General features: G+C 69.5%; 50 protein-coding genes and 4 tRNA genes (1 of these 54 only partly in view). 27 read left to right on the top strand and 27 right to left on the bottom strand.

Annotation, left to right across the window (positions count from 1 at the left end):
* The 5 genes from pstS to ACFV4K_RS05155 all read left to right on the top strand — a co-directional run.
* Window positions 1-258, top strand: the 3' end of a protein-coding gene (pstS, locus tag ACFV4K_RS05175) for a phosphate ABC transporter substrate-binding protein PstS (RefSeq protein WP_379272236.1). The gene continues 858 nt to the left of window position 1, outside the view; the window shows 258 of its 1116 coding nt (coding positions 859-1116); the start codon falls outside the window, past its left edge; it ends in the stop codon at window positions 256-258.
* Window positions 259-369: 111 nt separating this feature from the next.
* Entirely contained in the window at window positions 370-1338 is a 969-nt protein-coding gene (gene pstC / locus ACFV4K_RS05170; RefSeq protein ID WP_379272220.1) for a phosphate ABC transporter permease subunit PstC, read from the top strand.
* Window positions 1335-2234, top strand: coding sequence for a phosphate ABC transporter permease PstA (pstA, locus tag ACFV4K_RS05165; RefSeq protein WP_379272218.1), 900 nt, complete (start codon window positions 1335-1337; stop codon window positions 2232-2234). Before pstC ends, pstA begins: the two co-directional genes overlap by 4 nt.
* A gap of 12 nt (window positions 2235-2246) precedes the next feature.
* Window positions 2247-3023, top strand: a complete 777-nt coding sequence (gene pstB / locus ACFV4K_RS05160; RefSeq protein WP_379272217.1) for a phosphate ABC transporter ATP-binding protein PstB — start codon at window positions 2247-2249, stop codon at window positions 3021-3023.
* A gap of 143 nt (window positions 3024-3166) precedes the next feature.
* Window positions 3167-4783 (top strand): MFS transporter, encoded by a 1617-nt coding sequence (locus ACFV4K_RS05155; RefSeq protein ID WP_379272215.1) that lies wholly within the window; start codon window positions 3167-3169, stop codon window positions 4781-4783.
* On the opposite strand, the gene phoU is transcribed toward ACFV4K_RS05155, so the two are convergent.
* The 4 genes from phoU to ACFV4K_RS05135 all read right to left on the bottom strand — a co-directional run bounded on the left by phoU (window position 4780) and on the right by ACFV4K_RS05135 (window position 9616).
* Window positions 4780-5451, bottom strand: coding sequence for a phosphate signaling complex protein PhoU (phoU, locus tag ACFV4K_RS05150; protein WP_357089567.1), 672 nt, complete (start codon window positions 5449-5451; stop codon window positions 4780-4782). The two genes, ACFV4K_RS05155 and phoU, sit on opposite strands and share 4 nt — an antisense overlap.
* A 111-nt stretch (window positions 5452-5562) precedes the next feature.
* Entirely contained in the window at window positions 5563-7707 is a 2145-nt protein-coding gene (locus ACFV4K_RS05145) for an LCP family protein (protein ID WP_379272214.1), read from the bottom strand.
* A 245-nt stretch (window positions 7708-7952) separates the two neighbouring features.
* Entirely contained in the window at window positions 7953-9101 is a 1149-nt protein-coding gene (gene dusB / locus ACFV4K_RS05140; RefSeq protein ID WP_379272212.1) for a tRNA dihydrouridine synthase DusB, read from the bottom strand.
* Between the two features lie 71 nt (window positions 9102-9172).
* Complete coding sequence (locus ACFV4K_RS05135; protein WP_379272211.1) at window positions 9173-9616, bottom strand: SgcJ/EcaC family oxidoreductase; 444 nt, start codon at window positions 9614-9616, stop codon at window positions 9173-9175.
* A 94-nt stretch (window positions 9617-9710) separates the two neighbouring features.
* Between ACFV4K_RS05135 and ACFV4K_RS05130 the strand changes: the two genes are divergently transcribed.
* A complete protein-coding gene (locus ACFV4K_RS05130) occupies window positions 9711-10151 on the top strand; it encodes a MarR family winged helix-turn-helix transcriptional regulator (protein WP_379272209.1) in 441 nt (146 codons plus the stop codon).
* A 64-nt stretch (window positions 10152-10215) separates the two neighbouring features.
* On the opposite strand, the gene ACFV4K_RS05125 is transcribed toward ACFV4K_RS05130, so the two are convergent.
* From ACFV4K_RS05125 to ACFV4K_RS05115, 3 genes are all read right to left on the bottom strand, one after another.
* A complete protein-coding gene (locus ACFV4K_RS05125) occupies window positions 10216-11199 on the bottom strand; it encodes an acyl-ACP desaturase (RefSeq protein ID WP_379272207.1) in 984 nt (327 codons plus the stop codon).
* Window positions 11200-11413: 214 nt separating this feature from the next.
* A complete protein-coding gene (locus tag ACFV4K_RS05120) occupies window positions 11414-12013 on the bottom strand; it encodes a DUF937 domain-containing protein (protein WP_379272205.1) in 600 nt (199 codons plus the stop codon).
* 134 nt (window positions 12014-12147) lie between these two features.
* A tRNA-Lys gene (locus ACFV4K_RS05115) sits at window positions 12148-12220 on the bottom strand.
* 1094 nt (window positions 12221-13314) lie between these two features.
* Here ACFV4K_RS05115 and ACFV4K_RS05110 point away from each other — a divergent pair.
* The 6 genes from ACFV4K_RS05110 (at window position 13315) to ACFV4K_RS05085 (ending at window position 15586) form a co-directional block, all read left to right on the top strand.
* Window positions 13315-13980, top strand: a complete 666-nt coding sequence (locus tag ACFV4K_RS05110) for a TetR/AcrR family transcriptional regulator (protein ID WP_357089553.1) — start codon at window positions 13315-13317, stop codon at window positions 13978-13980.
* A gap of 92 nt (window positions 13981-14072) precedes the next feature.
* Window positions 14073-14145, top strand: a tRNA-Glu gene (locus ACFV4K_RS05105).
* A 36-nt stretch (window positions 14146-14181) separates the two neighbouring features.
* Window positions 14182-14255: transfer RNA gene (locus ACFV4K_RS05100), tRNA-Asp, on the top strand.
* 61 nt (window positions 14256-14316) lie between these two features.
* Window positions 14317-14390, top strand: a tRNA-Phe gene (locus ACFV4K_RS05095).
* Between the two features lie 199 nt (window positions 14391-14589).
* The gene (locus ACFV4K_RS05090; protein ID WP_357089550.1) at window positions 14590-14760 is read left to right on the top strand and encodes a hypothetical protein; all 171 of its coding nucleotides are present in this window, start codon (window positions 14590-14592) and stop codon (window positions 14758-14760) included.
* Between the two features lie 124 nt (window positions 14761-14884).
* Entirely contained in the window at window positions 14885-15586 is a 702-nt protein-coding gene (locus ACFV4K_RS05085; RefSeq protein WP_379272235.1) for a polyprenol monophosphomannose synthase, read from the top strand.
* Here the strand turns inward: ACFV4K_RS05085 and ACFV4K_RS05080 are convergent.
* Both ACFV4K_RS05080 and ACFV4K_RS05075 read right to left on the bottom strand, forming a co-directional pair.
* Window positions 15583-17100, bottom strand: coding sequence for an HAD-IB family hydrolase (locus ACFV4K_RS05080; RefSeq protein ID WP_379272203.1), 1518 nt, complete (start codon window positions 17098-17100; stop codon window positions 15583-15585). The two genes, ACFV4K_RS05085 and ACFV4K_RS05080, sit on opposite strands and share 4 nt — an antisense overlap.
* Complete coding sequence (locus tag ACFV4K_RS05075) at window positions 17097-19466, bottom strand: glycerol-3-phosphate 1-O-acyltransferase (RefSeq protein ID WP_379272201.1); 2370 nt, start codon at window positions 19464-19466, stop codon at window positions 17097-17099. Before ACFV4K_RS05075 ends, ACFV4K_RS05080 begins: the two co-directional genes overlap by 4 nt.
* Before the next feature lie 160 nt (window positions 19467-19626).
* On the opposite strand from ACFV4K_RS05075, the gene ACFV4K_RS05070 reads away from it, so the two are divergent.
* A complete protein-coding gene (locus ACFV4K_RS05070; RefSeq protein ID WP_379272199.1) occupies window positions 19627-21009 on the top strand; it encodes a salicylate synthase in 1383 nt (460 codons plus the stop codon).
* Window positions 21010-21032: 23 nt separating this feature from the next.
* On the opposite strand, the gene ACFV4K_RS05065 is transcribed toward ACFV4K_RS05070, so the two are convergent.
* Window positions 21033-21902, bottom strand: a complete 870-nt coding sequence (locus ACFV4K_RS05065) for an oxidoreductase (protein ID WP_379272198.1) — start codon at window positions 21900-21902, stop codon at window positions 21033-21035.
* A 26-nt stretch (window positions 21903-21928) separates the two neighbouring features.
* Complete coding sequence (locus ACFV4K_RS05060) at window positions 21929-23554, bottom strand: (2,3-dihydroxybenzoyl)adenylate synthase (protein WP_379272196.1); 1626 nt, start codon at window positions 23552-23554, stop codon at window positions 21929-21931.
* Window positions 23555-23662: 108 nt separating this feature from the next.
* Here ACFV4K_RS05060 and ACFV4K_RS05055 point away from each other — a divergent pair, with 108 nt between their 5' ends.
* Window positions 23663-27343 carry an amino acid adenylation domain-containing protein gene (locus ACFV4K_RS05055; protein ID WP_379272194.1) on the top strand — a complete coding sequence of 1227 codons (3681 nt, stop codon included), beginning with the start codon at window positions 23663-23665 and terminating at the stop codon, window positions 27341-27343.
* An 86-nt stretch (window positions 27344-27429) separates the two neighbouring features.
* Here ACFV4K_RS05055 and ACFV4K_RS05050 read toward each other — a convergent pair whose 3' ends face one another.
* Complete coding sequence (locus ACFV4K_RS05050; RefSeq protein WP_379272192.1) at window positions 27430-27600, bottom strand: DUF5993 family protein; 171 nt, start codon at window positions 27598-27600, stop codon at window positions 27430-27432.
* Window positions 27601-27757: 157 nt separating this feature from the next.
* Between ACFV4K_RS05050 and ACFV4K_RS05045 the strand changes: the two genes are divergently transcribed.
* The 3 genes from ACFV4K_RS05045 to ACFV4K_RS05035 all read left to right on the top strand — a co-directional run bounded on the left by ACFV4K_RS05045 (window position 27758) and on the right by ACFV4K_RS05035 (window position 30398).
* On the top strand, window positions 27758-28639 hold the full coding sequence (locus ACFV4K_RS05045; RefSeq protein WP_357282613.1) for an oxidoreductase: 882 nt from the start codon (window positions 27758-27760) through the stop codon (window positions 28637-28639).
* A gap of 41 nt (window positions 28640-28680) precedes the next feature.
* Window positions 28681-29043 carry a PH domain-containing protein gene (locus tag ACFV4K_RS05040; RefSeq protein ID WP_357089527.1) on the top strand — a complete coding sequence of 121 codons (363 nt, stop codon included), beginning with the start codon at window positions 28681-28683 and terminating at the stop codon, window positions 29041-29043.
* Between the two features lie 260 nt (window positions 29044-29303).
* On the top strand, window positions 29304-30398 hold the full coding sequence (locus ACFV4K_RS05035) for a 3-deoxy-7-phosphoheptulonate synthase (RefSeq protein WP_379272191.1): 1095 nt from the start codon (window positions 29304-29306) through the stop codon (window positions 30396-30398).
* A 135-nt stretch (window positions 30399-30533) separates the two neighbouring features.
* Here ACFV4K_RS05035 and ACFV4K_RS05030 read toward each other — a convergent pair whose 3' ends face one another.
* Complete coding sequence (locus ACFV4K_RS05030) at window positions 30534-31115, bottom strand: GNAT family N-acetyltransferase (protein ID WP_379272190.1); 582 nt, start codon at window positions 31113-31115, stop codon at window positions 30534-30536.
* Window positions 31116-31208: 93 nt separating this feature from the next.
* Here ACFV4K_RS05030 and sigJ point away from each other — a divergent pair, with 93 nt between their 5' ends.
* From sigJ to ACFV4K_RS05015, 3 genes are all read left to right on the top strand, one after another.
* Window positions 31209-32150, top strand: a complete 942-nt coding sequence (sigJ, locus tag ACFV4K_RS05025) for an RNA polymerase sigma factor SigJ (protein WP_379272188.1) — start codon at window positions 31209-31211, stop codon at window positions 32148-32150.
* Between the two features lie 60 nt (window positions 32151-32210).
* Window positions 32211-33413: a pyridoxal phosphate-dependent aminotransferase gene (locus ACFV4K_RS05020; RefSeq protein WP_379272186.1), complete on the top strand. Its 1203-nt coding sequence runs from the start codon at window positions 32211-32213 to the stop codon at window positions 33411-33413.
* A gap of 87 nt (window positions 33414-33500) precedes the next feature.
* Window positions 33501-34145, top strand: a complete 645-nt coding sequence (locus ACFV4K_RS05015) for a LysE family translocator (protein WP_379272185.1) — start codon at window positions 33501-33503, stop codon at window positions 34143-34145.
* Here ACFV4K_RS05015 and ACFV4K_RS05010 read toward each other — a convergent pair whose 3' ends face one another.
* From ACFV4K_RS05010 to ACFV4K_RS04995, 4 genes are all read right to left on the bottom strand, one after another.
* On the bottom strand, window positions 34146-35549 hold the full coding sequence (locus ACFV4K_RS05010; RefSeq protein ID WP_379272183.1) for a M1 family metallopeptidase: 1404 nt from the start codon (window positions 35547-35549) through the stop codon (window positions 34146-34148).
* Window positions 35550-35614: 65 nt separating this feature from the next.
* On the bottom strand, window positions 35615-36253 hold the full coding sequence (locus ACFV4K_RS05005) for a LysE family translocator (protein WP_379272181.1): 639 nt from the start codon (window positions 36251-36253) through the stop codon (window positions 35615-35617).
* Between the two features lie 54 nt (window positions 36254-36307).
* Window positions 36308-36976: a DUF3239 domain-containing protein gene (locus ACFV4K_RS05000; protein ID WP_379272179.1), complete on the bottom strand. Its 669-nt coding sequence runs from the start codon at window positions 36974-36976 to the stop codon at window positions 36308-36310.
* Between the two features lie 37 nt (window positions 36977-37013).
* Complete coding sequence (locus tag ACFV4K_RS04995) at window positions 37014-38672, bottom strand: DNA repair helicase XPB (protein ID WP_357089502.1); 1659 nt, start codon at window positions 38670-38672, stop codon at window positions 37014-37016.
* Between the two features lie 239 nt (window positions 38673-38911).
* Between ACFV4K_RS04995 and ACFV4K_RS04990 the strand changes: the two genes are divergently transcribed.
* Window positions 38912-40474, top strand: a complete 1563-nt coding sequence (locus ACFV4K_RS04990; protein ID WP_379272177.1) for a cellulase family glycosylhydrolase — start codon at window positions 38912-38914, stop codon at window positions 40472-40474.
* Window positions 40475-40835: 361 nt separating this feature from the next.
* The gene (locus tag ACFV4K_RS04985; protein WP_379272175.1) at window positions 40836-41339 is read left to right on the top strand and encodes a hypothetical protein; all 504 of its coding nucleotides are present in this window, start codon (window positions 40836-40838) and stop codon (window positions 41337-41339) included.
* Between the two features lie 73 nt (window positions 41340-41412).
* Here the strand turns inward: ACFV4K_RS04985 and ACFV4K_RS04980 are convergent, their stop codons facing one another.
* From ACFV4K_RS04980 to ACFV4K_RS04965, 4 genes are all read right to left on the bottom strand, one after another.
* Window positions 41413-43722, bottom strand: a complete 2310-nt coding sequence (locus tag ACFV4K_RS04980) for a helicase-associated domain-containing protein (protein WP_379272233.1) — start codon at window positions 43720-43722, stop codon at window positions 41413-41415.
* 190 nt (window positions 43723-43912) lie between these two features.
* Window positions 43913-44107, bottom strand: a complete 195-nt coding sequence (locus ACFV4K_RS04975; protein WP_379272174.1) for a hypothetical protein — start codon at window positions 44105-44107, stop codon at window positions 43913-43915.
* A gap of 246 nt (window positions 44108-44353) precedes the next feature.
* A complete protein-coding gene (locus ACFV4K_RS04970; RefSeq protein WP_379272172.1) occupies window positions 44354-44986 on the bottom strand; it encodes a transglycosylase family protein in 633 nt (210 codons plus the stop codon).
* A 391-nt stretch (window positions 44987-45377) separates the two neighbouring features.
* Window positions 45378-45608: a hypothetical protein gene (locus tag ACFV4K_RS04965; protein WP_379272170.1), complete on the bottom strand. Its 231-nt coding sequence runs from the start codon at window positions 45606-45608 to the stop codon at window positions 45378-45380.
* A gap of 137 nt (window positions 45609-45745) precedes the next feature.
* On the opposite strand from ACFV4K_RS04965, the gene ACFV4K_RS04960 reads away from it, so the two are divergent.
* The gene (locus ACFV4K_RS04960; protein ID WP_357282822.1) at window positions 45746-46186 is read left to right on the top strand and encodes a cold-shock protein; all 441 of its coding nucleotides are present in this window, start codon (window positions 45746-45748) and stop codon (window positions 46184-46186) included.
* Between the two features lie 97 nt (window positions 46187-46283).
* Here ACFV4K_RS04960 and ACFV4K_RS04955 read toward each other — a convergent pair whose 3' ends face one another.
* From ACFV4K_RS04955 to ACFV4K_RS04945, 3 genes are all read right to left on the bottom strand, one after another.
* Window positions 46284-46877, bottom strand: coding sequence for a DUF2771 family protein (locus ACFV4K_RS04955; RefSeq protein ID WP_379272168.1), 594 nt, complete (start codon window positions 46875-46877; stop codon window positions 46284-46286).
* Window positions 46874-48574 carry an MFS transporter gene (locus tag ACFV4K_RS04950; protein WP_379272231.1) on the bottom strand — a complete coding sequence of 567 codons (1701 nt, stop codon included), beginning with the start codon at window positions 48572-48574 and terminating at the stop codon, window positions 46874-46876. Before ACFV4K_RS04950 ends, ACFV4K_RS04955 begins: the two co-directional genes overlap by 4 nt.
* A gap of 463 nt (window positions 48575-49037) precedes the next feature.
* The gene (locus ACFV4K_RS04945) at window positions 49038-49832 is read right to left on the bottom strand and encodes a glutaminyl-peptide cyclotransferase (RefSeq protein ID WP_379272166.1); all 795 of its coding nucleotides are present in this window, start codon (window positions 49830-49832) and stop codon (window positions 49038-49040) included.
* Between the two features lie 17 nt (window positions 49833-49849).
* Here ACFV4K_RS04945 and ACFV4K_RS04940 point away from each other — a divergent pair, with 17 nt between their 5' ends.
* Window positions 49850-50932 (top strand): DUF3027 domain-containing protein, encoded by a 1083-nt coding sequence (locus tag ACFV4K_RS04940; RefSeq protein WP_379272165.1) that lies wholly within the window; start codon window positions 49850-49852, stop codon window positions 50930-50932.
* Window positions 50933-51052: 120 nt separating this feature from the next.
* Complete coding sequence (locus ACFV4K_RS04935) at window positions 51053-54298, top strand: sacsin N-terminal ATP-binding-like domain-containing protein (protein ID WP_379272163.1); 3246 nt, start codon at window positions 51053-51055, stop codon at window positions 54296-54298.
* A gap of 57 nt (window positions 54299-54355) precedes the next feature.
* On the opposite strand, the gene ACFV4K_RS04930 is transcribed toward ACFV4K_RS04935, so the two are convergent.
* Together ACFV4K_RS04930 and ACFV4K_RS04925 are read right to left on the bottom strand one after the other, a co-directional pair.
* The gene (locus tag ACFV4K_RS04930) at window positions 54356-54970 is read right to left on the bottom strand and encodes a TetR/AcrR family transcriptional regulator (RefSeq protein ID WP_379272161.1); all 615 of its coding nucleotides are present in this window, start codon (window positions 54968-54970) and stop codon (window positions 54356-54358) included.
* Between the two features lie 111 nt (window positions 54971-55081).
* Complete coding sequence (locus ACFV4K_RS04925; protein ID WP_379272159.1) at window positions 55082-55324, bottom strand: DUF2530 domain-containing protein; 243 nt, start codon at window positions 55322-55324, stop codon at window positions 55082-55084.
* A 109-nt stretch (window positions 55325-55433) separates the two neighbouring features.
* Here ACFV4K_RS04925 and ACFV4K_RS04920 point away from each other — a divergent pair, with 109 nt between their 5' ends.
* Complete coding sequence (locus ACFV4K_RS04920) at window positions 55434-55871, top strand: MarR family transcriptional regulator (RefSeq protein ID WP_357089467.1); 438 nt, start codon at window positions 55434-55436, stop codon at window positions 55869-55871.
* A 32-nt stretch (window positions 55872-55903) separates the two neighbouring features.
* Here ACFV4K_RS04920 and ACFV4K_RS04915 read toward each other — a convergent pair whose 3' ends face one another.
* A complete protein-coding gene (locus tag ACFV4K_RS04915; RefSeq protein ID WP_379272158.1) occupies window positions 55904-56302 on the bottom strand; it encodes a YccF domain-containing protein in 399 nt (132 codons plus the stop codon).
* A gap of 310 nt (window positions 56303-56612) precedes the next feature.
* Between ACFV4K_RS04915 and ACFV4K_RS04910 the strand changes: the two genes are divergently transcribed.
* A complete protein-coding gene (locus tag ACFV4K_RS04910) occupies window positions 56613-56819 on the top strand; it encodes a hypothetical protein (RefSeq protein ID WP_379272157.1) in 207 nt (68 codons plus the stop codon).
* Window positions 56820-56877: the final 58 nt, after the last annotated feature.

Raw genomic sequence — 56877 nt, 5'->3', positions numbered from 1 at the left:
AAGGGCGAGGGCAACGACCTGGTGCTGGACAACAGCTCGATCTACAAGCCCACCGCCGCGGGCGCGTACCCGATCATGCTGGCCACCTACGAGATCGTCTGCTCGAAGTACAGCGACGCCGACACCGCCAAGGCCGTCAAGGCGTTCCTGACCTCGGCGGTCGGCAACGGCCAGACCGGTCTCGCCGACGCCGGCTACGTGCCGCTGCCGGACGCGTTCAAGACCAAGCTCACCACCGCGATCAACGCCATCTCCTGATCGCCTGATCGAAACACGATGACCGTGCACGACGACATTGCATCCGCGGGTCTGTCCGTTTCGACCGACCCGCGGGAAGACCGTGCCCAACTGCCGGGGGATACTGCGCTCATGCCGACCGAACCCAGCACCACCCCGGCCGCGGGGCGCGCACCCAAGAAGTTCGGCGCGGAGTTCGCTTTCCGCTCGGCGGCCACAGCCGCCGGCGGGATCATCGTCGCCGCCATCGCCCTGATCGCCCTGTTCCTTCTGATCCGGGCGTGGCCCTCGATCATGGCGAACAAGGCGAACTTCTTCACCACCACCGAGTTCAACGTCAAGGACGAGAACAACCTGCAGTTCGGCATCAAGGACCTGTTCATGGTCACGGTGCTGAGTTCGCTGTTCGCCCTTGCCATCGCGGTGCCGGTCGGTGTGGGGATCGCGCTGTTCCTGACGCAGTATTCGCCGAAGGCGCTGGCGCGTCCGTTCTCGGTCATCGTGGATCTGCTGGCCGCGGTGCCGTCGATCGTGTTCGGTCTCTGGGGATTCCTGGTCGTGGCCCCCAAGCTGGGGCCCTTCCAGGACTTCCTGAACAAGCACCTGAGCTGGTTGTTCCTCTTCTCCGACGGCAATGTCAGCATTGCCGGCGGCGGCACGATCTTCACCGCGGGCGTGGTGCTCGCGGTGATGATCCTGCCGATCATCACCTCGGTCTCCCGGGAGGTGTTCGGCCTGACCCCGCGCTCGCACATCGAGGCGGCGCAGGCGCTGGGCGCCACCAAGTGGGAGGTCGTGCGCCTCACCGTGCTGCCCTTCGGTCGCTCCGGCGTGATCGCCGGTTCCATGCTGGGCCTGGGCCGCGCGCTCGGTGAGACCATCGCGGTCCTCATCGTGCTGCGCACCTCGACCAAGGCGGGCAGCTGGTCGCTGTTCGACGGCGGCTACACCTTCGCCTCGAAGATCGCCTCCGCGGCTTCGGAATTCAGCTCGAAGCTGCCGACCGGCGCCTACATCGCCGCCGGTTTCGTGTTGTTCGCACTGACGTTCGTCGTCAACGCACTGGCTCGGCTCGCCGCCGGCGGGAAGGTCAACGGATGACCACCACACTCGACAAGCCGGTCAAGGCGCCGACCTTCCGGCACGTCAGCCCCGTTCGCCGGATCAAGAACAACGTCGCCACCGGCCTGGTCTGGTTGTGCTTCGGCCTCGCGCTGGTGCCGCTGCTGTGGGTGCTGTTCGTGGTGCTGCAGAAGGGCGGGGCCATCGTGGCCTCGGCCGGCTGGTGGACCAAGTCGCAGAACGGCGTCCTGCCCGACCAGCGCACCGGCGGTGTCTATCACGCCATCTACGGCACCATCGTGCAGTCCGGCATCGCCGCGGTGATCGCGGTGCCGCTGGGCATCATGGCCGCGGTCTACCTGGTCGAGTACGGCCGGGGCTGGCTGGCCAAGACCACCACCTTCATGGTCGACATCCTCGCGGGTGTGCCCTCGATCGTGGCCGCGCTCTTCATCTTCGCGCTCTGGATCGCCACCTTCGGCAACCCGCAGAGCGCCTTCGCGGTGTCGCTGGCCCTGGTGCTGCTGATGCTGCCGGTGGTGGTGCGCAGCACCGAGGAAATGCTCAAGCTGGTTCCGGACGAACTGCGTGAGGCGTCCTACGCGCTCGGTATCCCGAAGTGGAAAACCATTGTGCGGATCGTCATTCCGACCGCCGCGCCCGGCATGATCTCCGGCATGCTGCTGGCCGTCGCCCGTGTCATGGGTGAGACCGCGCCCGTGCTGGTGCTGGTGGGTTACTCCAAGGCGATCAACTTCGATGTCTTCAACGGCAATATGGCCTCGCTTCCGCTGCTGATGTACCAGGAGCTGTCGAACCCCGAGCCCGCCGGCCGCGAGCGCATCTGGGGTGCCGCGCTGACCCTGATCCTGATCATCGCGCTGCTGTACCTCGCCGCCGCGGCGGTGAACAAGCTGCTCACGCGGAACCGATAGAAGGAAAGACTGATGGCCAAGCGAATTGACGTCAAAGACCTCAATATCTACTACGGCAAGTTCCACGCGGTCGCCAATGTCGGGCTGACGGTGCTGCCGCGCAGCGTGACCGCCTTCATCGGTCCGTCCGGTTGTGGCAAGTCGACCGTGCTGCGCGCGCTCAACCGCATGCACGAGGTGACCCCGGATGCCCGCGTCGAGGGCGCGGTGCTGCTCGACGGCGAGGACATCTACGGCGCCACCGTCGACCCGGTCGGCGTGCGCCGCACCATCGGCATGGTGTTCCAGCGGCCGAACCCGTTCCCCACCATGTCGATTCGCGACAATGTGGTAGCCGGTCTGAAGCTGCAGGGCGTGCGCAACAAGGGCCAGCTGGACGAGGTGGCCGAGCAGTCGCTGCGCGGCGCCAACCTCTGGAACGAGGTCAAGGACCGCCTGGACAAGCCGGGCGGCGGCCTCTCCGGTGGTCAGCAGCAGCGTCTGTGCATCGCCCGCGCCATCGCGGTGTCGCCGGACGTGCTGCTCATGGACGAGCCGTGTTCGGCCCTGGACCCCATCTCCACGCTCGCGATCGAGGATCTGATCACCGAGCTGAAGAAGGAGTACACCATCGTCATCGTCACCCACAACATGCAGCAGGCCGCGCGTGTGAGTGACCAGACCGCCTTCTTCAACCTGGAGGCGCAGGGCAAGCCGGGCAAGCTCATCGAGATCGACGAGACCGAGAAGATCTTCTCGAACCCGTCGCAGAAGCAGACCGAGGACTACATCTCGGGTCGATTCGGATAGTCACAGACCTTCCGGCGTCGGACGGCCCCTGCCCTTGTGGCAGGGGTCGTTTTCTATGCCCTGGGTGGTTGTGTGCAACTGTTAGTAACAGTTAGTCTGACGCTCGTTGGTAAACCGATTGGTTTAGTACAAGGAGGTGTCGGATGACCGTCTCAACGGCGAGCCCGAAATCCGGACGGGCCGCGGCGGACCTGCCGCAACGGGCGAAGATCGCGGCGCTGGTCGCCATCTGTCTCGCGGAACTGCTCGTGGTCCTGGACAACACGCTGGTCAATGTGGCCCTGCCGTCCATGGCCCTGCAACTGCGGGCCGACATGAGCGGCCTGCAATGGATCGTGGACGCGTTCACCCTGGCCTTCTCCGGTCTGCTGCTCGCCATGGGACACCTGGGCGACCGCTACGGGCGACGGCTGTTCATGATCATCGGACTGGGCGGCGTCGCGGTCATGTCCGCGGCGGGCGCGCTGTCCTCCGGCCTCGGCCAGGTCATCGCGGCCCGCGCCGGCATGGGCGTGTTCGCGGCCGTGGTCTTCCCTGCCACCCTGGCCCTGCTCACCAATATCTTCACCAAGTCCCGCGAACGTGCCGCCGCCATCGCGCTGTGGACGGCCATGGCCGGGATCGCCATCGCCATCGGGCCGACCGTGGGCGGCTGGCTGCTCGAGTACTTCTCCTGGCATTCGGTGTTCTGGATCAATGTCCCGGTGGCGCTGGTGGCCATCGGCGCGGTGCTGGCCACCGTGCCGGAATCCCGTGCACCGCACGTGGATCGGCTAGACCGGGTCGGCATCCTGCTCTCCCTGGCCGGGGTGACCGCGCTGGTGTGGTCCATCATCGAGGCCCCCAAGCACGGCTGGTTCGCCGCCGAAAGCCTTGCGGGCTACCTGCTCTCGGCCGCGCTGCTGGCCGCGTTCGTGGCCTGGGAACTACGCGTGCCCGCGCCCGTGCTGAACATGCGCCTGTTCCGCGACCGCCGCTTCGCGCTGCCGTCGCTGGCCATCACCGTGTCCTACTTCTCGGCGTTCGGCTTCCTGTTCCTGATCACCCAGTACTTCCAGGGCGTGAAGGAGTTGTCGCCGCTCGAATTCGGCATCCACTCACTGCCTTTCGCGGTGGCGGTCGGCTTCGGCGCGCCCATCGCGACCCTGCTGGCACAGCGGCTGGGCGCCACGGCCATGGTGGTGTCGGGGCTGCTGATCCTGGCGGTGGCCATGTACATCGCGGGCCGGACCACCGTCGACACCCCGTATCTGGGACCGGTGGTGGTGTCCATGATCCTGATGGGCCTGGGATTCGCGGTGGTTCAGGGTCCGGCGACCGAATCCATCATGGGCGCGGTGCCTCTGGAGGAAGCCGGTGCGGGCTCGGCGGTCAACGACACCACGCGGGAGGTGGGCGGAGCTCTCGGAGTGGCCCTGCTCGGGTCGATCATGACCTCGGTGTACGCCGACCGGATCGGCGGCCGGATCGCGGCGATTCCCGCGCAGATCATGAATCCGCGGCAGAAGGAGTTGGCGAGCAATACGCCGATCAGCGTCCTGGAGATCGTGAAGGCCCCGGTGAATCCGCTTGTCGCACCGGCGAAAGCGGATCTGATTCACGCCATGAAGGTCGCGGCGATGCAGGGCGCCGAGGCCGCGTCGTACGTCGCGGTCGGCACCCTGGTCGTGTGCGCGGTCATCGTCGCCGCGACCTTGCCCTGGCGTCCCGAACGGGGCCGTTCGGTCCTGATGGGCTGGCGTGAGTCCGACGAGGACTAGATCGATTCCTTCTCGGAATCCGGGTCGGGCGGCAGCACGCCGGTGACGAGGAAGACGACGCGGCGGCCGATCTCCACGGCGTGGTCTGCGAAGCGCTCGTAGTAGCGACCCAGCAGCGCCACGTCCACGGCCGCCGCGACGCCGAACTGCCAGTCGCGGTCCATGATCAGCGTGAACAGGTGCTTGCGCAGGTCGTCCATCGCCTCGTCGTCGTCGGTGAGCTTGGCGGCCCGCTCGGGATCGCGGGTCTCCAGCACCTCCTTGGCGGTGGCGCCCATCTTGACCGCGACGCGGCCCATCTCGGCGAAGTAGCTGTTCACGGCCTCCGGCACGGCGTGGGCCGGGAAGCGCCGCCGGGTCATCTTGGCGACGTGCAGGGACAGCACACCCATCCGGTTCACGTCGGAGACGATCTGGATGGCGCTGACGACCTGCCGCAAATCACCGGCGACCGGGGCCTGCAGCGCGAGCAGCGCGAAGGCCTTCTCCTCGGCCAGGGTGATCATCTCGGCGATCCGGTCGTACTCGCTGATCACCTGCTCCGCGAGCTCGAGATCGGCGGTGAGCAGGGACTCGGTGGCCCGCTCCATCGCCGATCCGGCGAGCCCGGCCATGCCGCCGAGCAGATCGGCGAGCTCGGCCATTTGTTCGTTGTAGATGACACGCATGAGTCAAGACATTAGTGCGCGTCCTTGACCAAGTCACCAACGGTGGGTTAAACGTAGGTTCCGGTCGGTTCCGGCAAAGTCGCCGCAGCTCCGACCGGTCCGGTGGACGGCCTACTTGCAGAGGTCGTCGGCGGCGTTCACATGCTCGAGATCGGAGGGCAGTGTGACCGGAGCCGCACTGGGCCCGCCCGCGTCGCTCGGCGTGTCGGGCAGGGTCTGCCCGAAGGCGGTCGGGGTCTTCACGGTGCCCGAGAAATCGGACCCCACCACGACCTCGACGATGCTGCCCAGCCCGCTCGCCGGTTCCAGGATCGAGCCCGGAATCGCGCTGGCCACGGTTCCGGCGTCGGCCTCGTGGCCGCTGGAGTAGCGGACCTTGGTCTTGGCGGAGACGCCGTCGGCGTAGTTGCCGGTGCTGTAGATCTGGAAGCCCTGCGCGGCCAGCTTGGTCGCGGTGGTGCCCGCGATGCCGCCCTGGCCGGAACCGTTGGACACCTGCACCGAGACCGTCTGCGGATCCACCGCGGCCGGTTTGGGTTTGGCGACGGGCACGCCGGCGGGGGCCGCCGGGGGTTCGGACTTCTTCTCACCGGGCAGCGGCTGGTCGTCGATGACCGCGCGGAAGATGGCCTTGATGTCCGACTCGCGCGGGATCTCGTTGCCGTACGACGTGGTGCCCGCGGTCGGGACGGTCAGGAAGGTGATGCTCCCGGCCTGCATCTTCTGCATGGAACGGCCCAGCGTGAGCAGGTCCTTGGTGGTGACGCTGTCCATGAACGAGTGCTTCGCGAAGGCGTTGATGAACCCGTCGAGCTTGGCCGGGTCGAACAGCACCTTGCTGGACAGCGCGCTGCGCAGCAGGGACGACAGAAAGCGCTGCTGCCGGTTGATCCGGTCGTAGTCGCTGCGTTCCTCGCCGTACACGTGGCGGGCGCGCACGTAGTCCAGCGCGGTGGAACCGTTGACCGTCTGCCTGCCCGGGGTGGTGAGGACGGTACCGAGGACCTCGTCGACCAGCGGCTTGGTGGTGCACACCTCGACGCCGCCGACCACGTCGACCATGGACTCGAATCCGGCGAAGTCGATGCCGACGAAGTGGTTGATCTTCAGGCCCGACATCTTGGTGATCACCTTGGTCAGGCACTTCGGCCCGCCCAGCGCGTAGGTGGCATTGAGCTTGTCGCCGTCGGCGGCCGGGAACTTCTGGCTGGAGTAGGTCGCCTTCTCGTTGTCCCAGCCCTCGCAGATCGGACGGGAGACGTCCAGGTCGCGGGGGAAGGACACCGCGACCACGCGGGACCGGTTGGCCGGGATGTTGACCAGCATGACGGTGTCCGAGCGCGCGCCCTCGGCGTCGTCCACACTGCCCGCGCCGAGCGTGCTGTTGGTGCCCGCCCGGGTGTCGGTGCCGACGATCAGGAAGTTCTCGTCGCCGTTCTGCCCGTCGGCGTCGACGACGTCGGTGCTGTTCGGATCTAGCGCGACGACCTGCTGGAAGTTGCCGTCCTTGGCGCGCAGATAGCTCCAGCCGCCCGCGGTCACCAGCAGCGCGAGCACCGCGAACATCGCGGTGGCGCCGCGGGCCACCAGACCGGCGCGGCGGCTGCGGCGGCGTCGGGTGCTCGACATCCATCTGGCCGGCGCGGAACCCACGGAGGCGGGCAGCGCGGTGGTCGGATAGTCGGCGGGCGAGGCGACCCGGCGGCCCAGCAGGGCGCGGGCACGCGCGGCGGTGGTCGGGGCGGCGGCGGGGATGGCCTCGGTGACCGGGGGTAGTTCGTCGGTGATCAGATCGGCGGTCGGGTCGGCGCGGCGGATGGTCCGGCCGGTGCCCGGTGCCGCCGCCACCCGGCGGAGGTGGCTGTCGTCGCGCACGGTGCGCTGTGAACCCGTGCCGGGCTGGTGTCCTGCGGGCGGAGGCTGGGTGCCCGGGGCGGGCCGGGCGCCGGCGGCGGGTGCGCTCTCCGGCGGGGGCACGGGTGCCGGTGCGGCCGGTTCTCGGTCGGCCGTGCCATTGGTGGCCGCCGGTGCGTTCTGCTTGCCCGCGTCGGGGCGGGGACGGCGGCGCGTCTGGCGCTCGCTGTCCACCCGTTCGACCAAGTCCTGCACGGAGATGGGGGCTGCGGCGGAGTCGGCGTCGTCGGTGTGCCGGGAGCGGCGGCCCGCGCGCGACAGATCGTCCCCGTCCTCGGAGTAGCGCTCCCAGGGGGCGCGACCTCCGGGCCGTGGCGTACGCCCGTACCGATCGTCACCCACCAACGAACCTCACTTTGCTCTTGATGCCGAGGGCCATGATAACGATTTCGCCACGGTGAACCACTCGAACATGTGTCCACCCAGGTAGATCCGCTTTTTCTGCTCTGTCGGAATGCTTCGACCGCTGGGACGAACGTTCCGCAAAGTGTGCCAGGGCCTCGGCCCCGCACCCGGGAGCTGGGCCGGACATTGACCGGATCGTGCCGGATCGCCGGCGGCGACAGGCGGCTGAACCAGGGCGGTCGCTAGCCGCCGGAGTGCATGACGTCGGCGGCGGTCGGGACGGTCGCGTCCTCCGGATCGTCGAGCCAGCCGTCGGGCAACGCGACCTTCGTCTGCGGGGAGCCCTGCCGCCCGCGTGGTCCGAGCGCGTCCTCCGGGAACGGCACGTCCGGATCCAGCTGCCCGACCAGATCGCCGATCTGAGCCAAGTTGGTCACGGTGGCGAACTGCCGCCGCAGCGCGGAGCCGACCGGGAAGCCCATCAGGTACCAGGCCATGTGCTTGCGAATGTCGCGCATGGCCTTGTCCTCGCCGTCGTGCTCGACGAGCAGGGCGGCGTGCCGGTAGAGGATCTCGCCGACCTTGCCGAGCGAGGGTCCGGCCGGAATGGGCTCGCCGCGCAGGGCCGCGCTGAGTTCTCCGAACAGCCACGGCCGCCCCAGGCAGCCGCGGCCCACCACGACGCCGTCGCAGCCGGTCTCGGCCATCATGCGCAGGGCGTCGTCGGCGCTGAAGATGTCGCCGTTGCCGAGCACCGGAATCGTGGTGACGGTCTCCTTGAGCCGCGCGATGGCCGACCAGTCGGCCTGCCCGGAGTAGAGCTGGGCGGCGGTGCGGGCGTGCAGTGAAACCATCGCCGCGCCTTCCTCTTCGGCGATCCGGCCGGTGTCGAGGTAGGTGGTGTGGTCGTCGTCGATGCCGATGCGGAATTTGAAGGTGACCGGCACTTCGCCTGCGGCCGAGACCATTTCGCGCACGATCTCGCGGAACAGCCGCCGCTTGTAGGGCAGGGCGGAGCCGCCGCCGAGGCGGGTGACCTTGCGGACCGGGCAGCCCAGGTTCATGTCGATGTGGTCGGCCCAGCCCTCGCCGACGATGATCCGCACGGCCTCGCCGAGGGTCTTGGGGTCGACGCCGTAGAGCTGCATCGAGCGCGGCGATTCGTCGGGGCCGAAGGCCATCATGTTGAGAGTCTTCTCGTTGCGCTCGACGACGGCGCGGGCGGTGATCATCTCGCACACGTACAGCGATGTGGCGCTGCCGAATTCGCGGCACAGGGTGCGGAAGGCGACATTGGTGATGCCCGCCATCGGGGCCAGCACGACCGGCGGATCGAGCGGGTAGGGCCCGATTCGCAACTCGGTCTTGGGGGCTTCGAGCGAGGCAGTCACGCCTCCCAGTCTCTCATCCGCGCCGTTGCGGCCAGAGCCGCCCGCCCACTCGAGTGCCCCCGGTCACAGCGTCAGCGGGCGGCGGGCCGGGTGCCGGGCTGGAACTTGAAGCTGATCGCCTCCAGGACGGGCTTGCGCTGGGTCTTCTGGATGGCGGCGATTCGCCACTCCCCGTCGGTGTCGCGCACGACGGTGTAGGTGACGAGCTTGCCGAGCTTCTTCGGCTGCTTCTTGTCCACGTCTCCGGCGGATACGACGACGACGGTGTCGCCGCCGTAGCGGCGGATGTCGAGGGTCTCGCCCCACATGCGGGTGCCCTTCAGGAAGGAGTCGAACAGCGCCTGGTGGGCCCGGCCGATCTCCGCGCCGCCGTGGTAGACGGTCCCGGCGAAGGTGACGTCGGTGGCGTCGGCGGTGAAGCAGTGGCCGTAGGCGGTGCCGTCGCCGTCGTTCCAGGCCGCGGCGACGCGGTCGAGCAGGGCGTGGATGGCGTCGAAATCGGTGCTGCCGTTCATGGTTCAATCCCCTTCAGGTATTTGCTGCTCCTGGAAAGCATCTTCTCATGAGAAGTATCTTCCTTCAAGAAGAGAATTGAATCGGAGGCGTCCCATGCTGTCGGACCCCGCACGGGCCAGTGCGATCTATCGCCGCTACCTCAGCGCCCTGGTGCTGCACGCCCAGGCCGGAGCGCGGGCCGTGGGACTCGGCGCGACCGATCTGTACGCCCTCAACATCCTCGACCTGAACGGCGCCATGACCCCGGGCGAGCTGGCCGCCCGCACCGGACTGACCACCGGGCCCACCACCCGCCTCATCGACCGCCTGGAGCAGGCGGGCCACGTGCGCCGCGTCCCCGACGCCGCCGACCGCCGCAAGGTCCTCATCGAACCGATCCCGAACCCCGGCGACCTCGAGCGGGTGCTCGCGCCCGCGCGCCGCAAGATCGGCGAGATCCTGCTCGGCTACACCCCCGAGCAGCGGGAAGTCCTGTTCGACTACTTCGAGCGCGCGGGCCAGGCGTTCCAGGAGGCGGTCGACGAGATCGACTGAGCCGGGGACGGCGACGGCCCCCCGGGACCGAAATCCCGAGGGGCCGTGCCGAATTCGAGCCGGATCAGGCGTTGGCCGAGGCCAGGTCCCGATCGCGCTTGGCGGCCTCGCGGGCCAGCATCTTGTCGCGCTGCTCCTCGAACTTCACGACGTCCTTGCCGAGCCGCTCGAGGAAGAGGCCCAGACGCTCGCGGGTCTCCTCGCCGCGCGCGGTGAAGTCGGTGCGCTCGAAGATCTGCCACTTCTTGAGCACCGGGTTCACCACCTCTTCGAGGTGCTGGCGCAGGTCGTAGATGCCGTGCTTGGCCATCAGCACGCCGTTGCGGCGGAAGTTGGGCATGCCGGCGCCGGGCATCTGGAAGTTCTCCAGGATCATGGTGATCGCCTCGAGGGCCTGGTCCGGGCAGAGATCCAGAGCCGCGCCGCACATGTTGCGGTAGAAGATCATGTGCAGGTTCTCGTCGGCGGCGATGCGCTGCAGCATGCGGTCGGCGATGGGGTCGTCGCAGACGCGGCCGGTGTTGCGGTGCGAGACGCGGGTGGCGAGTTCCTGGAAGGTCACGTACGCCACCGAGTGCAGGAAGCCGGCGCTGCCGGTCTGCTCCAGTTGCTCGGTGGGGGAGGCGAACCCGTTGGTCATGTGGATCATGCGGGCCTGCTCGAGGGCGACCGGGTCGACGCCGCGGGTGACGACCAGGTAGTCGCGCATCACGATGCCGTGGCGGTTCTCCTCGGCGGTCCAGCGGCCGACCCAGGTGCCCCAGGCGCCGTCCTGGGAGAAGTTCTCGGCGATCTCACGGTGGTAGGAGGGCAGGTTGTCCTCGGTGAGCAGGTTGGTGATCATGGCCGCCTTGGCCAGTTCACTCAGCTTCGACTGCGACGGATCCCAGTCCTCGCCGCCCATGGCCGCGAAGTTGCGGCCCTCGTCCCACGGCACGTAATCGTGCGGGTGCCATTCCTTGGCCAGGGAGAGGTGGCGATTGACGTTCTCCTCGGCAACCGGCTCCAACTCCGTCAGTAGCTCGAGTTGAGTCAGATCCTTTGCCATACATATGCCCTTCGTGTCGTGCGTCGTGCTGTCGTACCCTCGCCGGCCTGCCGCCGCGGCCCATACCTTACGTGACCGTAGGGTGATGTGAAACTCATCTGTGCGCCATTGCGAGCTTGGTGAGGGATGTCATAAGAAGCGCGGCCCACAGCGTTAGGGGGTCTATCGCTGTGGGCCGCGCTTCGTTAGCCGTGCATCAGCAATGGATGTGAGATCAGTTCTTCCCGAGCAGACCGCCCAGGACGCTGCCGAGGACGCCACCGGCGTTCTGGCCCATGGCCTTGCCGAGGATATCGCCCAGACCGCCCGCGCCGCCCTGGCCGCTGGTGGCCCCGCCGAGCAGGCCGCCGAGGATGTCGCCGAGGCCGCCGGCGCCGGCCGCGCTGGGTTGAGCGGCCGCTCCGTCGCCACCGCCGAGCATCTTCTTGCCGAGGTAGGCCAGCACGATCGGCGCGAGCATCGGGAGCAGCTTGCCCATCAGGTCCTGGCTGATGTTGCTGCCGCCGACATTGCCGAGCGCGTTGATCACGGTGTTCTTCTCGGCGCCGAACGTCTGGTCGACGATCTGGCTGCCGTTGGAGACATCCACCTGACTCATGTCGACGCCGTCGTCCAGTAGACCGAGCGGCTGGTTGGCGACCTCGTTCTCCAGATTCAGACCGACCTCGGGGTTGCCGGCCTGTGCCTGGAAACCGCCGAGCAGGACGGGCACGGCCGCGTCGACCGCGGTCTTGGCGGTGGCCTCGTCGACGCCGAGCTGTTCGGCGATCTGGGCGATAGGCACTCGAGAGAGCAGGTCATCGAAGGAAGTCATGAACTCCGCCTGTGGTGATGGATTCCCGGGAAAAGCCCTACCGCGGTCACGGTAGGTGAAAACCGGACAGATTGCTACAGATTCGCGGATGCGGCGAGGGCCCGGAACGGGTGCTCCGGGCCCTCGCACGGCTGTGCCCCCACCAGGGCTCGAACCTGGGACCTGCGGATTAAAAGTCCGTAGCTCTACCAACTGAGCTATAGGGGCGTGCGGGACGTCAGTTTAATAGGCGGGGCCCGCAAGTGTTAAACGAGTATCCGATTGCGCTCTGGCAGACGGTATTTGCGCAGGTCATGGTGTTGCCTCGGGTGCGCGGCGGGTCGGGGAGGGGCGCTCGTACGGCGCGAGGGGCGTGACGGGTTGTGCCGATGGTGTGACCGGCCGTGCCGATCGCCGGTGCTCGGGGAGCCGGGGCGGCGTGCGGGAGGGACGATGTGGCGCTGTGAGGGTGCGGACCGGTCGGTGCGTCACCGCGACGGGGCAGAGCCGGGGTGCCACGGGGGTCGGCGCGGAGTGTGGGCGGGGTGAGGTGACGGTGTGGTCCCGTCGTGCCCGGACGCGTCCGGGCGGCCGTTCGCGCTACCGCGGGCTCGGGTCGACCCTGGGCTCGGGCGGCCCCGGCAATCGCCTTGCCACTCAGTTTGTTTCGTGGCCCTGGAGTGTGAATATCATCCAATGGTGATGCGTGGCAAGCTTTTTGGGATGGAAAGAAGCGACCGTCCCGGACCGGTCCGAGCGCGGGGGTGGCGGCTCGGCGGTACCGCGGGCCGGGCGGCGTCGGCGCGTGTTTCCATGATCACCGGCACGAACTTCGGTGAGATATGGGCGAATTCGTCGTTTCGAACCAATCGTCCATACGATTGCTGGGGAATTGCGGTTTTCGAAAGGAGATGTGCTGGCTAACTGACTTTCCGGTACACGTCACGCTGGGTGTGCTTTCCGGGTACGGTGACCGACTGGTGAATTCCCGAGGAGCTGGGATTGCCCCGGCGGCACGGGATTCGGCCTATCGTTGATGTGCCCGAACGTGTCGCGACCGGCCCATCCGATCGCGGCTCCAACAGATGAAGCTGCGGGGAGGCGGACCAGGACGACGTGAACGCCCGGGTGCGCACTCCGGGGTGCACCGGGCGGGAAAAGCTATACCAGTTGGTGTGTTTCAAGTTTCTCGCGCTTTTTCGTACCAAAAGTTTGGTAATTCCGGGCGTAGCCCGATTTGAAGTATTTGAAAGACACGTAACTTCGCGTCGAGGCCGTACCGCGGTCGGCGACGGTTAGCTAGCTTCGGAGGCGTTTCGAGCATGGCACGGCAGCAAGAGCGGGCCCGCCGGACACGCGCGGCGATCATCAGGTCCGCCGCCGTTGAGTTCGGGAAGAGCGGCTATGCCGCTGCATCGCTCAACCGCATATTGGAAGGTTCCCGGGCGACCAAGGGGGCCATGTACTTTCACTTCGACTCCAAGGAGGACTTGGCGCGCGCGGTGCTGGAAGCGGCGGTCGACCGCTACCGGGCATCGACCGAAAGGTGGCTCACCCGAACCGATCTCGGTCCACTCGACGTGCTGCACGGCATGATCGACGAGATCGCGTTGCGGCTGGAGAACGACATCATCATCCAGGCCGAGTTCCGGCTCATCATCGAGCCGGAGTTCTATCGCGACATCCAGGCCGGCGGCGGCCGCATCCTCGGGCGCGCCATCCGGCAGCTCGCGGTCCGGGCCGCGGAGCACAAACAGCTGCGCCCGGATTCGGACCCGGACCGGTTCACCCGCACCCTGGCGGCGGCCCTCGCGGGTCAGCGCTACATCGCCGATGTGCTCACCGGCCCGGCCGATCTGCGAGCCCGGTTCGCCGAGGCGCTCGAGGTGATCGTCGACGCCACCGCGACACCGGAGTGGGCCGAGGAGTTCCGCCGCGTGGGCTGGCGGGTGTCCGCCCGGCTCGAAGATCTCAACTTGGGACTCTGACCAGCTGATTTGGGAATCACGCGGAGCCTGTCATAAGCTATCTCCGCTCCCAACGGAAGCCGTTGAGCAAACGGTCCGGAGAAATCCGGCGGGCCCCCTTCGTCTAGCGGCCTAGGACGCCGCCCTTTCAAGGCGGTAGCGCGGGTTCGAATCCCGTAGGGGGTACAACGATGGTGACATCGTTGTCGGAGCAAGTAGCAAGGCCCTGTGGCGCAGTTGGTTAGCGCGCCGCCCTGTCACGGCGGAGGTCGCGGGTTCGAGTCCCGTCAGGGTCGCAAGATCTTTTTGCGACAGCAAGAAGCGCACGAAACTTGGCATTCGAATCGGGTGCCTTTCGGCCAGGTAGCTCAGTTGGTACGAGCGTCCGCCTGAAAAGCGGAAGGTCGCCGGTTCAATCCCGGCTCTGGCCACTTCGATCGCAGGGAGCCCCTGCTCGCGGAACACGCGAGCCGGGGCTCCCTTCGTCTATCTTGTGGCGGCCGAGCCCCCACACCCCGGCCGGCGGGCTCCGCCCCCCGACCCCCCCTCCCGCGCTGGATCATTCCGAATCGTTCTGCCGTTGCGTGTTTTGTCGTATGCGGGTCCGATCTTGGTGGAATGCTTGATTGCATGGCCGAGGACAACCAGTGGTATTACTGCATCTCCCATCACAAGGCGGAGCAGGGGAAGTCCTGCTGGGTCGGTGACCGGATGGGCCCTTATCCGGATCAGGCGACAGCCGAGCGGGCGTTGGATATTGTGCGAGAGCGAAATCGGCGTGCCGACCAAGAGGACGACTGACGCCGGGGTGACGGGGGTGACGCGCCTACATGGTGCGATCACGAGGCACTCAGGTGGACCAGGTACGGTTTCGTAGCGAGAAGACGACCGATCGGGAGGGCGTACCTTGAAGGTCACCGTGGTGGTGCCGACCTACAACGAGCGGGAGAACCTGCCCGTTGCGGTGGAGCGGCTGACCGCACTGCCGGTGGAGGACCTGCATGTGCTGGTGGTGGACGACAATTCACCCGACGGCACCGGCGAGGTCGCGGACAAGCTGGCCGCCGATCTGCCGAACGTGGTGAGCGTGCTGCACCGGACGGAGAAGGACGGCCTGGGCCGCGCCTACATCGCCGGCATCACCAAGGCGCTCGACGAGGGCGCGGACGTGGTGATCCAGATGGACGCCGACCTGTCGCACCCGGCCGAGGTCATTCCCGCCATGCTCGAGAAGCTGCAGACCACCGACGCCGGCGTGGTGCTCGGATCCCGGTACGTCCCCGGCGGTTCCACCGCCGAGGAGTGGAAGTGGTACCGCAAGGCGCTCTCCGCCTGGGCCAACTTCTACGTCAACCTGATCCTGCGCCTGGGCGTGAAGGACGCCACGGCCGGGTTCAAGGCGTGGAAGGCCGACACGCTGCGCGCCATCGACGTGGCCTCGATCAAGTCGAACGGTTACTCGTTCCAGGTCGAGATGAACTACCGCACCGTCAGGAAGGGCATCTCCATCGCCGAGGTGCCGATCCGCTTCGAGGAGCGCACCAAGGGCGCCTCGAAGATGAGCCTCAAGGTGCAGCTCGAGTCCGCGGCCATGCCGTGGAAGCTGCTGTTCGGGCGGGCTGTCTAAGTTTCGGGCCAGTGGAGCAGGGTGTCGACGAACAATTGTCGGACCTGCTCCACTTCCGTATCCAGGCGGGCCGGGTCCCAGCCGCTGACATCGATCGGCGGTAGGACGGCCACGTCCACCACGCCCTTGCGGACGATCGCGGAGTTGCGCCAGGCGATCTCGCCGGCATTGCGGATCACCACCGGGATGATCGGCACGCCCGCCTGCATGGCGATGTGGAACGCGCCCTTCTTGAAGGCGCCGATCCGCGGGGTGAGGGAGCGGGTGCCCTCGGGGGCGATCACCACCGACAGTCCGCCGCGCAGGGTTTCGACCACCGGTTCCAACGCGGCCTTGGCGGCCTTGGTGTCGGCGCGGTCGATGAAGGTGACCTCCACGAACCGCATGAGGGGCCCGAAGACCGGGTTCTTGGTGATCTCGCGTTTGGCGATGCCGGTGAATCCGGTGCCCAGCACCTCGGCCAGCACCACGATGTCGAACTGGCTCTGGTGGTTGAAGATGAACACCGCCGGCCGGGGCGCGCGGGCGTGTTCGGCGCCGGTCACCCGTACCTTGACGCGAGTACCGCGCAGGGTCGAGTCGGCGGCGTGGGTCATCATCGAATCCGCCATCTGGCGGCGCTGTTTCGTGTGCGCCTTCGCGGCCACGCCGAACAGCGCGCCGCCCAGCAAACCCGTGAATCCGGCCAGGGTGCGGGCGTAGTCGGTGGCCTTGGGGGCCTGCCGGGGCCGGAAATGCAGGACCGGCCATTCCCTTTCGGCCGCCTCGAGCACGACCCGCGGGTCCGGGTTGACGGCCACCGGATGCCCGGCGGTCTGGAGCAGCGGCAGGTCGGCGGCGCTGTCGGCGTAGGCCCAGCTGCGGGTGAGGTCGATGTCGTGGGTGATGGCGAAGCGGCGCACGGCGTCGGCCTTGCCGTTGCGCCACAGCGTCTTTCCCTCCACGTGCCCGGTGAGCACGCCGTCCTGCACGGCCATGGTCGTGCTCAGCACGTGCGGGATGCCGAGTTCGGCGGCGACGGGTTCCACCTGGTAGCGGCTGATCGAGCTGATCAGGACCAGGGTGTGCCCGGCGGCCTCGTGTTCGCGGACCAGCCGCCAGGCCTCGGGGTAGATGTGCCCGTACACATTGCGCGCGAACACCTGCCGTCCGAGTTCGATCAGGTCGGCTTCGGGTACCCCGGCCCAGTCGTACATGGCCGATTGCAGGAAGCGTTCGTATTCGCCTTCGCTGCGGGCGCCGCGGATGCTGCCGAGCAGGCTGGCGGTGAGTGCGCCGCGGGCGCTGCCGCGGCGTAGCAGGCGGCGGGCGAGCGGGGGCGGGTTGAAGCCGTGCACGACGGTACCGCCGAAGTCGAAGATGGCGGCGACCTGCGGGCCCTGTGGTCCGGTGCGCACGGCCTCGAGGGCGGTGGCGAGATCCTGTGCGCCGATGGGCCGCTGGGTGACGCCGACGCCGGGTCGCAGGGGCGGGGTGGTGCGTCCCGCCGCGCGGCCCCGGACCCGGTGGGTCACAGCGCTTCCATCCGGTTGGACGGGTCGAGGGTGGCGGCCCGGGTGATGCGCTGCCCGATGGCGCGCAGTTCGGCGGCGAAGGCGCTGCGCCGGGCGGCCAGGTCGGCCGGATCGCCGGCGGGAGTGAGCAGACCGTGGTTGTCGGCGAGTTTGACCGCGCTGCCGAACAATTCCGAGGACACCGATTCGGGGCTGTGCAGGCGTTGTTGCAGCAGCATCTGTTTGCCGACCTGGAGGCATTCGTCGATGAGGGCCTTGCGGTCGACGGGGTCGACCGGGTCGCGGGCGGCGAGCCGTTCGGCCACCACCAGTTGCGCGTCGAAGAAGGAGCGCAGGACGCGGTGGGCCATCATGAAGCCGGAGTCGGCGAGCCGGGCCAGGATCTCGGAGCCGAGGGTGCCCGCGGCGGTGCGGTGATGCCATTCGGGGTCCACACGCAGCATCTCGGCGGTGAGCTGACTGGTGAATTCGGCTCGTTCGGGGAAGAAGAACTCGAATTTGAGCAGGTCGCGCAGCCGGTAGGCGGCGTCCCATCCGGCGCGCAGCTGGTCGCCTTCGGGGGCTTCGACGGCGGTGAGGACGGCGAGTTCGAGGATGGCGCGGTTGACGAACCAGTGCACGGCGCTGTTGCGGTAGAACGCGGCCTCCAGGTGCGCGCCCGCGTTGATGGCGTACACCGGTTCCAGTCCGGCCCGGTACACGGTGACGACGGTGGCGACGGCCAGCTGTTCGAGGACCACGGCGAGCCCGTGATCGTCGCGCAGCGTGTCGAGTTCGCCGGTCGGCAGGCCGCGGCTCTCGATGTAGCCGAGTACGGGCGCGATGGCGTTGCGGAGTTCGGGGCGGGTCAGCGCGCGTTCGTGGACGCCGAGCAGCACCAGGGTGGTGAGGGCGTTGACGGTGATCGGGGTGACCTCGTTGATGCCGACGGCGACCTCGAAGGCGAGCCGCTGCACGGCCAGCTGCTCGCGTTCGACGGCTTGTTCGGCGCCCGGATCCTGGTGTCCGGTCAGCGGATCCCCGTTGGCGGCCAGGCGGTCGCGGGCCGAGAGCGGGGTTCCGAAGCGCACGTACACGTGCCCGGCGGAGTGCTGCTGGTTGCGGACGTAGCGGGCCAGCCAGGTGAGGCCCTCGGGTTGTTTGCGGCCGCCGGTCTGTTCGTCGGCGATGGCCCCGATCTCGTTGAGCCGTTCGTAGGTGATGGAGACCGGCACCAGCATGACATCGTCGATGCGTTTCGAACGCAGCGCCGCCGCAAGGTAGTTCAGCAGTCCGTAGCGCGGCGGCCGGAGTTTCCCGGTGCGGGTGCGCCCGCCCTCGAAGTACCACTCCAGGTTGAAGCGTTTGGTGAGCAGGTAGGCGAAGTACTCCTCGACGACGGCCTTGTAGACCTCGTCGTCGCCGAAACTGCGGCGGATGAACACGGTTCCGGTGCGTCGGGCGATGGGCCCGATCGGCCAGAACTTCAGGTTGGCGCCGCCGACCACGTGGTTGGGCGGGAAGTCGTTGCGCGCCAGGATGTCCCCGAGCACGAAGGCGTCCACGTAGGAGCGGTGCGAGGGCAGGAAGACCAGCGGATAGCGCCGGTTGAGCGAGCGCAGCCGGTCGAGTCCGGTCTCGTCGGCGTCGACGTTCCAGGTGGAGGCGTGCACGGGTCGCATGGCCTGGGTGAACAGGTCGGAGACGAGGCGGCTCTGGGCGGCGACGAGTTCGCGCAGCCCCCGCTCGGCGCGGCGATAGACCTCGCGTGCCGGGAGTCCGGATTCCTCGGCGATGACGTCGAGCCGGCGCAGGAATTCGGGGGAGTCCAGGATCTCCTCGACCACCAGCCGCGGCACCTTGTACCGGTCGCCGATGACGGCGCGTTCGGCGCGTTCCAGGGCGACGATGCCCGCGCGCACGATGGCCCGACCGAAAGCGTCGGGCACGATGGCGGATCCGGGGTTGTTGGCGCGCAGCTCGCTGAGCCGGGCGGGCTGTCCGGTGAGGATCAGGTGCCGGTCGGGGGCCCTGCCGATGAGCCGCCGCTGCATGAGCCGGTGCGGTTTGCGTGGGTTGGACATGGTCAGCAGGTCGCTGAAGGTGGTGCGGCGCACGCCGTCTCGTTCGGGCGGCAGCCACAGCACGCGGACCGGCACCACCAGCGGGTCGTCGGCCCGTCCGACGAGGCGGTCGGTGACGGCGGCGGGGTCGAGGTCGATCTGGGTGACGGGGGCGGAGGTGCCGAACTCCTGGGTGATGCCGCCTTCGGCGAGCCAGCCCCCGATGAGTTCGCGTTCCACGCGGGAGGCGGCGTCGACCAGGGCGACCACGGATTGCGGGGCGGTGAGCGCGGCTTCGGGGAGCCGGCTGTCATGATCGAGCATCTTCGTTCCCTCCGCATGAGCCGCTGCGATCCATTGAAGCCCAAACCGGGGCGGTGGGACGGGAGGTCAGGCAATTCGCCGGTCCGAACCGGGGTTTCGCCGTGTTGCGCGGCGGTGGTGACGGACGTCGCGATGCGGGCCTCCCACGAATGGAAAGGTAATGCTAACCTCACTCACCGAGTTAGGTAAGCATAACCTTGGAGGTCTGGTGTCGGTCGCTGACGAACGGGTACGGCTCGAGGGGGAGCAGCGGTGGGGAGAGTACGTCACCGATCCGGTCGCGGCCGTCACCGCGCTGGCGGCGGCGGATCGCTTCGGTGAGTACGTGGTCTACGAACGGCCCGGCGAATGGGTCTTCGCCGCCGACCCGCTGGGCGGCGTCGAGCTGGACGCGGGCGAACTGCGGGTGAGCTGGGGCGGACAGGCCACCGCGGGATCGTGGTCGGGCAATCCGGCACAGGTCCTGGACCGCGCGCTGGCCGGGCTGCCCCTGGAGGGCCGCAACGCCTTCGGCTGGGTCGGCTTCGAGTTCTGCGCCTGGTCGCTGGGCGCGACCGAACACGTGCACCCGCGGGCCACCCTGGCGCACTTGATGATTCCGCGCATCGAGGTCCGTATCGACGCCACCGGCGTGCGGGTGTCGGGCGCGACGCCCGCCGAGACCGGCGACATCCACGAGCTGATCGCCGCCGCCCAGGACACCGCGCTGCCCGTCGCGCACCCCGTGGACGTCACCCCGGACCCGACCGGCTATCAGGACCGGGTCGCCGCGGGCGTGGCCGAGATCCGGGACGGCAAGTACCAGAAGGTGATTCTGTCCCGGAAGGTCGATCTGCCCTTCGCGGTCGACATCCCCGCCACCTACCGCCTGGGCCGTGCGAACAACACTCCGGCGCGCTCGTTCCTGCTGCGGCTGGGCGGCCTGGAGGCCGCGGGCTTCAGCCCGGAACTGGTGGCGGCCGTGGACCGCGACCGGGTGGTCACCACCGAGCCGCTGGCCGGGACCCGCGCCTTCGGCCGCGGTGACGACATCGATCTGGCCGCCCGCGCCGACCTGGTGCGCGACCCGAAGGAGATCGTCGAGCACGCCATCTCGGTGCAAACCTCCTTCGCCGAGATCGCCGCGGTCGCCGAGCCGGACACCACCGCGGTCTCCGACTTCATGGCGGTCCGCGAGCGCGGCAGCGTGCAGCACCTGGCCTCCACCGTGCGCGGGCGGCTGGCCGCCGACCGCAGCCCGTGGGACGCGCTGGAGACGCTGTTCCCGTCCGTCACCGCCTCCGGCATCCCCAAGGCCGAGGGAGTGGACGCGGTGTTCCGTCTCGACCACGATCCGCGCGGCCTGTATTCCGGTGCGGTGGTGACGGTTTCCCCCGACGGCGCGCTGGAGGCGACGCTGGTGCTGCGCGCGGTCTACCAGTCCGGCGCCGGCGCGTGGCTGCGCGCGGGCGCGGGCGTGGTCGGGCAGTCGCGGCCGGAGCGGGAGTTCGAGGAGACCTGCGAGAAGCTGGGCAGCGTCGCGCCGTACGTGGTGCGGGCCTGACCCCCGAACCGGATATCCGAGATTCAGATCGGGAATTCGACATCCGTCAACCGCTCGGACAGCTCCCAGAGCTGCCGGGCGGTTTTCTCGTCGTGCGAGGCGGTATTGGAGCCGACCCGGGTCGGGTGGCCGCGCCAGTTGAACCGATCCGGCCCGTAGTAGGCGCCGGGTTCGACGTCGGCGGTGGCCGCGTACAGGGTCGGCAGCGCGCCCATGGCGGCGCTCTGCGCGATCAGCCGGTTGCCGAGGCCGACCAGCTGTTCGAGCACGTTCTGGGTCTCGGAGCTGATCTCGGTGGCGGCGTAGCCGGGGTGCGCGGCGACCGCCAGCTTGGCCGATCCGGTGACCGTGAGCCGCCGCTGGAGTTCGTAGGTGAACAGCAGCATGGCGAGTTTGGATTGCGCGTACGCGCCGAACCGGGAGTAGGCGCGCCGCTCCCAGTTCAGGTCCTCCAGGTCGATGCGCCCGATCAGATGGGTGAGGCTGGAGGTGTTGACCACGCGCTCCGAGATCCGGTCCAGCAGTAGGCCGGTCAGCGCGAAGTGGCCGAGATAGTTGGTGCCGATCTGCAATTCGAAGCCGTCGGCGGTGGCCCGCTGGGGCACCGCCATCACGCCCGCGTTGTTGATGAGCACGTCGGCCCGGTCGACGGTGTCGGCGAAGGCGCGAACGGAGGCCAGGTCGGCCAGATCGAGGGCGCGGATGTGCACGTCCCCGGGCATGGTGGCGGCCACCGTCCGCGCCTTGATCTCGTTGCGGCAGGCCATGATCACGCGCGCTCCGGCGGCGGCCAGGGCGCGCGCGGTGGCCTCGCCCAGGCCGCTGGTCGCTCCGGTGACGATGACGATCCGGTCACTCTGGTCAGGAATATCCGATTCGTTCCACCCACCCATAGGAGAACTCTATGACGGAACGGCTCTCAGCGCGCGGCGAGGGCCTTCTTGTCGATCTTGCCGACCGCCGTCACGGGCAGGGAATCGTTCTGCCGCAACACATCCGGGAGTTTGTAGGTGGCCAGCCCCCGCTCGGTGAGGAAGGTCTTGACGGCGGCCAGGGACGGCAGTTCACCCTCGGTCACCAGGAATACGCCGACCTTCTCGCCCAGGGCCGCGTCGGGCAGGCCCACGGCGGCCGCGTGCCGGACACCCGGGTAGGCGAGCAGGTGCTCCTCGAGTTCGTCGCAGGAGATGTTCTCGCCGCCGCGGTTGATCACGTCCTTGATCCGGCCGGACACGATCAGGTGGCCGCTGGGCAGGCGGCGCACCAGGTCGCCGCTGCGGTAGAAGCCGTCGGGGGTGAAGGCGCGGGCATTGTGCTCGGGGGCGCGGTAGTAGCCGCGCAGCGTGTAGGGGCCGCGGGTGAGCAGTTCGCCCTCCTCGCCGGCGGCGACGTCCCGGCCGTGCTCGTCCACCACCCGCACCTCGTCGGCGGGCGCGAGCGGGCGGCCCTGCGTGGTGCACACCAAGTCGGTGGAATCCTCGGCGCGGGTGTAGTTGAGCAGGCCCTCGGCCATGCCGAACACCTGCTGCAGGCGGCAGTCCAGGGCGGGGGTGACCTCGCGGGCGTTCACCTCGGCCAGTTTCGCGCCGCCGACCTGGAGCAGCCGCAGCGAGGACAGGTCGGCGTCCTCCCATTCGACTGCCGCGCACCATAATTGGGCCAGCGGCGGCACCACGGCGGTGACGGTCACCCGGTGGCGTTCGATGGCGGCGAAGGCGCTCTCCGGGCTGGGGTCGGTGACGAAGGCCATGGCCCCGCCGGTGGCGACGGCGCCGAGCACGCCGGGGCAGGCGAGCGGGAAGTTGTGGGCGACGGGCAGGGTCGCGAGGTAGACGTCGTCGGGGCCGAGTTCGCAGACCGCGGCGCTGGCGGTGGCGTTGTAGACGTAGTCGTCGTGGGTGCGGGCGATCAGCTTGGGCAGCCCGGTGGTGCCGCCGGACACCAGCATGAGCGCGATGTCGGAGGCGTCCACCTCGGGCAGCGAATCACCGTCGGCGGGAATCGAATCCAGGTCGGTGAACGGCCCGGGATCGCCGAGGATCAGGATGTGGCGCAGGTCCGGGAGCTGTGAGCGGACCTCGGCGGCCAGGGCGCGGTAGTCGAAGTCGCCGAGCCGGTCGGCCGCGACGTAGGCGACCGCGCCGGAAAGCCGGGCCAGATGCTCGATTTCGGCGCGGCGGTGCGCGGGCAGGGTGAGCACCGGGATGATTCCGGCGCGCAGCAGGCCGAACAGCAGCGGCGGGAACGCGGGGGTGTTGGGCAGCTGGACCACCACGCGGTCGCCGGATTCGATGCCGAGCTTCAGGAGGCCGTGCGCCATCCGGTCGGCGGCGCGGTCGAGGTCGGCGTAGGTGGCCGGGGCGCGGCCGGGCTCGTCGCTCAGCAGCGCGGGTCGCGTGGGCCACCGCCGGGCGGCGTCGCGCAGGAGTTCCCCGAGCGGGCGGCCCGCCCAGTAGCCCTCGCGCCGGTACCGCTCGGCGAGGTCGGCGGGGAAGGCGACGAATCCGTCGTGGTGGCCCGTGGCGGCGGGTGCGGTCGTTGTCACGGCTCTGACCTCTTGCTGGTAAGGGTGTCCTTGCATAGGTTAGGCAACCCTATCTCAATGGGCTACGCTTCTGCCCATCGATCCCGTCGAACAAGGAGTACCAGCGGAATGGAGTCACCCCAGGGGCCGTCGGCGAACATCGGCCGGGACGAGATCCGCGCCGCCATCGCGGGACACCTCGGTCTCGAACCGGCCGATATCGCCGACCACGACGACCTCATCCAGCTCGGCCTCGACTCCATCCGCACCATGAAACTCGCGGGCGCCTGGCGCAAGCGCGGCCTGGCCGTGAACTTCGCCCAGCTCGCCGCCGAGCCCACGGTCGCCGCCTGGCACGCACTGCTGAGCGGGACCGGTGAGGAGAGCACGGCGGCGGCGAATCACGAGGCCGCACAGACCGATTCGGCTCAGGATCCGAGCGGCGAGCTCGCCGCGGTCGGTGTCGTGGCGGCCGATGACCTCGCCACCGGCGTCGACGACGGCGCCCCGTTCGCGCTCGCGCCGATGCAGCACGCGTACTGGATCGGGCGGTCCGACAGCCAGCAACTCGGCGCGGTCGCCGCCCACCTCTACGTCGAATTCGACGGGGCCGGTGTCGATCCCGCCCGCCTCGGCGCGGCGGTCGAGGCGCTGGTGCGGCGGCATCCGATGCTGCGCACCCGGTTCCTGCCCGACGGCACCCAGCAGACCCTGGAACGCCCCGGCCGGGACGTCTGGAGCGTCACCGACCTGCGCGACGCCGCGCCCGAGGTGGCGGAACGGGCGCTGGAGGAGCTGCGGGACCGCCGGACCCACCAGCTGATGGCCGTCGAGGACGGCCAGGTCGTCGACATCGCGCTGACCCTGCTGCCGGCGGGCCGCACCCGGCTGCACCTGGACGTGGACATGCTCGCGGCCGACGCCATGAGTTACCGCATCCTGGTCGGGGACCTGGCGCGCCTGTACCACGGTGAGCAGTTGTCGCCGCAGGACTACACCTTCCGCGAGTACCTGGCCGAACACGCCGGTCCCGCACCGGAACATGCCGCCGACCGCGCGTGGTGGCAGGCCCGCCTGCCCGAGCTGCCGGGCGCGCCGGAACTGCCGCGCGCCGCCGAGGCCGCGGTGGCGGAGCCGGGGGAGCGGGCGGCGCGGACCGTGCGGTTGCACCGCTGGCTGTCGCCGGAGGCCAAGGGCCGCATGTTCGCCGCGGCGCACGCCCGCGGCATCACTCCGGCCATGGCCTTGGCCTCGGTGTTCGCCGAGAGCATCGGCGGCTGGTCGGCGCAGCGCCGGTTCCTGCTGAATCTGCCGCTGTTCCACCGGGAGCCGGTGCATCCGCAGGTGGACGGCGTGGTCGGCGACTTCACCTCCTCGGTGTTGCTGGAGGTGGATGTCACCGAGCCGGCTACCGTCACCGAGCGCGCCCGGGCGCTGCAGCGCGAATTGCACGCCGCCGGGGCGCATTCCGGCTACACCGGTCTGGAGGTGCTGCGCGATCTGGGCCGCCTGCGCGCCGAACCGGTGCTGGCCCCGATCGTCTACACCAGCGCCATCAACCTGGGCGAACTGTTCGCCGACCGGGTCACCGACACCTTCGGCGACCCGGTCTGGATCATCTCGCAGGGTCCGCAGGTGCTGCTCGACGCGCAGGTCACCGAGGTTCGCGGCGGCCTGCTGCTGAACTGGGACGTCCGCTCCGACGCCTTCCCCCCGGCCATGGTCGAGACCATGTTCACCCGCTACATCGACGCCGTCCTGCGCCTCGCGGGCAGTGACGAGCCCGGGCCGGACGCCGATGCCGCACCCGCGACCGCCGGTTTCGGCGGCGCGGGATGGGACGCCGAGGCGGCAGTGCGGATTCCCGTGGCGCAGGCGGTGGTTCGAGCCCAGGTGAACGCCACCGACGGCCCGGTCAGCGGCCGCGCCCTGCACAGCGGCCTGTTCGACAACGCCGCCGCGAACCCGGACGCTCCGGCGATCGTCTGGGAGTCCGACCGCGTCGATGTGCCGGGCGGGGCGGGCGCGGCGGCGGACGGCCGCGAATCGGGCGCTGTCGCAAGTGTTCTCACGTATCGCGAGCTGGCCGCGCAGGCGCTCGCGGTGGCGGGCGCGCTGCGGGCGGTGGGCGTCCGGCCGGGCGACGCGGTCGCCGTGCAGTTGCCGAAGGGCCCGGATCAGATCCTGGCTATCGTCGGCGTGCTGGCCGCCGGAGCCGTGTACGTGCCGATCGGTTTCGACCAACCCGACCGGCGGCGCGCCGAGATCCTGCGCACCGGCGCGGTCGTCGCGGCGGTGACCGCCGGCGGCGAGGTGCCCGGGCTGCCGACCGTGGCGTTGCGCGCGGCGCGGGAGTACCCGGAGCCGTTGGCGCAGGCCGTGATCCCGGATCCGGAGGACATCGCCTATGTGCTGTTCACCTCCGGCTCCACCGGGCGGCCGAAGGGTGTGGAGGTGCCGCACCGGGCGGCCATGAACACCATCGACGACCTGAACGAACGCTTCGGGATCGGTGTGGATGATCGGGCGCTGGCCCTGTCGGCGCTCGAATTCGACCTGTCCGTCTACGACATCTTCGGTCTGCTGAGCGCCGGAGGCGCGGTGATCGCGCTGGATGAGGGACAGCGCGCGGAGCCGGGCCGCTGGGTGGAACTCATCCGCCGCCACCGGGTGTCGGTGCTGAACTGCGTCCCCAGCCTGCTGGACATGACGCTGGAGGCCGCGGCCGGGAAACCTGTGGACAGTGTGCGCACGGTGATCCTGGGCGGCGACTGGGTCGATGTGGCGCTGCCGGGCCGCCTCGCCGCGGTGGCTCCCGGCTGCCGGTTCGCCGGGCTGGGCGGGGCCACCGAGACGGCCATCCACTCCACGATCCGCGAGGTCGTGAACGCCGAGGTGCCGCCGGAGTGGTCGGCCGTCCCGTACGGCACTCCGCTGCGCAATGTGCGCTGCCGGGTGGTCGGCCCGTCCGGTCAGGACTGCCCCGACTGGGTGACGGGTGAACTGTGGATCGGCGGCGCGGGTGTGGCCGCCGGGTATCGCGGGGATCCGGAGCGCACCGCCGACCGGTTCGTCACCCACGACGGCCTGAACTGGTACCGCACCGGCGATCTGGCCCGCTACCTGCCCGATGGCTGCCTGGAATTCCTGGGCCGCGCCGACCATCAGGTCAAGATCCGCGGCTACCGGGTGGAACTCGGCGAGGTGGAGAGCGTGCTGCGCGGCCTGCCGGGCGTGCGGCACGCCATCGCCGCCGTGGTGGGCGCGGCCGCGCCGAAGCTGGCCGCCGTCCTGGTGGCCGACGACGGCGTCGCCCTGGATGTCCCGGTGCTGTTGGAGGCGGCCGCGAATCTGTTGCCCGCCTACATGATTCCGGATCGGGTGGAGACGCTCGCCGAGCTGCCCTTCACCTCGAACGGCAAACCGGATCGCAAGGCCATCGCCGGGCTGCTGGCCGAGGGCGAGCGGGCGGGCGAATTCGTCGTGCCCCGAACCGATGTCGAGCGCGCCGTGGCCGACATCATCGCGTCGGTGCTGGGCCGTGGGACCGTCGGTGTGACCGACGACTTCTTCGCCCTGGGCGGCGATTCGGTGCTGGCCACCGCGGTCATCGCCCGCGTGCGGGACTGGCTGGACTCCCCGGACACGGTGGTCGCCGACTTCTTCGCGGCCCGCACGGTCGAGGGGCTGACCGCGCGGCTGCTGGAGCGGGAACGCTGGGCCGGCGCCACCGGCCGGCTCGACGGCGTGGCCCGCCTCTACCTGGAGGTGGCCGCCATGTCCGACGACGAGGTGCTCGCCCTGTCCTGAGAAGCGTGATCCCCGCGCCCTTGCCGGAGGGCGCGGGGATCGGCGGCAGGTCTCTCAGTGCGCGGGCGGCAGAGTGGAGCCGTCCTTCAGGATGCCGAGATCGTGCAGCAGCCCAGGCTGCTCGTGATGTGGTACTTCAGGAGTCCGGCGCAGACCAGCGTCACCACCCACCAGGCCGCCGGTACGGACCGGCGGGAGCCCTGTTTCCAGATCAGGACCAGAATGCCCAGCAAACCCGCGAGCATCAGCGTGTCCATGGTCGCGGCCGCTACCGCTCACCCAGGTCAAAGGGATGAATAGGATACGGACGCGCCGCGCTCGGCGACCGCTCGGGACGGTCGGCAAATCCCGCGTCCGGGAACGGTTCACGCCGACATCGGACGTGCGCGCCTCCGCGCACCTAGACTCGACCCCGTGAGCGGCTGGGACATCTCCGACATCCCCGATCAAGCGGGCCGGACCTTCATCGTCACCGGGGCCAACAGCGGGCTGGGCGCGGCCACCGCGCGAGCGCTCGCCGGCGCGGGCGCAAAGGTGATCATGGCGTGCCGCAATGAGGTGAAGGCGAGAGCGGTGGCCGATCGGATCGGCCCGAACGCCCAGGTGCGCCGCCTGGACCTGGCCGACCTCGCCTCCGTGCACGAGTTCGCCGACTCGGTCGACGGCGCGGATGTGCTGATCAACAACGCGGGCGTGATGGCGGTGCCGCTCAAGCGCACCGCCGAGGGCTTCGAAATGCAGATCGGCACAAACCATCTCGGCCATTTCGCGCTGACCGGGCTGCTGCTGGACAAGATCCGCGACCGGGTGGTCACGCTGTCCTCGGGCATGCACGCCATCGGCCGCATCGACCTCGAGGACCTGGACTGGGAGCGGCGCAGCTATCAGCGCTGGGCCGCCTACGGCCAGTCCAAGCTCGCCAACCTGATGTTCGCGCGGGAACTGCAGCGCCGCCTGACCGCCGCCGGATCGGCGAAGCTGTCGGTGGCCGCGCACCCCGGCTATGCCGCCACCGACCTGCAGGGGCACACCGAGTCGATCTACGACACCCTGATGTCGATCGGCAACCGGCTGTTCGCGCAGAGCGCCGAGATGGGCGCGCTGCCAACGCTGTTCGCCGCCACCGCCGAGGTCGAGCCGGGCGGCTTCTACGGGCCCACCGGGCTGCGCGGCATGCGCGGCTACCCCGGTCCCAGCCCATCCAGCGCCGCCTCCAAGGACGAGGTGACCGCGCGGCGGCTGTGGGAGCTGTCCGAGCAGCTGACCAAGGTCAGCTATCCGTTCGTGCGCCGCTGAACCGAAATCCGGGAGCATCGCTGAGCCGAAAGGCGGGGTTGGTGAGCATTCCATTCGATCGACGGGATCAACTCGACAAGATCCAGCAGGGGTTGATGCAGGGCGAGCAGATCCTCGCCGTGTACGACGCCATCGGGGTGGGCACCGGATTCCTGGGGCTCACCGACCGGCGGGTCATCATCCAGGACAACTCGTTCGTGGGTAAGAAGATCGCGATCACGTCCATCCCCTACGCGCGGATCTCGAGCGTGAGCATCCTGACCAACAAGTCGTTCGCGGGCCAGTTCTTCTCGTCGGGGCACATCGCCATCAGCACCGGGCACCACACCTACGAGGTGGAGTTCCGCGGCGACGACAAGACGCGGCACGTGCACGACGTGATCCTGCACTACATCCTGCACTGACCCGGCGCCGACCATGGGCATCCCATGAGGTGGGATGCCCATCCCAGCGACCGTGGCGTACGCCACACGCACGAAAAGGGATCTCTGGTACAGTCCCTGGCATGCAGCGTCAGTATTTCTGGTTTAGCCAGCCGGCCCCGGGTGGGTCGTGCGGCGTGACCTCGCGCTGACATCCTCCACCCCGAGCCGGACGAAATCAGACCGGCTCCAAGGGGTTTCGCAATTCTCCGTGGGTCGGCCTGGGACAAGGAAAACCACCCATGACCACCACCGCCGATCTCGACCGGCATGCCGATCTCGATGACCAGCGCACTCTCAGCGTCAGCCCGCTGAGCTCGCCGCGCGAGGTCCGTGCCGCCCACCCGATCGACGACACCCTCGCCGACACCGTGCGCGCCGGTCGCAAGGCCACCGTCGACGTGCTCGACGGCGCCGATGACCGCCTCATGGTGATCGTCGGCCCGTGTTCGGTGCACGATCCCGAAGCCGCCATGGACTACGCCCGTCGCCTGGCCGCCAAGGCCGCCGAACTGGACGACCGCCTGCACGTGGTGATGCGCGTCTACTTCGAGAAGCCGCGCACCACGCTGGGCTGGAAGGGCCTGATCAACGACCCGCACCTGGACGGCAGCTTCGACATCAACACCGGTCTGGACCTGGGCCGCCGTCTGCTGGTCGACATCACCGCGCTCGGCCTGCCGGTGGCGTGCGAGTTCCTGGACCCGATCACCCCGCAGTACATCGCCGACCTGGTCGCCTACGGCGCGATCGGCGCCCGCACCGCCGCCAGCCAGGTGCACCGGCAGCTGTCCTCGGCGCTGTCCATGCCGGTCGGCATCAAGAACGGCACCGACGGCGACGTGCAGGTCGCGGTGGACGGCGTGCGCGCCGCGGCAGCCTCCCATGTGTTCCCCGGCACCGACCTGGACGGGCGTTCGGCGCTCATCCGCACCGCCGGCAACCCGGACTGCCACGTCATCCTGCGCGGCGGCTCCAACGGCCCCAACTTCGACGCCGCCTCCTGCTCGGAAGCCCTGCTGCGCCTGGAGAAGTCGTCGCTACCCCAGCGCCTGGTGGTGGACGCCTCGCACGGCAACTCCAACAAGGACCACAACAAGCAGGTCGACGTGGTCACCGATCTGGCCGAGCGGATCGCGGGCGGCGAGGACACCGTGGTCGGCCTGATGATGGAGTCCTTCATCGTCGCCGGTCGCCAGGACCTCACCCTCGGCAAGTCGGAGGACCTCACCTACGGCCAGTCCATCACCGACGCCTGCATCGACTGGGACACCACGGTCGCCCAGCTGGAGCGCCTCGCCGACGCGGTCGCCCAGCGCCGCGCGGCCCGCGCGTAGGTCCCCGATCCGATAGACCCGCACCCGGGCGCGGCGAGTTCGCCTCGCGCCGAACGCTTCCGGCGTGCACACTGAGTTCGGCGCACACCCAGTCCGGCGGGTGTGCGCCGAACGCTTTTCGGGGGTATGGCCAGGTCAGAGGTCTGTGGGCCAGTGCGGGCTCGGGGTGTCCGGATCGGTGCGCAGCCGCCCCGCCACCCAGATGTCGCGGCGGACACCGCGTTGCGTGCCGCCGCCGCGGATCAGGCCCTCGTAGTGCATGCCGATGCGGCGGGCCACGGCCGCGGACGGATGGTTTCCGGTGAAGGCCCGCCACTCCAGGCGCTCGAAGCCCAGCGTCTCGGGATCCAGTCCGGCGGCCGCGACCAGCCGCGCCGACCGGGTCATCACGCCCGCGCCGCGGGCGGTGGGGGTGAGCCAGAAGCCGATCTCGGCGGTCTCGTCGTCGCGGCGGGGGTAGAGCGGGCTCAGGCCGATCATGCCGACCACCGGGCCGTCGGCCGCCCCGCGCACCGCCCAGGTGGGGCTGCGGGCGGCCCAGCCGGGGCCGACGATGTCATAGATGAACTTCTCCGCGTCGGCGCGGTGGTAGGGGACCGGCATGGTGGTCCACGCGCCGATCGAGGGCTCCTGGCACAGGGCGGTGATGGCATCGATGTCGGAGACGGCGGGCGGCGACAACCAGACCGTGCCGTCGGAGAGGAATTCCGCGTCCATGCGGTCATGCTGTCACGGAATCGGGCATGGGCGGCCGGTAATTCGCGGTGACCGCCCGCGAGGCTGTCGGTGCCCGGCCGTAGGATCGGAGAGATGGTGGCGGTTCTCCTGGCCGACTTGTTCGAAACGCATCGGCCGCATCTGGTCTCGGTGGCCTACCGGCTCACCGGGAGCGTGAGCGACGCCGAGGACGCCGTGCAGGAGAGCTGGTTGCGGCTCGCCGCGGCCCGCCAATCCGAGATCCACGACCTGCGCGCCTGGCTCACCACCGTGGTCAGCCGCCTCTGCCTGGATCGGCTGCGCAGCGCGGCGGTGCGCCGCGAAACCTATGTGGGGCAATGGCTCCCGGAACCGGTGGTCACCGCGGTGACGCCGTCCAGCACTCCCGATCCGCTGGCCGCGGTGATGCGCAAACAGGAGTTCCGGTTCGCCGCCCTCGTGGTGCTGGACACGCTGACCCCGCCACAGCGGGTGGCTTTCGTTCTGCACGACGGCTTCTCGGTGCCGTTCACCGAGATCGCCGACATTCTGGACGTTTCCGTGGACGCCGCGCGGCAGCTCGCCACCCGGGCCCGGAAAGCGGTGGCGGACGCGCCGGAACCGGCCGCCGACGCCGAGCACGAGGCCGCGGTGCGGGCTCTGCTGGACGCGCTGGCCAGCGGGAACGTCGACGCCGTGGTGGCGGCGCTGCATCCGGACGTGCGCACCGTCGGCGACGGCGGCGGCAAGGTGTCCACCGCGATCAATGTGGTTGCCGGCGTGGACAAGAACGTGCGTCTGTGGCTGGGGCTGTGGCGCAGGTTCATGCTGGTCGGCGCGGGCGGCGGCCCCGGCGATCCCGCGCCCGGCCGGGAACTCGAACCGGTCCTGGTCAATGGGCAGCACGGCATCCTCGCGCACTCGATCCCGGCCCGGGACGGCAATGCGGGCAATCCGCGGCGGGTGTACGCGTTCACCGTGCGCGACGGCAAGGTGTGGGGCGTCTACGACGTGGTGAACCCGGACAAACTGAGCGGCATCCGGCTCCCGCGCTGACCTGGCTGTGCGGTGAATCACGGCCGTCGGCCGTTCTCGGCGATGGATTAGGCTCCGGACATGCCACGTATTCCGACCGTCGCCCGTCTGCAGCCGTTCGCGTCGACGATCTTCGCCGAGATGACCGAGCTGGCCGTTCGCCACGGCGCGGTCAACCTCGGCCAGGGCTTCCCGGACAGCGACGGCCCCGCGGGCATGCTCGAGGTGGCGCGGCAGGCCATCGCCGACGGCTTCAACCAGTACCCGCCCGGCCGCGGCGTGCCCGCGCTGCGGCAGGCCATCGCCGCCGACCGCGCCCGCCGCTACGGCACCCACTACGACCCCGACAGCCAGGTGCTGGTCACCGTCGGCGCCACCGAGGCGATCGCGGCGACCGTGCTCGGCCTGGTCGAACCCGGCGACGACGTGGTGCTCATCGAGCCCTACTACGACTCCTACGCGGCGGCCATCGCCCTGGCCGGAGCGCGGCGCCGCACCGCCCGGCTGGTGCCCGACGGCGACGGCTTCGCCCTCGACCTGGACAGCCTGCGCGCCGCCATCACCCCGAAAACCCGGCTGCTGCTGGTGAATTCGCCGCACAATCCGACCGGCACCGTGCTCTCGCGCGCCGATCTCACCGCCATCGCCGAACTCGCCATCGAACACGACCTGTACGTCATGTCCGACGAGGCGTACGAGCACCTCTGCTATGACGGGCACGAGCACATCAGCCTGTCCACGTTGCCCGGCATGTTCGAGCGCACCATCGTGATCTCCAGTGCCGCCAAGACTTTCAGCGTCACCGGCTGGAAGATCGGCTGGGCCTGCGCGCCCGCCCCGCTGCTGGACGCGGTGCTGGCCGCCAAGCAGTTCCTCACCTTCGTCGGCGGCGGCCCCTTCCAGCCCGCCGTCGCCCACGCCCTGAACAACGAGCAGCAGTGGGTGGCCGCGCTGCGCGACACCCTCGCCGAGAAGCGACTCCGCCTCTCCGCCGCGCTGTCCGAGGCCGGTTTCGGCGTGAAGCGCAGTGACGGCACCTATTTCGTGTGCGCCGACATCACCCCGCTCGGCAAGCGCGGGGAGGCGGAGCGGTCCGACGCCTACGCCTTCTGCCGCGAACTGCCCGAGCGCCTCGGCGTGGCCGCGGTGCCGGTCAGCGTCTTCGCCGATGACAAGGCCGCGTGGAACCACCTGGTGCGCTTCACCTTCTGCAAGAAGGAGGAGACCATCGCCGAGGGCGTGCGCCGCCTCCGGGCCGGACACCAGGCCGAAGCGGTGCGCTGACCCGGACCCCGGTGGCCTCTGCTCGGGGGTCCAGTCGGTGGTGAGTGGACCGCGACAGCGGACCGATGCGGCCGGAGAATCGGTCGCATGATCGAAGCGAGTGCGGTTCTGGGCGTGGCCGCCGCGGCGCTGGGGCTGGTGCTCACGCCGGGGCCGAACATGATGTACCTGGTGTCGCGGACCGTGTCGCAGGGGCGGCGGGCCGGACTCGTGTCGCTGGGCGGGGTGGTGGTCGGATTCGGGGTGTATCTGGCCGCCGCGACGGCCGGGATCACCGCGGTCTTCGCCATGGTGCCCGCGCTGTACCTGACGTTGAAGGTCGCGGGCGCGCTGTACCTGGTCCACCTGGCCTGGAAGACCTTGCGGCCGGGCGGGGCCGGGCTGTTCGCGCCGACCGAGCTGCCCGCCGATCCGGCCCGGCGGCTGTTCACGATGGGGCTGGTCACCAATCTGCTCAACCCCAAGATCGCCATCCTCTACATGGCGCTGATCCCGCAGTTCGTGGTGCCGGCGCACGGGCGGGTCTGGTTGCAGAGCCTGTCGCTGGGCGCGGTGCAGATCGCCATCGCGGTCACCGTGAACGCCCTGATCGTGCTGAGCGCGGGCGCGGTCTCGACCTTCCTGGCGCGGCGGCCACTGTGGCTGCGGGCGCAGCGGTACGTCACCGGGTCGGTGCTCGGCGGTATGGCCGCGCTGGTCCTCTCGGACCGGACGCGCCCGGTCCCGGCCTGATCAGGCGCGCAGCGGGCCGGGATAGAGGAACTCGTCGGCCGGACGGTCGGTGCGGTCCAGCCAGGCGGCCAGGAACCCGGTGAGATCGACCGGCGAGCGCGACTGCAGGAAGGTCCGGAACTCCGGCATGGACGCGTTGCCGTACCGGTGCGCCATGACGAAATCACGCACTGCTCCGAAGAACGCGGCATCGCCCATGGTCCGGCGCAGCGCGTGCAGGAACAGCGGACCCCGGTAGTAGACCGCGGTGAATTCGTTGTCCTGGCCCGGGTTCTGGAGCGCGATCTCCCAGAACTTCGGATTGTCATGGTATTTCGTGACGGTGTCGCGGTACTCGGCGTCGACGTCCTTGCCGTCCTTGTGTTCCGGCCACAGGTAGTCGGCGGTGTAGCTGGCGAAGCACTCGTTCAGGCAGATGTCGGACCACTGCTTCACCGACATGGAATCGCCCCACCACTGGTGGGCGATCTCATGCACCACGGTGCTCAGATCGGTCCAGGGCGCGTAGATCGGGCGCGACTGCGTCTCCAGCGAGAACTGGAGTCCGGTGTCGACGTAGAGGCCGCCCGCGGTGTCGAACGGGTACGGGCCGTACAGCTCCTCCTGGAAGTCCAGGATCTCGGGCAGCCGCGTCTCCAGGTCCCGGCCCTTGCCCGCGCTCGGCGCGAAGGCGCTCAGCAGCGGAGTTCCATTGGCGCGCCGCTGGTCCAGGAATTCGAACCGGTCGACGGCGACCGTGGTCAGGTAACCGACCACCGGCTGACGCATCTCCCAGGACACGGTCCGGTTCGCGCCCTGCACGGTGTCGGACACCTTGTCGCCGATCGACATCACCTCCCACTCCTGCGGCACCGTGGCGTGCAGGGTGAAGGTCGCCTTGTCCAGGGGCGTGTCGTTGAGCGGATACCAGCTGCTCGCCGAATGCGGTTCACCCGCCACGAACGCGCCGCCGCTGGGCGAGAACACCCAGCCCTCGCCCTCGGTGCCGGTCACCTCGCCCGCGTACTCCACCCGCACGGTGAACGGCAGGCCCGGGAGCAGCGGGATCAGCGGGGTGACGGACAGTTCGTGCTCGCCGTTGCGGTCGAACCAGGCGGGCAGGTTGTTGACGGTCACCTTGGACACCGCCGGGCCGCTGTAGTCGAGGTTGAACACCCGCAGCGCCTGGGTCGCCACCGCGTCGACGCGGGTGTCCCCGGTCAGCTGATGCGTCGGCGGGTCATAGGAAATGATGACGTCGTAGTGTCCGACGTCGTAGCCGCCATTGCCGTCCAGCGGGTAGTACGGATCGCCCGCGCCGGGCGCGCCCGTGAGCGGGTCGCTCGAATCCGCTTGCGCGGGAGCCGCGTTCGCGCCCAGCAGCAGTACCGCCCCCACTGTCAGGTACCGCCAGTTCCGAAGCATCCGCTCCAGCCGCCCTTTCCACACACCTACGAGTGCCGACGAGCTGATGCTAATCGGCTCCGGATTCAGCTACCGCTGCCCGACACGGCCACGCTCGCCCCCAGGCCGATGATCATCACCCCGCCCGCGCCGCCGACCGCCTCCAGCCGCTTCGGCGAGCGCGCGAACCACTCCCGCGCCGAACCGGCCGCCAGCGCCCACACCGAGTCGGAGACCAGTGCGACGGCGATGAACACCAGCCCGAGGATCAGCATCTGCACCGGGACCGGGCCGGCGTGCGGGGCCACGAACTGCGGCAGCACCGCGGAGAAGAAGATGATCGCCTTCGGATTGGTGGCGCCCACCAGCATCGACTGCCGCAGCGCGCGGCCGGTGCCGACCGGCTCGGCCCGCGCCTGGAACGCCTCCCGCAGCGCGCGGCGATCCCGGATGGCCTGCACCCCGAGGTAGATGAGATAGAGCGCGCCCGCGAACTTCACGATCGCCAGCGCGATCGCGGACGCGGCCAGCAGCGTGCCCAGACCGGCCGCGACCAGCACCATGACGCCGAGGACGCCCAGGGAATGGCCGAGCACGGACAGCAGCGCGGCCCGCCGCCCGTAGGACAGCGCCCGGCCGATGACGAAAAGCACTCCGGGTCCGGGGATTACGATCAGTGCGACGGCCGCGATCAGAAACGCCACCAGATTCGTGACGGGAACCATCACCCCATCCTACGAAGCGGCGCAAGCGAAAAACGCGAGTTCGGAGCGGATCGCTCAGCCGCGCAACTCCTCCGGCAGCTGCTGCGGGTCCAGCAGCAGGCGCTTGGCGTCCGCGCCGCGCACCTTGATGGCCAGATCCAGATTGTCGGCGAGCAGCTTCCACTCGACCTCGTGGATGGCCTCGCGGGCGCGTTCGATGATGTTCAGGTCCCGGGTGCCCCAGGCGATGGGCATGGCGCTCACCGACTGCCACAGGTCGCCGACCGGGCCGGGGGCGCGGTCCACGCGCACGGTCACCGCCGGCACCCGTTCCCCGGCGCGGGCCCGGTGCCCGGGTAGGGACCGGACCGTGCGGGTCACCAGGGCGTAGCGCGGGCCGGGGGTGTTCGGCTTGGCCAGATCGACCAGGGCCAGCAGGGTGGCCCCGTTCCCGTGGGTCTCCGACACCACCGCGGGCACCAGGTCGCCCGCGGCGTAGAGCTTGTCCACCCGGCCGCGATGCGGCATCCAGTACCCGATGAACAGCGCGGTCACCGCGGCGGCCAGGAAGGCCACCGCCAGCAGCCAGGACCACGGATGGTTCACCCAGATCAGGAACGCGGTGCCCAGTCCGAGCGCGGCGGCGGCCGTGTATGCCCAGATACGGAGTCGCCGCAGGTACGCCACCACCTCGTTGACCGCCCGAGCATGGTCACGGTCCACCGCGAATTCGAAGCGCCGCACGTACGTCCCTCCCGCCTTATGGAGGCTCTTCCTCCACTTATCCTATCGTCGGACCCAGCAGGTCGTCCGCATCGGTGATGCGATAGGCATACCCCTGCTCGGCCAGGAAACGCTGCCGGTGCGCGGCATACTCGGCGTCCAGCGTGTCACGTGCGACCACGGAATAGAAGTGAGCCTGGCCCCCGTCGTGTTTCGGCCGCAACAGCCGCCCGAGCCGCTGCGCCTCCTCCTGCCGCGACCCGAAGGTGCCCGAAACCTGCACCGCCACCGAGGCTTCCGGCAGGTCGATGGAGAAGTTGGCCACCTTCGACACCACCAGCACCGGGATCTCGCCGCGGCGGAAGGCGTCGAACAGCTCCTCGCGCTCCTTGGTGCGGGTGGAACCCTGGATGACCGGGGCGTTCAGGTGTTCGCCCAGCTCGTCCAGCTGATCCAGGTAGGCCCCGATCACCAGGCTCGGCGCGTCCTTGTGCCGGGCCAGGATCGACTCCACCACCGGCAGTTTGGTGCGCGCGGTGGAGCACAGCTTGTAGCGCTCCTCCGGCTCGGCGGTGGCGTAGGCCATGCGCTCGGCATCGGTCAGCGTGACCCGCACCTCGACGCAGTCCGCGGGCGCGATCCAGCCCTGCGACTCGATGTCCTTCCACGGTGCGTCGTAGCGCTTCGGACCGATCAGCGAGAACACGTCGCCCTCGCGGCCGTCCTCGCGCACCAGGGTGGCGGTCAGCCCGAGCCGGCGGCGCGACTGCAGATCCGCGGTCATCCGGAAGACCGGGGCGGGCAGCAGGTGCACCTCGTCGTAGATGACCAGGCCCCAGTCGCGGCTGTCGAACAGCTCGAGGTGGCGGTACTCGCCCTTGGTCTTGCGCGTGATCACCTGATAGGTGGCGATGGTGACCGGACGGATCTCCTTGCGCTCTCCGGAGTATTCGCCGATCTCGTCCTCGGTCAGCGAGGTGCGGGCCAGCAGCTCGCGCCGCCACTGCCGCCCGGCCACCGTATTGGTGACCAGGATCAGCGTGGTGGCCTTGGCCTTCGCCATCGCCGCCGCGCCCACCATGGTCTTGCCCGCGCCGCACGGCAGCACCACCACACCGGAGCCGCCCGCCCAGAACGACTCCGCGGCCAGTTCCTGATAGTCGCGCAGATGCCAGTCGCTGGACTGGTAGTCCAGGTCGATCTGGTGCGCCTCGCCGTCGACGTAGCCGGCCAGGTCCTCGGCGGGCCAGCCGACCTTGAGCAGCATCTGCTTGATGCGGCCGCGCTCGGACGGATGCACGATCACCGTGTCGTCGTCGATGCGCGCGCCCAGCATCGGCTGAATCTTCTTGTGCCGCAGGATTTCCTCCAGCACCGCGCGATCCAGGCTGACCAGGACCAGCCCGTGCGCCGGATGCTTCATCAACTGCAGCCGCCCGTAGCGGGCCATGGTGTCGACGATGTCGACCAGCAGCGGCTGCGGCACCGCGTACCGGCTGAAGCTGACCAGTGCGTCGACCACCTGCTCGGCGTCGTGCCCGGCGGCCCGCGCGTTCCACAGCGCGAGCGGCGTCACCCGATAGGTGTGCACGTGCTCGGGCGCGCGTTCGAGCTCCGCGAACGGCGCGATGGCCTGCCTCGCCGCCCCGGCCGACTCATGATCGACCTCCAGCAGCAGCGTTTTGTCACTCTGCACGATGAGTGGACCGTCGGTCACGAACACCTCCTGGCTTGATCGGGGCCCGAACGGGCCTTGACCATTCTCCAGGAAGTCACCGACAAAGCCACGTGACCTGCGTCCCGTGCCCGGATCGGTGGTCGAGCATGCCCCTGACCGGGCCCATCCGTCGCACCGGATTCGGTGAAAACGGTCAAGCCCAGACTTCTGGTGGCTACGATCACTCGAAAATTGGACGCTTGTCCATTTGGACGTTTGACCTGAGGGAACCGAAAAGAATGCAGAGACGCTGGACGCGCGGGCTGCTCGCCGCCGCCATCGCGGGCGGGATGATGGCCTCCGCGGTCGTCGCGGACGCCGCGCCCACCGCCACCTCGATCGGGCGGATCCACACCGACGGCTCGCACTTCGTGGACGACAGCGGCCGGGTCGTGCTGCTGCACGGGGTCAACAATGTCGACAAGGAACCGCCCTTCCTCCAGGCGGGGGACGGGCTCACCGTCACCGAGGACGACGCGGCGCTGCTCGCCCGCCACGGCTTCAACACCGTCCGGTTGGGCGTGTCCTTCGACGGGCTGATGCCGACCCAGGGCGTCGTCGACACCGCGTACCTGGATCGGGTCGCGGGCATCGTGGACACCCTGGCCGAGTACGGGATCCACACCGTGCTCGACAACCACCAGGACGGTTTGTCGAAGGTGTGGGGCGGCAACGGTTTTCCGGAGTGGTCTCTCCACGCTCGCCCGGGAGCGGGGGAGCCCAATCTCGGCTTCCCCCTCTACTACCTGATGCCCAGCATGAACGCCGGCTGGGACGAGGTGTGGAACAACTCCTACGGCGCCCTCGACTACCTCGGTCAGGCGCTCGGCGCGCTCGCCGCGAAGATGAGCGGCCACCCCGGCGCGATGGGCATCGAACTGCTCAACGAGCCGTGGCCGGGGAGCGCGTTCCTGTCCTGCTTCCCCAACGGCTGCCCGGGCTTCGACGTGAAATACCAAGCGGCCATGCAGAAGCTGACCGACGCGGTGCGCGGGAGCAATGGCGACCTCATGGTGCTGTGGGAGCCCAACGTCACCTGGAACGAGACCATGCCCAGCAACCTGGGCAAGAATCCGCCGATCAGCGCGCCGAACATCGCGTTCGCGCCGCACGACTACTGCATGCCCAGCCAGATGGCCATCTATATGGGCCTGCCCACCTTCCTGCGCGGTCTGTGCCCGCTGCAGCAGGACAAGACCTGGGGCAATATCGACGCCCTCACCGCGCGCACCCAATTGCCCACGCTGGTCACCGAATTCGGCGACGGCGACGCGACGGTGCTGCGGAATACCCTGGTCCGCGCGGACGAGCGGTTCGCGAGCTGGCAGTACTGGCACTACTCCTCGCGCTTCGGGGCGGGCGGCCCGAAGCCGGATCCGTTCCTCGGGGACGTCGGCAAGCAACTGGTGCGCACCTATCCGCGGGCGACCGCGGGCACGCCCGGGCGGATGATCTTCGATCCGGACACCGGTGACTTCGCCTACCGCTACACCCCGCGCGCGGGAAGCACGGAGATCTACGCCTCGGACGTCCACTATCCGGACGGCTACGCGGTGCGGGTCGAGGGCGGCCACGTGACCTCCACGCCGGGTGCGCGGGTGGTGACGGTGGAGGCCGACGCGTCGACGCCGGTGACCGTGTACGTCAACCGTCCGGGGTCGAAGGGCGCGACCGTGCCCACCGGTCCGATCGGGACGGGTTCGGCCAGTGGGTCGGCGAGCGGTTCGGCGGGCAGCGGCTCAGCGAGCGGCTCTGCGGATTCCGGGTCGGGCAGCGGATCGGGATCCGGTTCGGCACAATGATGCGCGAAAGCTATTGCCCCGCTTGTGTAACGAGTGGGGCACGGATATCGACACACGGCAAAGGGGCGCTGTTGGTCGCGCGCCCAGTTTTGTCGATCGAGAGGTAACCCATGTTGTATTTCGGCCTGCCGATGCTCAGCACCCTGCCCACCCTGCTCGTGAACCTCTCGTGGCTGGGTATGCGCGGATTGTCCATGCTGCCGCACTGAGTCGCGGGCACTGATCGGTGATGCCGTCCGGATATAACCCGGCGTCGGATGCGGGTCCGGGCGGCACACAGGTATTCTCACCGCGTTCACAGCAGTGAGCGGTTCGGTGAGAAAGGTTTTCGCTAGTGAAGTTCGCAGGAACGAGGCCGTTGATGCGCCTCGTGCTCGCCCTCGTGGCGGTGGCCGTGGCCGTATTCGCCGTCTCCGGCTGTTCGGCGCTCCAGAACGCCAGCAAGTCCGACACCGCCAAGTCCAAGGTCGGTGACTGCATCAATGTGATCGAGGGCTCGGCCACCGACTCCAAGACCGCGCCCGTCGACTGCTCCGACCAGAAGGCGGTCTACAAGGTCGCCGCGGTCGCGGACAAGAAGACCGACTGCAAGGAAGAGCAGACCTCCTACGAGGAGACCCTCAACGGCGGCACCACGGCCTTCCTGTGCCTGAGCCCCAACTTCAAGAAGGGCTCCTGCTACAACGAGAGCCAGACCACCGGCTACAAGTTCGTGGCGTGCACGGCTCCGGAAGCCTCGTTCAAGGTGATCGACCGGATCGACGGCCAGGCCGACGAATTCGCCTGCGACCCGAGCACCGCGATCGGGTTCCGCATCGTCCCCGATCCGAAGACTACCTTCTGCCTGGGCAACCCCAAGGGGTAACCCAACTCTCGGGACCTGGAACCAGCCCGGTAACCGTCGGCATCACCAATGCCGTTCGGGTGCTGGGCTTTTCCTATTCCACCAGGGCGACCGAGGCGATGCGGTGCAGGGTGAAGTGGCGGACCGCGCCGGTGACCGGGTCCAGGGCGTCGAGCTGCCCGCCGCCGACCTTGAGGGGTTCGACCACGCGCTGTGAGGCGACGCCCTGGGCATCCACGTAGCCGATGTGGACGCGGCGGCGGGTGCGGGCGGCGAGCTGGAGCAGGTTGAGGGTGGCCTGGGTGCTGGTGCGGGAGCCGTCGGAGCGAACCGTCTGCCCGGCCCGGGCATTCGCGGCGCGCTCACTCGCGCGCAGCTCGGCCACCAGGGATCGCAGCTGGTCGGTGCTGGGCGGGTTGGGCCGCCAGTTCGGGTGCGGGCGCTGCCGGGCCGGCAGGCGCGCCCCCCGCGGCCGCAGGTCCACGATGGCGCCCGCGGAATCCTCGCCCGCGGGGCTGAATCCGGCGGCGCGCAAGCGTTCCAGCACCTCGCCCAGCGGGGCCTGGGAGATGGCGACCGTCGGGGCCACCGCGCGCAGGGCCAGCTCCCCGGCGACGGGCGCCGCCAGCACCTCGGCGAGCAGCGTGGGATCGTCACTGCGCACGAAGCTCTGGGCCATGCCCGCGCGCAGGCGGCCGTGGCGGCGGGCCACATCGTCGATGAGGTAGGTCAGCGACTGCGGGACCGGGGTGCGGGAGTGGGTGGTGAACAGGTGGTGCAGTTCCGCGGACGTGGCCCCGGCGTCCAGGGCGCGGCGCACCGAGGTCTCACTGATCCGGTACACCGTGGCCGCGCCCGCCGATTCGACGTCGGCGACCATGGCGATCCGGTCCTGCAGTTCGGGCACCAGCGGGCCCGGCGCGATGACCGTCAGATCCGCCTGCACCAGCACGTGATCCACCGGTTCGGGCAGCGCGATCGCCATCTCCGATTCGGCGTCCTCGGGACTGCCGTGCAGCAGGGCGCGCCCCGCGGAGGTGACCGCGCCGCGCGCCAGCAGTCCGAGCGCCTCGGCCTCGGAGAGGGTGGCGCGCACCGCCTCCAGCCGGTAGTGGCGGCGCCGGCGCGGTTCCCGCCAGGCCAGGATGCGACCCAGGTCGGCGGCGGAAACCTCGGTGCCGGGCGGGAATTCGGCCAGCAGGCCCAGGACGGCGTGCCGGTCGCGGACCGCGTACACGGTGCGCAGCTCCGCCGAGAGCGCCGCCAGGGGTTTGTCATTGGCGTCGCGCAGCCCGATCATCCACGGCAGCCGGTCCAGTTCCAGCCAGGCCTGCGCCAGCACCGCCCACCGGCGCGACGGCACCACGGCGAGCCAGGCGTCGGAGGTGGTGGTCGGCGTCCAGAAGTCGTCGGCGCCGTCGCCGTCGGGCGCGGGTTCGGGGGTGCCCTTGTCGATCAGGCGGGCGGCGGCCAGGATCTCGGCGAGCAGGCCGAGCCGGTCCTCGTCGATGCCGGTCTGCTTGGCGACCCGGCGCAGCTCGCGGACCCCGAGGCCGCCCGAGCGCAGCACCGGGGCGGGCGCGCGACCGAGCACCTCCAGCACGGAGGCGCTGTGCCGCAACAGTTCCCCCACCTCGCCCGCCGCCACCGCGTTGATGTCGGTGGGGACGTGCTTGGTGGTGTCGGGGTGCGGGACCGCGAGCGCGTGCGGATCGGTGACCGGTTCGTTGCGCAGCACCTGCCCGACCGAGACCGGCAGCTCCACGGTCTCCTCGTCGATCCAGTTGAGCAGGCGATGCGCCAGCAGCCGCTGGACCGGACGGTCGTCGGGGGTGCCGGGCGCGGCGTCGCGGGTGCGGCCGCGCGGGCCGGTGCTCGCCAGCTTCTCCAGCAGCGCGCGTTCCTGCGGCGTGGCCGCGGCCAGGGCGGCGGTGATCTCGGGCTCGGTGAGCGAGTCCGGCAATTCGGTGGTGCTGCCCAGCGGCCAGGGCAGGGCCTCCTGCGCGGCCGGTGACACCCGCAGGGCGGTGTCGGGGCCCCAGACCAGGGCGCGGGCGCGCAGCTTGGCCAGCGCGGCGTTCACGGGCGCGGCGGGCACCCGGTCCGAGAGCAGCTTGCGCAGCGTCTTGGCGGGCAGGGGAGCGCCGTGGCGGCTGTCCCCGGCTCCTTGCACCACAAGGGTTTCGATGATGGCGAAGTCGAGGGTGTTCAGCTCGTCGCCCGCGCGCAGCACCGAGGCGCGCTGTTCGGTGCGGGCGGCCAGCACGGCCATCGAGGCGGGCAGCGGGACGGCCAGGTCGGGGCGCAGCTCCAGCAGGGTCACGAGTTCGTCGTCGCCGCGCTTGGAAAGCCACTCGGCCAGCGTCAGATCCGTGGATTTGGCGGATTTCGCGGGCTTGGCCATGGAATCGGCGGGCGCGTCCGGGTCGCCCGTCGGGGTGGGGGTTTCGGTCACTTCACCCGATCCGTCGGGGAGTGCGGGCGCGGTTCAGCGACCGCCGCGGCCACCAGGCGGTAGACAGGGCCTGGAGTCGTACGCGCGGCGGTCGCCCGGGAACGAGCGCCGTCAACCGCATATCGGTCGGTACGACGGATCAGCGGTTGACGATGGTGTGCGGGTGCACGTAGGGCAGCTGCTCGACCGGCAGCGGGAACTCCATGTCCTCGCCGTAGGGGGAGAGTCCACCGGAGCGGGTCGAGGAGAGCTCGGTGACCGCGTGATCGCCGTTGGTCTCGGGCCAGCCGTTGTCCACATAGGGTTTGTTCGATTTGTTCACCACGTCGCTCATTCTGGCATGAGCACCCCCGAGCCGCCCTCCCCGGCACTGTGTCTGATTGCCTCCGCTTCGCTGCGGCGTGTTCGAGACCCTGTTACCTCGGCCTTCCCTTCTCCGCTTCGCTCCCCCGCTCCAAGCGCGGGGAGGCGGAGCGCAGTCCAGACCGAGGTGGGCCTCGAACGCGTGGGGAATCCGGCTGCGGGAACGACGAAGGCCCCCATCGTCATCGATGGGGGCCTTCGGAGGGAACAGGGCTGCCTACTGGGGCAGCAGGCCCTTGTTCGCCTGGAAGAAGTTCACGACGCCCGGATCGAGCTGGGTGCCATTGGCCTTGGTGGCGTTGAGGAAATCCAGTGCGGGCTGTGGGATCTGAATGCCCTGCTGCTGGGCGACCGCGATGGCGCGGTCCACGGCCTGGAAGACCTCCTGCGTGCCGTTCGTGGCGCCGCCGGGGCCGGCCTGCTGCGGGGCCCACTGCGGGACGTCGGACGCGGCGGGCGCGGGGGCCGTACGCGGGGTAGCGGAGCTGGAGAGGCCGAGGCTCGAGGAGCAGGCGGGCCATGCGCCCCAACCCTGCGTGGCGAGGACCTTCTCGGCGACCGCGATCTGCTGTTCACGGCTGGCCTGGTTGGCGGTCGCGGCGTACTCGCCGCCGCCGTGGGCGGTCCAGGTGCCGGGGGAGAACTGCAGTCCGCCCTGGAAACCGTTGCCGGTGTTGATGCCCCAGTTACCGCCGGCTTCGCACTGCGCGAGCTTGTCCCAGTCGGAGTCGGGTGCCGCGCTGGCGTTTCCTGCCATGGCCACTCCCGCGCCGCCGAGAGCGATGCCGGTCAGGGCAACCTTGGCGACAGTGCGGCCGGTGTTGGTCGGCTTGCGATGGCGTCCACTCATTTTCGGGTCTTTCCTCTCGTACGCGCCTGCGAGACCGACTACCGGGGTCGGACTGAGAGGTCGTCCGGCCCGGCGCACTGGCTGTGCGCTATGCCTCGTCTTCGCCCCTTGGTTCCAGTTGGGGGTCCGTACCCGCGGGGCGAAGTTCGGTGCGGCGGGCCGGTGGCGCCGGGCTGACCCGGCTCGGAGAACATTACGACGCCCGCAGCGAAAAATCACCATTTGATAACCGTCGTGTTCGTCGGGTCATTTACCGGCGCAACGGGTTCCATCCGGCGTCTGTGCTGGTGGTCACGGCGAGTCTCGGTCGATAGGGGTCTGTCACCACTCTGTGACCGTCTCGTTATGTGACGAAGATCACAGGAATGGCCGGGTAACGAACTGGGCAATCTCAGCGCGTCCGGCGCCCCGACCACAGCGCGTAGACGATCGACAGCAGGAAACCCAGCGGCGCGCACATGGCGAGCAGGTACAGCCACACCGCCGGCTTCGAATCGGTCAGCAGCCCGACGCCGAAGATGGCGAAGACCGCCAGCAATCCGATCGCGAACAGTCCCATGGCGATGTAGAGCAGCCAGCTCGCGGAACGGCGAGGGGCCTGCTCGGAAGAAGTGTCGGACACCTCTCGACCGTAAAACTGATGTGCTCGGGCTATACGCACCGGGGTAGACTCGGAGTTCAGTCGCGTCCTGCATAGCTGTGTGGGGCGCGTTCTTTTGCCCGGTTGCTCCGGGCTGGAATGACGAACGGGTGAGCGCAGTGCCGACCGGCAAGGTGAAGTGGTACGACGTCGAAAAGGGCTTCGGCTTCCTGTCCCAGGATGAGGGAGAAGACGTCTATGTTCGATCGTCGGCGCTGCCCGACGGTGTCGAGGCGCTGAAGCCGGGTCAGCGCGTCGAGTTCGGGATGGCCGCGGGTCGCCGTGGCCCGCAGGCGCTTTCGCTGAAGCTGCTGGAGACCCCCACCCTGCGCGAGGAGCGCGGCGGCCGGGGCGAGCGCGGTGGCCGCGGCGGCCGCACCGACGGCGCCCCCGTCAACCGGAAGTCGCCGGACGAGCTGCACGGCCTCATCGAGGACATGATCACGCTGCTGGAGACCAAGGTGCAGCCGGACCTGCGTCGCGGCAAGTACCCGGACCGCAAGACCGCCCAGCGCATCGCCGAAGTGGTGCGCGGCGTGGCGCGCGAGCTCGACCACTAGGTCGCCCGCGCTCGAAACGGCAATCGGGCCTCGGTGATTCGATCACCGGGGCCCGATTCACGTTGGGGCGGACCCGGTTTCCCGGGTCCGGCCGAGCTCAGCTGAAGAGCGCGGGATCGAACGCGGGGGTGTGCACCGCCCAGATGCCGCGGGAGATGACGCCCTCGTTGCCGGCCTCGTCGCGCGCCGGAATGGGCAGATGCAGCTCCATGATGGCCAGCTTCACGCCCTCGTTGGCGGGGGTCTTGATGGTCAGCGTGCGCGGCTTGTCCCACTTGGAGTCCTGGTCGCGCTCCGGCTTGCCGGACAGCTTCCACGGCTCCTTGTAGGTGAGGATCTCGGCGTCGGCCTTGTTGTTCGGCAGGCGGTAGCCGATCAGCAGCTCCCAGGGGGCGTCGACGATCTCCTTGGGCAGCGACAGCTGGATGGTGGAGCCGGGCGGCACGTCGAGGTCGGAGACCGCCTCGGTGGTGTTGCACTTGCCCATCGAGAGGCGTTCCTTGGAGACCTCGAGGTCGCAGTACAGGAAGGGTTCGACCGTCACGGACTTGCCGTGCGCGTACGCGGTGATCGCGGGCTCGGACTTGTCGGTGTGGCGGGCGATGACCACGATCGCGGCGAAGTAGGCCACGGCCACCACGGCTAGAACCGCCAGCAGAGCGATGATCGTGCGGGCTTTGGGTTGGCTCACCGGGTTTCCTGTCCGTTACTGGGTGCGTTCCCCGCGCCGTGCGCACCGGGGATCTCCTGCTTGGCGTGCTGAGGTCGGTTACCGCCCAAACCGGGCAGCAGCGAATGACCACGGTAGCTGACCACGGTCTGGATCAAGCCCAGCGCCATGATGACCGAGACCACGGCGAACCCCTTCCACCACATGGTCGGCATCCACAGGGTGGGCAGCAGGACGCCCAGCGCGCCGCCGAAGACCCACGCCAGCTGCAGGACGGTCTCGGAGCGGCCGAAACCGGACGCGACCGATTCCGGGGGCAGATCGTCCTGGATGGAGGCGTCCAGTGACACCTTGGCCAGCGCGCTCGCGCCCGCCGCGATCAGCGTGGCGAGCGCCGCGCCCAGCAGGCTGTCCAGGAACGCCGCGGCGACGGCGACGGTGACGCAGGCGACGGTGCAGATCAGCACGATCAGCTGGGGGCGGCCGAGTTTCATGCGGGCGCCCGTCGCATTGCCCGCGAAATTGCCGATGGCGGCGGCCGCGCCGACGATGCCCAGCATGGCGATCTGCTGCACGCCGTGCTTGTCGGTGGCCTTGACCACGAACGCCACATAGAAGGTGAGGAAGCCGGTCAGCACGCGCACCGTGCTGTTGCCCCACAGGCCGGTCACCACCGAACGGCCCAGCGGCTGACGGCGTTTGGTGGGCGGCACGTCCCCGGCCCGGCTCGGGTCCAGCACCTCGGTGCGGGAGTCATCGCCGTGGTAGCCGAGGGTGGCCGGCACCTCGCCCTCGGTGTTCTCCACCCAGGCCGGGATGCGCAGGCTCAGGAACATGCCGGCGGCGGCCAGCGCGGCCGCGAACAGCAGCGCGCCGGTCGAGCCGGTCACCTTGGCGATCAGCGCGGCCACGCCGCCCGCGCACAGGGTGCCGCCGACCAGTCCGAAGACGGTGAGGCGAGAGTTGGTGCGCACCAGGTCGATTCCCGGCGGCAGCACGCGCGGGGTGACCGCGGACTTCAGCACCGAGAACGACTTGCTGAGCACCATCATGCACAGGGCCAGCGGGTACAGCGCCCAGTTGTCGATATTGAAGATCAGCAGTCCGGCCACCAGCACGCGGATCGCGAAGGAACCCGCCAGCGCGATCCGGCGGCCGTGCTGCAGGCGGTCCAGCATCGGGCCGATCACCGGTGCGATGACCGCGAACGGGGCGATGGTGATCACCAGGTACAGCGCCACCTTGGTGACCGACTCCGCGGTCGCGCTGGCGAAGAACAACGTATTGGCCAGGGCCACCGCGATGGCGGCGTCGGTCGCGAAGTTCGCCATGGTGGCGTACACGAGCGCGGTGAGGCCGGACTCCTCCGCGCCGTCGGCCTTGGCGGCGCGCTGGAAGGTCGCGAAACCGCTCTGCGTCAGTTCGATGCTGCGGCGCGCCGCGACCCGGGTGACGGTCAGCTTCCGGGGCGGCTTGTGGAGCCCGCCGCTGTCGTGGGCGTCCGGGTTGCCACCGGGCGAAAGCTGCTGCGTATGAGCAGTTTCCGAGGACTCGGCGGCGGTGTCGCGGCCTTCCGGTCCGGGCGCGCCCGCGGGTTTCGGGTCGTGGCGGTGCGGCGCGTGCCCGCGTGGCGAGTTCTCGGCCTCCTGGGCATGTCCCGAGGCGGGGTCGTAGCGCACGCGCCGGGTGGTGTTGAAGTCGTGCGGCTGCTGCCACATCTGCGGCTCGTCCCCGGTTCCGCGGGACGGCTGGGTCTCGTAGGGCCGGGTCGGCGGGTTGTCACCGGAATCGGATTTGCCGTGGCGGCGCTGCGCCCAGCGCGAGATCCGGGCCTCCGGTTCGCGCGGTGCGTCGCCGCCGCGGTCGCGCGCGGGTTCGCTGCGCACTCCCGAGGACGGTTCGGGGGGTCGGGTGGGTGCGCGCCGGGTGAGGAATTCCGGCACGTCGTCCTGGTCGCGCGGCGGCGCGGGCCGCCGCCCGGCGCGGTTCGCGGGCGGATAGCGGTCGTACCCCGGATGCCGTTCGATCATGGGTGAGTCCTCGTCGCCCCAGCGACCGGGATCGGCACCGGGGTCACGGGGGGCAGTCACGCCCCCAATTCTTGCAGTGCCGTCGGCGTGCGGCTGCACTACCGCCGGTGTGGGACGCCACAAGTTGGAGAGACCGGTCGTTTTTGGCGGGTCAGGCGGGAATGAACCGGACTTCGTAGGAGGTGGGCCACTTCTTGCCGGTGAGCAGGAAGCGATCGGTGCCGGGCAGGTGGGCGATGCCGTTGAGCACGTCCGTGTCGGGGGTGCGGGCGCTGCCGGGCAGCAGACCTGAGGCGTCGATGCTCGCCAGCACGTCACCGGTGTCGAGGTCGATGCGCAGGATGGTGTCGGTGGCCCAGGTGTTGGCGTAGACGGAACCGTCCGGGGCGCAATCCAGTTCGTTGAGGCGAGCGTTCTTGTGGCTGGTGAGCGTGACAGTCCCGGTGACGGCGAAGGTCCGCGGATCGCGGAAGGTCAGGGTGGAGCTCCCATCGCTCATGACCACGCGATCACCGCGCGTGCACAGCCCCCAGCCCTCGCCGTCGAAGCGGGCGGTGCGGATCTCGGCCAGGGTGGCCGGGTTTCGGGCGATGGCGAGCCCGTCCTTCCAGGTGAGCTGCCAGAGCAGGTCCCCGGCGCGGGTGATGCCTTCTCCGAAGAGCGGGGCGGGCAGCTCGGCGCGGGCGAGTTCGGCCCCGGTGTTCAGGTCGGTGGACACGACGGACGAGTGGCCGGAGAGTCCGGAGCCCTCATAAAGAACCGACCCGTCCGCTTCCAATCCCTCGGTGAACGCGCCCGGGTCGTGCGGCCGTGTCGCGACCACTTCGACACGCCACTTCGGCGTGTTGTCGGCGCTGGTGCAGCCGGTGATGGTCCCGGCCAGGGCCAGGGCCGTGGACAGCGTGATCGTGGCGGCCGCTACCGGTGCACGGCGTTTGCGCTCCATACGGCAAAATGTAGGGCGTGAGCGCGGTTGGAGTTTCGGAGTCCGGTGTGCGGCCGATCCTGGCGGAGGCGGTCCAGCTGGCCCGCCGTGCGCTGCTGGATCTGGAGCCGGTCGGCGTGGGCGCGCATCTGGGCGTGACGGGCGAGGACGAATCCTCGGCCACCCATCGGTTCGAGGCCACCCTGCCCGGCTATCACGGCTGGCAGTGGGCGGTCGTGGTGGCGGCCCCGCCGGAGGCGACGGTCGCCACCGTCAGCGAGTCGGCCCTGCTGCCCGGCCCGGACGCCCTGGTGGCGCCCGACTTCATCCCGTGGGATCAGCGCATCCGCCCCGGCGATCTCGCCCCCGGTGACCTGCTGGCCCCGCCCGCGAACGACCCGCGCCTGGTGCCCGGCTACGTCGCCACCGGCGACCCGGCCGTCGACGAGGTCGCGCTCGAGATCGGCCTCGGCCGCCCCCGGGTGCTGTCCCGCGAGGGCCGCGAGGAGGCCGCCGACCGCTGGTTCTCCGAATTCGGCCCCGACACCGACATGGCCCGTTCCGCGCCGTCCACCTGCGGCCGCTGCGGTTTCTACCTCCCCCTCGCCGGTTCCCTGCGCGCCGCCTTCGGCGTGTGCGGCAATGCCATGGGCGCTGACGGGCATGTCGTGCACGTGGCCTACGGCTGCGGCGCGCACTCGGACGTGGAACTGCCCACCGGCAACGGCTCCCCGCTGTACGAGGCGTACGACGACGCCGCCGTGGAACTGATCCCGCTGGCCGAACTCCGCCCGGAAACCGCCTCCGCCGAGAGCGAATCCGGCGAAACCGGCGCGACCGAGGGTGCGGAAAGGGTTGTGGCCGAAGCCGAATCGGACGCCGCCGAAACGCAGACCCCGACCGAGTCCGCCGATGTGGCGGCCGGTGTGGTGGACGCCGATGTCGAGGTGACCGAGGTCGCCGTCGCGGAGGGCGAGACCGCCGCGGCGGGGGAGACCGAGGCCGAGCAGGCCGATCCCGGCGTGTTCGAGTCGGCCGATCCGGACGCGGTGTACGACGACGCGTGGGCGGTGACCGCGGTGTCGGTGGAACCCGAGACCGGGTCGGCGGAGTCGCGCTGAGCCCGGTCGCGGAAGTTCCCGGCAACGCTGGATTTCGGTGGATCGCGCCGGATCCTGTGTAATACCCCGGATGCTTGGCCTTGGCGTGCCAACAACCGCTTTCGGGAAAGGGCGTAGGGCGTGGTCGCGACCGAATTCGAGGATCCGTTCGGCACGGCGGAATTGCGCGCCGGAGTGGTGGCCGCCTGGCGCGGCTCGCCCACCCGGTTGCGCGAGGACGCCGCCACCGAGGCGGATCTGGTGCGGGCCGGATACCGGGACCGGCTGCTGACCGAGCTGGCCCAGAACGCCGCCGACGCGGCGGTGAAGGCCGGGGTGCCCGGCCGGATCGCGGTATGGCTGGACGGCCGTACCCTGCACATCGCCAACAGCGGTGCGCCGCTGGACGTCTCGGGCGTGCACGCGCTGACCGCCCTACGCGCCTCCGGGAAGACCGAGGGCGCGGCCGTCGGGCAGTTCGGGGTGGGTTTCACCGCGGTGCTGACCGTGTCCGACGAGGTGGATTTCCGGTCGACCAGCGGGTCGGTGCGGTTCTCCCGGGGCGAGACCTGGGCGCTGCTCGGTGTGCAGGGCATCGAGATCCCGGAGCAGTCCGGTGATTTCGAGCCGCCCGCGTTGCGCCTGGCCTGGGCCATCGCCGAGCGGCCCGCGGACGGCTTCGACAGCGAGATCGTGCTGCGCCTGCGCGAATCGGTGGACCCGGTCGAGCTGCTCGCCGAGATGCGCGCCGAGGCTCCCGACCTGCTGCTGGAACTGCCCGCCCTGACCAATATTCGGATCGGCGACGACGAGATCGCCAGCACCCGACGCGAACTGGAGGGCGGTCTCACCGAACTCCGGGTCACCGGCCCGAATTCCGATGAGCGCCTGTGGTGGCAATACCGCACCGAGCGCGCCCGCTGGCTGCTCCCGGTGCGTGACGGCCGCCCGGTCGCCACCCGCCCGGACGTGTTGCGCGCTCCCACCCGCTCGGACGAGGAACTCTCGCTCCCCGCGGTCCTCATCGCCGACATCGCCATGCAGCCCGACCGCCGCCGCCTGCTCCCGAGCGCCCGCCCGGCCGAGCTCGCGACCGACTACGCCGCCTTCGCGCGCGCCCTCCCGCCCCGCGACCGGCTGGTCCTGGTCCCCACCCCGGGCTTCGCCCGCAGTGAGACCGACGCCGTCCTGCGTGAAGCCCTCATCGCCGAACTCCGCGACAACGAGTGGCTGCCGGTCCTCACCGTCCACCAGGATGCCGAACCCGCGCTCGCCCCAGCGGATTTCGATGCGGCGCTCCTCGAACCGTCTCTCGCTCCAGAACCGGCTGGTAACCCGGAAGCCGGCGCTTCCACCCCGGACGCTGCTTCGGCCCAGGTGGCGAGCCCCGATGCCCCCGTGCCGTCGTCCAAGCCGCGCGCCGCTCGCCCCGCCGAGCCGGAGACGCTGCCGCTGTGGGACCTGCCCGAGGACGAATCGCCCTCCGAAGCCGTCGAACCCCATGACGCCATCGGCCCGCACGATGTGGTGGCCGGTTACGGCGCGGCCGAGTCCGGCGACCTGGCCGCCGCCGCGGATCTGGCCCGGGCCGCCGACCTGGCCGGGGTCGAGGACCTGACCGCGTCCACCGGCGCAGCCGAATTCGACCTCGGCGGGCTGGGGATGGCTGTGGATGAATCGCGCCCGGCCGGAATTCCGGCGGCCGGGGAGGTCCGGATCGGCGTCGCCTCGCCGCGGCGGGCCGGCGTTTTCATCGGCGTGACCACCGAATTGGCGGATCTGCTGGCGGAGATGACCGGACCGCTGGTGATTCCGGAGCTGTCGGGCCGCCTGTTCACCGACGCGCTGGCGGCCCTGGATGTGCACCGGATCGGCCTGGCCCGGATCGCGGAGCTGTCCGGCGGCCTGGAACGCGAACCGCAGTGGTGGTATTCGCTGTACGACGCCCTGGACTCGTTCGCGGTGGATCCGCTGTCGGTGGAGGAGCTGGGCGCGCTGGCGGTGCCGCTGGTGGACGGTCGGCTGGTGACGGGTCCGCGCACGGTGGTGCTGGATGACCGTCTGGAGCAGGCGATTCCGGTGCACTGGGCGCGGTTGGCGCATCCGGAGGCGGCGCACGAGCTGCTGGGCCGCCTGGGCGCGCGTCCGGCCACGCCGGAGGATCTGCTGAACGATCCGGGCCTGCAGGCGGTGCTGGAGGACGATCCCAGCGATCCCGACACCGTGGACGCGGTGCTGGGTCTGGCCGCGCATTCCCTGGCCGCGCCGGGCGCGTTGCCGTCCTGGCTCGGCTTGATCGAATTGCCGAACGTGGACGGCGAATTGACGCCCGCCGACGAACTGCTGCTGCCGGGCGCGCCGCTGGACCGGGTGCTGGTCGCGGATTCGCCGTTCTCCACCGTGGATTCCGCGGTCCTGGAGCGCTACGGCTCGGAAGCCTTGCGCGCCATCGGCGTCGGCTGGGGATTCACCCTGGTCGCCGAGTCCGATCCGACCGGCCCCGACCATCACCTCGACGATGAGGAGACCTGGTGGGAGAGCCTGGTCGAGGATCCGTCCGAGCTGGTGGCGGTCCGCGACCTGGACCTGGTGGACGACGCCGAATGGCCGGAGGCCCTGCGCCTGCTGCTGGCCGAGGAGAGCACCCGCCGCCTGGTCGCCGACCGCGACGGCTACACCGCGTGGTGGCTGCGGCACCACGCGCACATCGACGGCATTCCGCTGGGCCTGCTGCGCCATCCGGACGACACCTTGTTCGCGGGCCTGCTCCCGCAGCTGCCGGGCTTCGGCGCCCAGGACCTGGCGGTGCTGCGCAGTGTTCTCGCCGATCCGGAGGTGCTGACGCCCGCGCTCGCCGAGGAGCTGCTCGACGCGCTCGCCGATCCGGCGAGAGTGCCTACGCCCGAATCGATTTCGCAGACCTACCGTCGTTTGGCGGAAGCGCTGGACGCGGGCCGGCTGGACACCGGGGACCTGGTGCTGCCGGGTCAGGTGCGCGCGCTGAGCGGGGAGGTGATCCCGGCCGCCGACGCGCTGGTGCTCGATCGCCCGTGGTTCGGTCCGGCGCTGCCCGCGGATCGCCTGGTGGTCGGAGACATGGCGTGCGCGCGTCCGCTGGCCACGCTGCTGGACCTGCCGCTGGCCTCGGAGGCGGTGACGGCGGAGGTGGTGAGCACGGGTCGCGAGACCAGCTGGACCGCGGATCCGCTGGGTGTGCTGTTGCGCCTGCAGTTCGATATGCCGCTTCCGGCAGGCGATCTGGTGGTGCACGACGAATTGCGGGTCCGGTTGACCGGCGCGTTCGAGGCCACGGTCGAGGTGGCGTGGTGGCGCGAGGGCGATGTCACCCATGTGCAGGGACAGCCGCAGAACTTCTCGCGTCGCTGAGATCAGGTCCGGCGCGGGCGATCACGCTGCCCGCGCCGGAGGAGAAGGAGGGCCGAGTCAGGCCGCGTGGGCTGCCACGGTGGTGGCGAGGACGTCCAGTTGCTCACGGACGGCGGCGCTGTCGTTGTCGACCAGCCAGCGCAGCACGATGCCGTCGATGGTGGCGAGGATGAAACGGGACAGGGTGCCGACCGGAACGGTCCACTGGCAGTCGGTGGCCTCGCGCGCGTGCTCGAAGATGTCGGCGACCGTGGAGTCGTTGAAGGTGTACTGCTCGCGGGCGATGGCCAGTTTGGCGGGGGTCTGTTCCCCTTCGCGTAGCGCGTAGGTGGTGGTCTCGTAGGTGAGTAGTTGTCGTTCCGGGGTGGCTTCGATGTTGAGCCACATGAGTTCCAGGCCGGCGCGCACCAATTGTTGAAACGCGGCTTTTCCGGTTCCGACGTCCTGCCATACGGTTTCGTTGGCGTCGACGGAATCACGCAATTCCATCGAAAGCGCCTTGACCAGCTCGGTCATCAGCTGATCTTTGTTTTCGAAACAGTAATGCACCACACCGAGGGAAACACCGGCTGCCTGCGCGACATCGCGGGTGGTAACCCCGGCCACGCCCTTTTTTTCGGCAAGGCCGATGGCTGCCTCGATAAGGTGGGCCCGTCGTTCTTCGACGCTCAATCGGGAGGACACTCCAGGGAGTTAAGCGTCCGAGGCGCGTGCAGTCAATTCGCGGGCTACACAAGTTTGCCTGGCACGCCTGTTGGTCAGATGACCAGTTGCTTCCCCGCGCTAATCCAGACCGCGTTGTGCGCCTTTATCACCCCGACGCGCACTCCGCCGCTGAATCGCGAAGATGGTGTAGCCCAGCAGGCCGACGCCCAACCCCATCAGGCACACCGGACGCGCGGTCGCCCACGCGTCGTTCAGCCACACCGCGACCGTCGCGATCAGGAAACCGATGGCGCCCACCAGGAGTACGGGACGCGGATCGGTGAAGCGCGGTGGAATCTCCGGGACGGTCGGCGGGGTCACCCCCTCAGACTAGAGGGCGCGAGCCGTTTCGGTGACGCGCCGGGACGCTCGGCGCTGGACCAGGCGAACCGGCGACCCCCGCGCGGGCGTTCCCGTATCGTTTGCCTCTGTGACAACGCCTTCCGACATTCGAGCGCTCGCCGGTGAACTCTCGCTGGCGGTGGTGCGCTTGACTCGGCATCTGCGAGGCCGGCGGGCCGATGCCCAGATTTCGCTGACGCAGCTGTCCGCGCTCGCCACACTGAATCGGGAGGGCGCCATGACGCCGGGCGCGCTGGCCGCCAAGGAGCGGGTGCAGCCGCCGTCGATGACCCGGGTCATCGCCTCGCTGTCGGAAATGGATCTGGTGGAACGCAATCCGCACCCCACCGACGGACGGCAGATCATCGTGTCGCTGTCGGACGCGGGCCGGGCCTTGATAGCGGACGAGAATCAGGCCCGCGAGGCGTGGATGACCGATCAGCTCTCGCAGCTGACGCCCAGCCAGGTCGGCGTGCTCCGCGAAGCGGTCGGCATCATGAAGCAGATCGTCGACGAGTCGGAGTAAGGCGTACCGACTCGCCGGGGTGCCCCGGCGCCCTAGTAGCCGAAACGTCGGTCGCTGTCGACGATTTCGCGGCCCAGGGGGAACAACGAGACCGGGATCAGCTTGAGATTCGCCCAGGCGAACGGGATTCCGATGATGGTGACCGCGAGCGCGATGCTGGTCGTCAGGTGCCCCAGCGCCAGCCACCACCCGGCCACCACGATCCACACGATATTGCCGAGCATCGATCCCACACCCGCGTCCGGCTTCTCCACGGCTTCGCGGCCGAAGGGCCAGAGCACGAAATAGGCGATGCGGAACGACGCGATTCCCCACGGGATGGTGATGATCAGGATGCAGCAGATCAGCCCGGCGATCACATAGCCGATGGCCATCCAGAACCCGACCAGCACGAGCCACAGGATGTTCAGGATCAACTGGATCGGTTTCACGCTTCCAGCATGCCAGCGGGTGCGGGCCCGCACCACCGGGAAAACCCTGACTGATCGGTGGTGGCCCTGTCCGGTAACGGGTGAAACCCGGTGGATTTCCCGATTGATGAATCAGCTCACTGCTAATCTCTCGCTATCCAAGCTTTATCCAGTTCCAGGTGCTGTCTCGATTTTCGGAGAAAGCGTGGGCATACTTTGAGCAACGTTGAGCGACTATCGGTAGGCCTGACCGCGCTGGCCCTTGTCTCAACGGGCGGCCTGGCCGCGTGCAGTAGCGGCAATTCCTCCGGCCACCTCGACCACGACCGGGATGGTCTTCGTCAACGGCTACAGCAAGGCCGACGGCTGGGAGGTGACCGGCCTGGACTGGAAGACCGGTGAGACGGTGCACCGCACCATCTTCGGGCAGTCCAACCTCGGCAACGGCGCGTACGCCATCGTGGAGGGCTTCCCCAACGGCGATCTGCTGTTCAACAGCGTCGGCGGACCGTTCCGAGCGAAGATCACCGGTCGGTAGAGCATTCGGCCTCGTCCCAGGGCCGGGTGGGAGTCAGTGGCCGGGCGGCACCCTCGGG

Origin of the sequence: Nocardia sp. NPDC059764, from assembly GCF_042732555.1 — a bacterium.
Classification (GTDB): Bacteria; Actinomycetota; Actinomycetes; order Mycobacteriales; family Mycobacteriaceae; genus Nocardia.
Note: the sequence above shows the minus strand (reverse complement) of the source record. Positions and strands in the feature narration are given on the sequence as shown.

Bases quoted from the DNA above. Each gene is read 5' to 3' on its own strand.
- ACFV4K_RS05075 (WP_379272201.1), bottom strand. From the start codon at position 19,466: ATGCTCGATCATGACAGCCGGCTCCCCGAAGCCGCGCTCACCGCCCCG.
- ACFV4K_RS05155 (WP_379272215.1), top strand. From the start codon at position 3,167: ATGACCGTCTCAACGGCGAGCCCGAAATCCGGACGGGCCGCGGCGGAC.
- ACFV4K_RS05015 (WP_379272185.1), top strand. From the start codon at position 33,501: ATGATCGAAGCGAGTGCGGTTCTGGGCGTGGCCGCCGCGGCGCTGGGG.
- phoU (WP_357089567.1), bottom strand. From the start codon at position 5,451: ATGCGTGTCATCTACAACGAACAAATGGCCGAGCTCGCCGATCTGCTC.
- pstA (WP_379272218.1), top strand. From the start codon at position 1,335: ATGACCACCACACTCGACAAGCCGGTCAAGGCGCCGACCTTCCGGCAC.
- ACFV4K_RS05110 (WP_357089553.1), top strand. From the start codon at position 13,315: ATGGCACGGCAGCAAGAGCGGGCCCGCCGGACACGCGCGGCGATCATC.
- ACFV4K_RS05130 (WP_379272209.1), top strand. From the start codon at position 9,711: ATGCTGTCGGACCCCGCACGGGCCAGTGCGATCTATCGCCGCTACCTC.
- ACFV4K_RS04990 (WP_379272177.1), top strand. From the start codon at position 38,912: ATGCAGAGACGCTGGACGCGCGGGCTGCTCGCCGCCGCCATCGCGGGC.
- ACFV4K_RS04975 (WP_379272174.1), bottom strand. From the start codon at position 44,107: ATGAGCGACGTGGTGAACAAATCGAACAAACCCTATGTGGACAACGGC.
- sigJ (WP_379272188.1), top strand. From the start codon at position 31,209: ATGGTGGCGGTTCTCCTGGCCGACTTGTTCGAAACGCATCGGCCGCAT.
- ACFV4K_RS05070 (WP_379272199.1), top strand. From the start codon at position 19,627: ATGCTAACCTCACTCACCGAGTTAGGTAAGCATAACCTTGGAGGTCTG.
- ACFV4K_RS05020 (WP_379272186.1), top strand. From the start codon at position 32,211: ATGCCACGTATTCCGACCGTCGCCCGTCTGCAGCCGTTCGCGTCGACG.
- ACFV4K_RS04985 (WP_379272175.1), top strand. From the start codon at position 40,836: ATGCGCCTCGTGCTCGCCCTCGTGGCGGTGGCCGTGGCCGTATTCGCC.
- ACFV4K_RS05030 (WP_379272190.1), bottom strand. From the start codon at position 31,115: ATGGACGCGGAATTCCTCTCCGACGGCACGGTCTGGTTGTCGCCGCCC.
- ACFV4K_RS05120 (WP_379272205.1), bottom strand. From the start codon at position 12,013: ATGACTTCCTTCGATGACCTGCTCTCTCGAGTGCCTATCGCCCAGATC.
- ACFV4K_RS05035 (WP_379272191.1), top strand. From the start codon at position 29,304: ATGACCACCACCGCCGATCTCGACCGGCATGCCGATCTCGATGACCAG.
- ACFV4K_RS05005 (WP_379272181.1), bottom strand. From the start codon at position 36,253: ATGGTTCCCGTCACGAATCTGGTGGCGTTTCTGATCGCGGCCGTCGCA.
- ACFV4K_RS04950 (WP_379272231.1), bottom strand. From the start codon at position 48,574: ATGTGGCAGCAGCCGCACGACTTCAACACCACCCGGCGCGTGCGCTAC.
- ACFV4K_RS04980 (WP_379272233.1), bottom strand. From the start codon at position 43,722: ATGGCCAAGCCCGCGAAATCCGCCAAATCCACGGATCTGACGCTGGCC.
- ACFV4K_RS05065 (WP_379272198.1), bottom strand. From the start codon at position 21,902: ATGGGTGGGTGGAACGAATCGGATATTCCTGACCAGAGTGACCGGATC.
- pstC (WP_379272220.1), top strand. From the start codon at position 370: ATGCCGACCGAACCCAGCACCACCCCGGCCGCGGGGCGCGCACCCAAG.
- ACFV4K_RS05050 (WP_379272192.1), bottom strand. From the start codon at position 27,600: ATGGACACGCTGATGCTCGCGGGTTTGCTGGGCATTCTGGTCCTGATC.
- ACFV4K_RS05090 (WP_357089550.1), top strand. From the start codon at position 14,590: ATGGCCGAGGACAACCAGTGGTATTACTGCATCTCCCATCACAAGGCG.
- ACFV4K_RS05010 (WP_379272183.1), bottom strand. From the start codon at position 35,549: ATGCTTCGGAACTGGCGGTACCTGACAGTGGGGGCGGTACTGCTGCTG.
- ACFV4K_RS04945 (WP_379272166.1), bottom strand. From the start codon at position 49,832: ATGGAGCGCAAACGCCGTGCACCGGTAGCGGCCGCCACGATCACGCTG.
- ACFV4K_RS05055 (WP_379272194.1), top strand. From the start codon at position 23,663: ATGGAGTCACCCCAGGGGCCGTCGGCGAACATCGGCCGGGACGAGATC.
- ACFV4K_RS05125 (WP_379272207.1), bottom strand. From the start codon at position 11,199: ATGGCAAAGGATCTGACTCAACTCGAGCTACTGACGGAGTTGGAGCCG.
- ACFV4K_RS05135 (WP_379272211.1), bottom strand. From the start codon at position 9,616: ATGAACGGCAGCACCGATTTCGACGCCATCCACGCCCTGCTCGACCGC.
- pstB (WP_379272217.1), top strand. From the start codon at position 2,247: ATGGCCAAGCGAATTGACGTCAAAGACCTCAATATCTACTACGGCAAG.
- ACFV4K_RS04970 (WP_379272172.1), bottom strand. From the start codon at position 44,986: ATGAGTGGACGCCATCGCAAGCCGACCAACACCGGCCGCACTGTCGCC.
- ACFV4K_RS04910 (WP_379272157.1), top strand. From the start codon at position 56,613: ATGGTCTTCGTCAACGGCTACAGCAAGGCCGACGGCTGGGAGGTGACC.